The 55755-nt window shown below is 40.0% G+C and carries 65 protein-coding genes and 2 pseudogenes (1 of these 67 only partly in view); 32 read left to right on the forward strand and 35 right to left on the reverse strand.

Annotation, left to right across the window (positions count from 1 at the left end; all coding sequences use genetic code 11):
- Positions 1-222 precede the first annotated feature (222 nt).
- From NST24_RS09015 to NST24_RS09030, 4 genes are all read left to right on the forward strand, one after another.
- A complete protein-coding gene (locus NST24_RS09015; RefSeq protein WP_008343827.1) occupies positions 223-1131 on the forward strand; it encodes a trypsin-like serine protease in 909 nt (302 codons plus the stop codon).
- A 146-nt stretch (positions 1132-1277) separates the two neighbouring features.
- Entirely contained in the window at positions 1278-3272 is a 1995-nt protein-coding gene (locus NST24_RS09020) for a glycosyltransferase family 39 protein (protein ID WP_342462577.1), read from the forward strand.
- Between the two features lie 227 nt (positions 3273-3499).
- Positions 3500-3880 carry a NucA/NucB deoxyribonuclease domain-containing protein gene (locus NST24_RS09025; protein WP_224559893.1) on the forward strand — a complete coding sequence of 127 codons (381 nt, stop codon included), beginning with the start codon at positions 3500-3502 and terminating at the stop codon, positions 3878-3880.
- Between the two features lie 143 nt (positions 3881-4023).
- Positions 4024-4872 carry an STAS domain-containing protein gene (locus NST24_RS09030; RefSeq protein ID WP_017359585.1) on the forward strand — a complete coding sequence of 283 codons (849 nt, stop codon included), beginning with the start codon at positions 4024-4026 and terminating at the stop codon, positions 4870-4872.
- A 33-nt stretch (positions 4873-4905) separates the two neighbouring features.
- Here the strand turns inward: NST24_RS09030 and NST24_RS09035 are convergent, their stop codons facing one another.
- Positions 4906-5448: an IseA DL-endopeptidase inhibitor family protein gene (locus NST24_RS09035; protein WP_024719089.1), complete on the reverse strand. Its 543-nt coding sequence runs from the start codon at positions 5446-5448 to the stop codon at positions 4906-4908.
- A 296-nt stretch (positions 5449-5744) separates the two neighbouring features.
- Between NST24_RS09035 and NST24_RS09040 the strand changes: the two genes are divergently transcribed.
- A complete protein-coding gene (locus NST24_RS09040) occupies positions 5745-6188 on the forward strand; it encodes a hypothetical protein (protein WP_008343821.1) in 444 nt (147 codons plus the stop codon).
- 47 nt (positions 6189-6235) lie between these two features.
- Here the strand turns inward: NST24_RS09040 and lexA are convergent, their stop codons facing one another.
- Positions 6236-6856: a transcriptional repressor LexA gene (lexA, locus tag NST24_RS09045; protein WP_007499350.1), complete on the reverse strand. Its 621-nt coding sequence runs from the start codon at positions 6854-6856 to the stop codon at positions 6236-6238.
- Positions 6857-7015: 159 nt separating this feature from the next.
- On the opposite strand from lexA, the gene yneA reads away from it, so the two are divergent.
- The 6 genes from yneA to NST24_RS09075 all read left to right on the forward strand — a co-directional run bounded on the left by yneA (position 7016) and on the right by NST24_RS09075 (position 11432).
- On the forward strand, positions 7016-7327 hold the full coding sequence (gene yneA / locus NST24_RS09050) for a cell division suppressor protein YneA (protein WP_007499348.1): 312 nt from the start codon (positions 7016-7018) through the stop codon (positions 7325-7327).
- 17 nt (positions 7328-7344) lie between these two features.
- Positions 7345-7992, forward strand: a complete 648-nt coding sequence (locus tag NST24_RS09055; RefSeq protein WP_017359583.1) for a recombinase family protein — start codon at positions 7345-7347, stop codon at positions 7990-7992.
- A 69-nt stretch (positions 7993-8061) separates the two neighbouring features.
- Positions 8062-8292 carry a DUF896 domain-containing protein gene (locus tag NST24_RS09060; protein ID WP_039167715.1) on the forward strand — a complete coding sequence of 77 codons (231 nt, stop codon included), beginning with the start codon at positions 8062-8064 and terminating at the stop codon, positions 8290-8292.
- 188 nt (positions 8293-8480) lie between these two features.
- Positions 8481-10484, forward strand: coding sequence for a transketolase (gene tkt, locus NST24_RS09065; RefSeq protein ID WP_041507217.1), 2004 nt, complete (start codon positions 8481-8483; stop codon positions 10482-10484).
- Positions 10485-10682: 198 nt separating this feature from the next.
- Entirely contained in the window at positions 10683-11129 is a 447-nt protein-coding gene (sirA, locus tag NST24_RS09070) for a sporulation inhibitor of replication protein SirA (protein ID WP_041507216.1), read from the forward strand.
- Positions 11130-11213: 84 nt separating this feature from the next.
- Positions 11214-11432, forward strand: a complete 219-nt coding sequence (locus NST24_RS09075) for a YneF family protein (protein ID WP_003212379.1) — start codon at positions 11214-11216, stop codon at positions 11430-11432.
- Positions 11433-11700: 268 nt separating this feature from the next.
- On the opposite strand, the gene NST24_RS09080 is transcribed toward NST24_RS09075, so the two are convergent.
- Positions 11701-11868: an aspartyl-phosphate phosphatase Spo0E family protein gene (locus NST24_RS09080; protein ID WP_008343814.1), complete on the reverse strand. Its 168-nt coding sequence runs from the start codon at positions 11866-11868 to the stop codon at positions 11701-11703.
- 214 nt (positions 11869-12082) lie between these two features.
- On the opposite strand from NST24_RS09080, the gene NST24_RS09085 reads away from it, so the two are divergent.
- Positions 12083-12790: a cytochrome c biogenesis protein CcdA gene (locus NST24_RS09085; RefSeq protein WP_342462578.1), complete on the forward strand. Its 708-nt coding sequence runs from the start codon at positions 12083-12085 to the stop codon at positions 12788-12790.
- Between the two features lie 94 nt (positions 12791-12884).
- Positions 12885-13367 carry a cytochrome c biogenesis protein CcdC gene (locus NST24_RS09090; protein WP_041507215.1) on the forward strand — a complete coding sequence of 161 codons (483 nt, stop codon included), beginning with the start codon at positions 12885-12887 and terminating at the stop codon, positions 13365-13367.
- A gap of 21 nt (positions 13368-13388) precedes the next feature.
- Here NST24_RS09090 and NST24_RS09095 read toward each other — a convergent pair whose 3' ends face one another.
- From NST24_RS09095 to sspO, 4 genes are all read right to left on the reverse strand, one after another.
- Complete coding sequence (locus tag NST24_RS09095; RefSeq protein WP_007499335.1) at positions 13389-13817, reverse strand: DUF2621 domain-containing protein; 429 nt, start codon at positions 13815-13817, stop codon at positions 13389-13391.
- Between the two features lie 257 nt (positions 13818-14074).
- Positions 14075-14464, reverse strand: a complete 390-nt coding sequence (locus tag NST24_RS09100) for an Hsp20/alpha crystallin family protein (protein WP_342462579.1) — start codon at positions 14462-14464, stop codon at positions 14075-14077.
- 102 nt (positions 14465-14566) lie between these two features.
- A complete protein-coding gene (locus NST24_RS09105) occupies positions 14567-14713 on the reverse strand; it encodes a small acid-soluble spore protein P (RefSeq protein WP_003211331.1) in 147 nt (48 codons plus the stop codon).
- 17 nt (positions 14714-14730) lie between these two features.
- On the reverse strand, positions 14731-14877 hold the full coding sequence (sspO, locus tag NST24_RS09110) for a small acid-soluble spore protein O (RefSeq protein ID WP_017359581.1): 147 nt from the start codon (positions 14875-14877) through the stop codon (positions 14731-14733).
- Between the two features lie 220 nt (positions 14878-15097).
- Between sspO and acnA the strand changes: the two genes are divergently transcribed.
- The 7 genes from acnA (at position 15098) to NST24_RS09145 (ending at position 19890) form a co-directional block, all read left to right on the forward strand.
- Positions 15098-17827 (forward strand): aconitate hydratase AcnA, encoded by a 2730-nt coding sequence (acnA, locus tag NST24_RS09115; protein WP_008343808.1) that lies wholly within the window; start codon positions 15098-15100, stop codon positions 17825-17827.
- Positions 17828-17893: 66 nt separating this feature from the next.
- Positions 17894-18397, forward strand: a complete 504-nt coding sequence (locus NST24_RS09120; RefSeq protein WP_008343807.1) for a TlpA disulfide reductase family protein — start codon at positions 17894-17896, stop codon at positions 18395-18397.
- Positions 18398-18473: 76 nt separating this feature from the next.
- Positions 18474-18599: an FbpB family small basic protein gene (locus tag NST24_RS09125; protein ID WP_003211002.1), complete on the forward strand. Its 126-nt coding sequence runs from the start codon at positions 18474-18476 to the stop codon at positions 18597-18599.
- A 51-nt stretch (positions 18600-18650) separates the two neighbouring features.
- Entirely contained in the window at positions 18651-18794 is a 144-nt protein-coding gene (locus NST24_RS09130) for an acid-soluble spore protein N (RefSeq protein WP_008357830.1), read from the forward strand.
- Between the two features lie 15 nt (positions 18795-18809).
- Positions 18810-19052 (forward strand): small acid-soluble spore protein Tlp, encoded by a 243-nt coding sequence (gene tlp, locus NST24_RS09135; protein WP_017359579.1) that lies wholly within the window; start codon positions 18810-18812, stop codon positions 19050-19052.
- A gap of 103 nt (positions 19053-19155) precedes the next feature.
- The gene (locus NST24_RS09140; protein WP_008343800.1) at positions 19156-19578 is read left to right on the forward strand and encodes a thioesterase family protein; all 423 of its coding nucleotides are present in this window, start codon (positions 19156-19158) and stop codon (positions 19576-19578) included.
- A 3-nt stretch (positions 19579-19581) separates the two neighbouring features.
- Positions 19582-19890 carry a hypothetical protein gene (locus tag NST24_RS09145; RefSeq protein WP_024719080.1) on the forward strand — a complete coding sequence of 103 codons (309 nt, stop codon included), beginning with the start codon at positions 19582-19584 and terminating at the stop codon, positions 19888-19890.
- 41 nt (positions 19891-19931) lie between these two features.
- Here the strand turns inward: NST24_RS09145 and NST24_RS09150 are convergent, their stop codons facing one another.
- Together NST24_RS09150 and plsY are read right to left on the reverse strand one after the other, a co-directional pair.
- Complete coding sequence (locus NST24_RS09150; RefSeq protein ID WP_008343795.1) at positions 19932-20219, reverse strand: HesB/YadR/YfhF family protein; 288 nt, start codon at positions 20217-20219, stop codon at positions 19932-19934.
- A gap of 96 nt (positions 20220-20315) precedes the next feature.
- Entirely contained in the window at positions 20316-20897 is a 582-nt protein-coding gene (plsY, locus tag NST24_RS09155; protein ID WP_008343794.1) for a glycerol-3-phosphate 1-O-acyltransferase PlsY, read from the reverse strand.
- Positions 20898-21051: 154 nt separating this feature from the next.
- Between plsY and NST24_RS09160 the strand changes: the two genes are divergently transcribed.
- The 3 genes from NST24_RS09160 to parC all read left to right on the forward strand — a co-directional run bounded on the left by NST24_RS09160 (position 21052) and on the right by parC (position 26292).
- On the forward strand, positions 21052-21465 hold the full coding sequence (locus tag NST24_RS09160; RefSeq protein WP_007499324.1) for a CoA-binding protein: 414 nt from the start codon (positions 21052-21054) through the stop codon (positions 21463-21465).
- Between the two features lie 415 nt (positions 21466-21880).
- Positions 21881-23848 (forward strand): DNA topoisomerase IV subunit B, encoded by a 1968-nt coding sequence (gene parE, locus NST24_RS09165; RefSeq protein WP_007499323.1) that lies wholly within the window; start codon positions 21881-21883, stop codon positions 23846-23848.
- 2 nt (positions 23849-23850) lie between these two features.
- Positions 23851-26292, forward strand: coding sequence for a DNA topoisomerase IV subunit A (gene parC, locus NST24_RS09170; protein WP_024719079.1), 2442 nt, complete (start codon positions 23851-23853; stop codon positions 26290-26292).
- A gap of 53 nt (positions 26293-26345) precedes the next feature.
- On the opposite strand, the gene NST24_RS09175 is transcribed toward parC, so the two are convergent.
- From NST24_RS09175 to NST24_RS09185, 3 genes are all read right to left on the reverse strand, one after another.
- Positions 26346-26471: a hypothetical protein gene (locus NST24_RS09175; RefSeq protein ID WP_008343787.1), complete on the reverse strand. Its 126-nt coding sequence runs from the start codon at positions 26469-26471 to the stop codon at positions 26346-26348.
- 29 nt (positions 26472-26500) lie between these two features.
- A complete protein-coding gene (locus NST24_RS09180; RefSeq protein WP_008343786.1) occupies positions 26501-26848 on the reverse strand; it encodes a hypothetical protein in 348 nt (115 codons plus the stop codon).
- 194 nt (positions 26849-27042) lie between these two features.
- Positions 27043-28215 carry an MFS transporter gene (locus NST24_RS09185; protein WP_039167749.1) on the reverse strand — a complete coding sequence of 391 codons (1173 nt, stop codon included), beginning with the start codon at positions 28213-28215 and terminating at the stop codon, positions 27043-27045.
- Positions 28216-28292: 77 nt separating this feature from the next.
- Between NST24_RS09185 and NST24_RS09190 the strand changes: the two genes are divergently transcribed.
- On the forward strand, positions 28293-29456 hold the full coding sequence (locus tag NST24_RS09190; protein WP_342462580.1) for an isocitrate/isopropylmalate dehydrogenase family protein: 1164 nt from the start codon (positions 28293-28295) through the stop codon (positions 29454-29456).
- A gap of 2 nt (positions 29457-29458) precedes the next feature.
- Positions 29459-30013 carry a sugar O-acetyltransferase gene (locus tag NST24_RS09195; RefSeq protein ID WP_058337573.1) on the forward strand — a complete coding sequence of 185 codons (555 nt, stop codon included), beginning with the start codon at positions 29459-29461 and terminating at the stop codon, positions 30011-30013.
- A gap of 355 nt (positions 30014-30368) precedes the next feature.
- Here NST24_RS09195 and NST24_RS09200 read toward each other — a convergent pair whose 3' ends face one another.
- Positions 30369-30950, reverse strand: coding sequence for an NAD(P)H-dependent oxidoreductase (locus NST24_RS09200; RefSeq protein WP_342462581.1), 582 nt, complete (start codon positions 30948-30950; stop codon positions 30369-30371).
- Between the two features lie 123 nt (positions 30951-31073).
- Here NST24_RS09200 and NST24_RS09205 point away from each other — a divergent pair, with 123 nt between their 5' ends.
- The gene (locus tag NST24_RS09205) at positions 31074-31418 is read left to right on the forward strand and encodes a helix-turn-helix domain-containing protein (protein ID WP_017359567.1); all 345 of its coding nucleotides are present in this window, start codon (positions 31074-31076) and stop codon (positions 31416-31418) included.
- 62 nt (positions 31419-31480) lie between these two features.
- Here NST24_RS09205 and NST24_RS09210 read toward each other — a convergent pair whose 3' ends face one another.
- The 6 genes from NST24_RS09210 to NST24_RS09235 form a co-directional block, all read right to left on the reverse strand.
- Positions 31481-31735: a hypothetical protein gene (locus NST24_RS09210; protein WP_342462582.1), complete on the reverse strand. Its 255-nt coding sequence runs from the start codon at positions 31733-31735 to the stop codon at positions 31481-31483.
- A gap of 78 nt (positions 31736-31813) precedes the next feature.
- Entirely contained in the window at positions 31814-32917 is a 1104-nt protein-coding gene (locus NST24_RS09215) for a threonine synthase (protein WP_342462583.1), read from the reverse strand.
- A 72-nt stretch (positions 32918-32989) separates the two neighbouring features.
- Positions 32990-33364, reverse strand: a complete 375-nt coding sequence (locus NST24_RS09220) for a RidA family protein (RefSeq protein WP_017367342.1) — start codon at positions 33362-33364, stop codon at positions 32990-32992.
- Positions 33365-33375: 11 nt separating this feature from the next.
- Positions 33376-34026: a PAS domain-containing protein gene (locus NST24_RS09225; RefSeq protein WP_342462584.1), complete on the reverse strand. Its 651-nt coding sequence runs from the start codon at positions 34024-34026 to the stop codon at positions 33376-33378.
- A 162-nt stretch (positions 34027-34188) separates the two neighbouring features.
- Positions 34189-34869 carry a TetR/AcrR family transcriptional regulator gene (locus tag NST24_RS09230; RefSeq protein WP_342462585.1) on the reverse strand — a complete coding sequence of 227 codons (681 nt, stop codon included), beginning with the start codon at positions 34867-34869 and terminating at the stop codon, positions 34189-34191.
- A 42-nt stretch (positions 34870-34911) separates the two neighbouring features.
- A complete protein-coding gene (locus NST24_RS09235; RefSeq protein WP_342462586.1) occupies positions 34912-36081 on the reverse strand; it encodes an NAD(P)/FAD-dependent oxidoreductase in 1170 nt (389 codons plus the stop codon).
- 255 nt (positions 36082-36336) lie between these two features.
- On the opposite strand from NST24_RS09235, the gene NST24_RS09240 reads away from it, so the two are divergent.
- The gene (locus tag NST24_RS09240; protein ID WP_041507201.1) at positions 36337-36525 is read left to right on the forward strand and encodes a hypothetical protein; all 189 of its coding nucleotides are present in this window, start codon (positions 36337-36339) and stop codon (positions 36523-36525) included.
- A 72-nt stretch (positions 36526-36597) separates the two neighbouring features.
- On the opposite strand, the gene NST24_RS09245 is transcribed toward NST24_RS09240, so the two are convergent.
- The 3 genes from NST24_RS09245 to NST24_RS09255 form a co-directional block, all read right to left on the reverse strand.
- A complete protein-coding gene (locus tag NST24_RS09245; protein ID WP_342462587.1) occupies positions 36598-36945 on the reverse strand; it encodes a DoxX family protein in 348 nt (115 codons plus the stop codon).
- Positions 36946-37101: 156 nt separating this feature from the next.
- Complete coding sequence (locus NST24_RS09250; RefSeq protein WP_342462588.1) at positions 37102-37527, reverse strand: MarR family transcriptional regulator; 426 nt, start codon at positions 37525-37527, stop codon at positions 37102-37104.
- 72 nt (positions 37528-37599) lie between these two features.
- Complete coding sequence (locus NST24_RS09255) at positions 37600-38169, reverse strand: TetR/AcrR family transcriptional regulator (RefSeq protein WP_342462589.1); 570 nt, start codon at positions 38167-38169, stop codon at positions 37600-37602.
- A 175-nt stretch (positions 38170-38344) separates the two neighbouring features.
- Here NST24_RS09255 and NST24_RS09260 point away from each other — a divergent pair.
- The 4 genes and pseudogenes from NST24_RS09260 (at position 38345) to NST24_RS09275 (ending at position 40614) form a co-directional block, all read left to right on the forward strand.
- Positions 38345-39268, forward strand: a pseudogene (locus NST24_RS09260) (DsbA family protein).
- A gap of 11 nt (positions 39269-39279) precedes the next feature.
- Positions 39280-39590 (forward strand): annotated as a pseudogene (locus tag NST24_RS09265) (monooxygenase).
- A 257-nt stretch (positions 39591-39847) separates the two neighbouring features.
- Positions 39848-40144 carry a hypothetical protein gene (locus NST24_RS09270; protein WP_342462590.1) on the forward strand — a complete coding sequence of 99 codons (297 nt, stop codon included), beginning with the start codon at positions 39848-39850 and terminating at the stop codon, positions 40142-40144.
- 5 nt (positions 40145-40149) lie between these two features.
- Positions 40150-40614 (forward strand): pentapeptide repeat-containing protein, encoded by a 465-nt coding sequence (locus NST24_RS09275; protein ID WP_342462591.1) that lies wholly within the window; start codon positions 40150-40152, stop codon positions 40612-40614.
- A gap of 43 nt (positions 40615-40657) precedes the next feature.
- Here NST24_RS09275 and NST24_RS09280 read toward each other — a convergent pair whose 3' ends face one another.
- The 3 genes from NST24_RS09280 to NST24_RS09290 form a co-directional block, all read right to left on the reverse strand.
- A complete protein-coding gene (locus NST24_RS09280; protein ID WP_342462592.1) occupies positions 40658-41080 on the reverse strand; it encodes a cytidine deaminase in 423 nt (140 codons plus the stop codon).
- A 223-nt stretch (positions 41081-41303) separates the two neighbouring features.
- Positions 41304-42230, reverse strand: a complete 927-nt coding sequence (locus NST24_RS09285) for an alpha/beta hydrolase (RefSeq protein WP_342462593.1) — start codon at positions 42228-42230, stop codon at positions 41304-41306.
- 26 nt (positions 42231-42256) lie between these two features.
- Positions 42257-42658, reverse strand: a complete 402-nt coding sequence (locus NST24_RS09290; RefSeq protein ID WP_017367349.1) for a MerR family transcriptional regulator — start codon at positions 42656-42658, stop codon at positions 42257-42259.
- A 385-nt stretch (positions 42659-43043) separates the two neighbouring features.
- Between NST24_RS09290 and NST24_RS09295 the strand changes: the two genes are divergently transcribed.
- Positions 43044-43352 (forward strand): DUF4870 domain-containing protein, encoded by a 309-nt coding sequence (locus tag NST24_RS09295; protein ID WP_007499277.1) that lies wholly within the window; start codon positions 43044-43046, stop codon positions 43350-43352.
- A 52-nt stretch (positions 43353-43404) separates the two neighbouring features.
- Here the strand turns inward: NST24_RS09295 and NST24_RS09300 are convergent, their stop codons facing one another.
- From NST24_RS09300 to NST24_RS09345, 10 genes are all read right to left on the reverse strand, one after another.
- Positions 43405-44808, reverse strand: a complete 1404-nt coding sequence (locus tag NST24_RS09300; RefSeq protein WP_342462594.1) for a HAMP domain-containing sensor histidine kinase — start codon at positions 44806-44808, stop codon at positions 43405-43407.
- A gap of 2 nt (positions 44809-44810) precedes the next feature.
- Positions 44811-45518, reverse strand: coding sequence for a response regulator transcription factor (locus NST24_RS09305; protein WP_008343743.1), 708 nt, complete (start codon positions 45516-45518; stop codon positions 44811-44813).
- Positions 45519-45649: 131 nt separating this feature from the next.
- Complete coding sequence (locus NST24_RS09310; protein WP_083561454.1) at positions 45650-46915, reverse strand: glycoside hydrolase family 30 beta sandwich domain-containing protein; 1266 nt, start codon at positions 46913-46915, stop codon at positions 45650-45652.
- 41 nt (positions 46916-46956) lie between these two features.
- Positions 46957-48501, reverse strand: coding sequence for a glycoside hydrolase family 43 protein (locus NST24_RS09315; protein ID WP_342462595.1), 1545 nt, complete (start codon positions 48499-48501; stop codon positions 46957-46959).
- Between the two features lie 223 nt (positions 48502-48724).
- Positions 48725-50185: a CoA-acylating methylmalonate-semialdehyde dehydrogenase gene (locus NST24_RS09320; RefSeq protein ID WP_041092751.1), complete on the reverse strand. Its 1461-nt coding sequence runs from the start codon at positions 50183-50185 to the stop codon at positions 48725-48727.
- A 373-nt stretch (positions 50186-50558) separates the two neighbouring features.
- Positions 50559-51890 carry an alpha-glucosidase/alpha-galactosidase gene (locus NST24_RS09325; protein WP_282747275.1) on the reverse strand — a complete coding sequence of 444 codons (1332 nt, stop codon included), beginning with the start codon at positions 51888-51890 and terminating at the stop codon, positions 50559-50561.
- Between the two features lie 31 nt (positions 51891-51921).
- Positions 51922-52752 (reverse strand): carbohydrate ABC transporter permease, encoded by an 831-nt coding sequence (locus NST24_RS09330; protein ID WP_342462596.1) that lies wholly within the window; start codon positions 52750-52752, stop codon positions 51922-51924.
- Positions 52752-53684, reverse strand: a complete 933-nt coding sequence (locus tag NST24_RS09335; RefSeq protein WP_041092754.1) for a sugar ABC transporter permease — start codon at positions 53682-53684, stop codon at positions 52752-52754. Before NST24_RS09335 ends, NST24_RS09330 begins: the two co-directional genes overlap by 1 nt.
- Positions 53685-53714: 30 nt before the next feature.
- On the reverse strand, positions 53715-54971 hold the full coding sequence (locus NST24_RS09340) for an ABC transporter substrate-binding protein (RefSeq protein WP_342462597.1): 1257 nt from the start codon (positions 54969-54971) through the stop codon (positions 53715-53717).
- A gap of 217 nt (positions 54972-55188) precedes the next feature.
- A protein-coding gene (locus tag NST24_RS09345; RefSeq protein ID WP_342462598.1) for a LacI family DNA-binding transcriptional regulator crosses the window boundary here: on the reverse strand, positions 55189-55755 show its 3' portion. Its footprint extends 474 nt past the window's final position; 567 of the gene's 1041 nt are visible here — the last part of the coding sequence; the start codon falls outside the window, past its right edge; its stop codon occupies positions 55189-55191.

The following is a 55755-nucleotide window of genomic DNA, read 5'->3' on the forward strand; positions in this document are numbered from 1 at the left end:
GCTAAAATAAATCACATTTTAGCCCTTTGTCAACAATCTTGAAACCGCCAAAATGGCGGTTTTTTCTTTTTTCATAGAGAGATCGCTAGAATAAATATTTGGAAGATACGAAACACCTAATTTACAAATGAAATATTTTGTAAAAAATAAGAATATTCTCTCATTTACTCCAATATGAAACAATCGTATCATTTTTGATATAGGACATAAAGGAGGAATATGATGAAAAAGGTGAAAAAATTAATCCCTTCTCTACTCGTTTTTGGTGCTTTAAGTGTGCCTAGTTTTGCCCATGCAGCATCTGATTCAGTACTTACGTCTGATTATGACATGGTGACTTCTGACGGAAAGGTGATTTCTTCAGCTGACTTCCACAATGATATGAAAACCCCCTCATCCTTTGACAAAGTGGATGATCTCTCTTCTACTATTGGCGAAAAAGTAAAACCACTCACAAAATATTTAAAAGACTTTCAAACAAAAGTAGTCATTGGAGACGATGGTAGAACAAAAGTGACGAATACAAGAGTAGCACCCTACAACTCTATTGCTTATATTACATTTGGTGGATCTAGCTGCACCGGAACACTCATTGCTCCAAACAAAATATTGACAAACGGACACTGCGTCTACAATACAGCTACAAGAAGCTATAGTGCAAAAGGGTCTGTCTACCCAGGCATGAATGACAGCACGGCTGTGAACGGCTCAGCAAACATGACCGAATTCTATGTACCAAGCGGATATATCAACACGGGGGCGAGTCAATATGATTTTGCCGTCATTAAAACAGATACGAACATTGGAAATACGGTCGGCTACCGCTCTATTCGTCAAGTGACAAATCTAACAGGTACAACGATTAAAATTTCTGGATATCCAGGTGATAAAATGAGATCGACTGGCAAAGTGTCACAATGGGAAATGTCAGGTCCAGTCACGAGAGAAGATACGAATCTCGCATACTATACGATCGATACATTTAGCGGAAACTCTGGCTCTGCGATGCTAGATCAGAACCAACAAATCGTTGGGGTCCATAATGCGGGTTATTCAAATGGAACGATCAACGGCGGACCAAAAGCGACTGCTGCCTTTGTTGAATTTATCAACTATGCGAAGGCGCAGTAAAAAATAGAACAATTAGCTTGTTTCCTTTACAGGGGACAGGCTTTTTTTATCGTCAAATGCAGAAAAGTTTCTTTTTTTGTTCATCACTATTTCATATTTACAAGCTATGCTGAATGAAATAAATGAAAAAGAAAGAAGAGATATGAGTGAAAAATAAAAAAATAGATATGATATTGTTGTTGATTTTACTGATCGCAGCTTTTCTCTACACTTATCAAATTTGGCAGAATGACAGTGCCAATCAATATTATTTAGCTGCAGTCAAAAGTATGTCCAAAAGCTTCCATCACTTTTTTTATACCTCGTTTGATGCAGCTGGATTCGTATCAATTGATAAACCACCCGTCGTTTTATGGATTCAAACCATCAGTGCACTTATTTTTGGCTTTCATACATGGAGTGTGATATTGCCGCAGGCACTTGCTGGAGTGGGGTCTGTTCTTCTTCTTTATCTCATGATAAAACCGGCTTTCGGTCAAGGTGCTGCAAGGGTGTCAGCGGCCGTTATGGCTCTCACGCCAATTGCCGCAGCTGTAAGCAGAACGAACAATATCGACAGTATGCTTGTCTTCACATTACTTGCGGGTACATATTTCTTGATGCGTGCTGTAAAAAGCGGAAAGATGCGCTGGCTTCTTATGGCCTTCGCTTTGGTAGCGGTAGGATTTAATATGAAGATGCTGCAAGCGTTTATGGTCGTTCCAGCATTTATTTTCTACTATTTCATTGCTGCTCGCATACCGTTAAAAAAGAAAATTTTCTCTCTTTTATGCTCGATCGTCGTATTAGTCTGCTTATCTCTATCGTGGGCAGTTGCTGTAGATATGACAGCTGAAAGTGAGCGCCCTTATGTGGGAAGCAGCCAAACAAATTCAGTGTTAGAACTTGCCTTTGGGTATAACGGCACGGAACGGCTGCTTGGTCAGACGACAGGGAAATCCTTTGGTGACATGAACCAGCAAGCAGGTATGATGATGCCAGACAATTCTGGATTAGGAAATTCGTCAGAGGATCAGTCAAACAGAAATCAGCCGCCTCCATCCCAAAATCAAATGATGCCACCTCAACATGGTTCAGGTAGTGGTTCTCCGCCTGGAAGTGCTGTAGGTCAACAAAGTATGAATATGTATGGCACTGGGAATCCCGGTATATTTCGTTTATTTCAATCTGCATTGTCAGGTCAAATCAGCTGGATGCTGCCGTTTGCTTTGTTTGGGCTTTTAGGGATGATCATCAGCTGGTGGAAGGAGAGAAAAGCTCAATTAAATGAATGGAAACAAACGATGTTTTGGACAGCATGGCTGATTCCTGCTGCCGGATTCTTTAGTATTGCGGGTTTCTTTCACCATTACTATCTCATTATGCTTGCCCCGCCTATTGCAGCACTATGTGGCATAGGAGCTAAGAAGATGGGAGAGTTATTTAAGGCAAACAAAGGAGTATCTGCGTATTTGCTTCCAGCAGCAATCGCTGTTACAGCCATCTTCCAAGGGTATATTTTGAGTAACTATACGACTCAAATCAGTAGTATTTGGATGTATGCCATTGCCATTGCGGGAACAAGTATCGCTATCCTATTGCTGATGTACAGAGAAAAACAATTGATCATGAAACGACTGCTCATCACTGCTTTGACAACGCTGTTACTGTTTCCAGGTTTTTGGTCCGCCACCCCAATCATATATGGTGGAAATGCTGTTCTTCCAGAGGCAGGTGTACAGCTGGCTAGTTCACGAGGTGGGAACATGTTTACATCTAGTGTCGATCAAGGCTTACTCACTTATTTAAAGGCTCATCAAACAGGTGAAACGTATTTATTTGCAACGCTTACGACTGTTACCGCAGCGCCATATATCATTGATGAAGATGAGAATGTCATGGCTTTAGGCGGTTTTAATGGGACAGATCCTATTTTGACTGTCAACAAATTAAAAGCACTTATTCAACAAGGAAAGGTGAAATACTTTTTATTACCAGACAATCAGTCATCAGCTAACAGCAAATTGGTTAGCTGGATTAAATCACATGGTACAGTCATCTCATCTGAAGAATATAAACGATCCACATCAGCTGAAGAGGGGATGCCATCCGAGATGTCTTCACAAAACGAAACATTATATAGAGTAGATGAAATATCTTAAGTAGAACAAGGCGAATGATGAAGAGATCATTCGTTTTTTCTTATGGATCAGTATCCAGGAAGATTCAGCTCATGTTTTTCACATGTCATCACTCAGCCACTCATACATTAAAAATGACTCATTCCCTTCAAGTCAACATCATTTCATCAAAAGTATGAGGAGGTCACGAGCTTTTGAAGATGAGAAAAGGCTGGATCGCTGCTGTCGTTCTTTGTTTTGTCATTTGGATGGGTGCGTTATTAGGTGGTTTTGGAGAGGATCGTTCCGCAAAAGGAGCAGATCGTTATGATCATGTGATTCAATTTCCTAAGGAACGGTATCCTGAAACAGGCAGTCATATTCAAGAAGCTATTCGAAAAGGGCACTCAGACGTGTGTACCATTGACCGAAATGGGGCAGATGCCCGCAGGCAAGAATCATTAAAAGGAATTCCCACAAAACCTGGTTTTGACCGGGATGAATGGCCGATGGCGGTGTGTCTTGAAGGAGGAAAGGGGGCGAGCGTTCAATATGTCAGTCCATCAGATAATAGAGGCGCTGGTTCATGGGTCGGGCATCAAATCAGCGGGTATCCTGACGGGAAACGAATTTTATTTATTGTTAAATAAACATAGACAAGAGGCTCCTTGAGAGGGGCTCTTTTTGTTCAACAGGAGCGTATTCGAGCTAGCAGGTACAAAAGATTCAGTGGTACAATCAATCCATCAGGTACAAAGACTGACAAGTAGAAAATGTGAAGGGACATATGCTTATGGAAAAGAACCGTGCATTATACGATTTTTTCATGCAACATGCAGAGAAACTGACTGAAACATGGTATGAATCAATTGAGGATGATGATCCAGAATCCATTTATCGTTCAACAGATTCCAGCATCATAGCAGAGCTAAAACGGCAAAATCAAGATTATTATCAGCATTTTATCCGCGCACTTATTGAAGACAAGACGTATTTACATACGAAATTTAAAAAATGGTCTGAAGACTTAGCAAGTGATCCGAAGCACTTGAACACGCCATTAGATTACGTCGTGAGAGAATATATGTCCAATCAAAGGGTGGTTCTTCATTACTTAAAAGAGTTTATAAAACAGCATCAAGGTGATATTGACATTGACCGAATATTTTATTGGTATGATTTGATATCTGAGGCATTTAACATTTCAATTCATGTCTTTATTCAGCAATATGTGAAAAATACCACCAAAAAACTCGTTGCACAAAGAGACATGATTTATGAGCTGAGTTCCCCAGTCATTGTGTTAAAAAGTCATGTTGCCTTATTGCCTTTAGTTGGAGATATTGACACTGCGCGAGCAAAGATTATCTTAGAAAATACATTAAAACAGTGTTCGCAAAAAGGTGTTCAACATTTATGTATTGATTTATCAGGTGTCGTCATCATTGATACGATGGTAGCACATCAAATCTTTGATCTTGTCACGTCACTTCGGTTAATTGGGGTTGATACGACCATTTCAGGCATTAGACCAGAAATTGCTCAAACGGCTGTACAGCTTGGACTTCCTTTTAATGAATTTCAAACGGCTTCATCACTTGCTCACGCTTTAGATCGTATGACTGAATTTTCATCCATATAAAAACCAGGCCTAGTGAACGGCCTGGTTTTTTATTTAGATCACAGCGTCAATTTTTGTTACTTTCCACTCTTTTTGTACTTTCTCGAAAGTGACAGTACGTTTTACTTTGCGTCCATCAAGTGTTGGAACTGTGAATTCGTATGTGCGGATTGTACTTTTCTTAGAGACGAGTTTAGGTGTTGCCTTATCCCAATTAAGCATATTGTCTCCATCACCAACTGGCACAGCCATTTTTCCTTTATGAACGATGAACTGATAGTCTTTTAAACCGTGAGTAATGGCATCTTTTGTGAAAACTTGAGATAGATAGCTGTTTAGTTTTTTCTTTGTGTCAAATGTTTTAGACAGGTAGTTGTAAGTCATATCTTTATAAGTAAATGATTTTAATTTGTAATCTGAATGCTCTTTAATGTTGTAGCCTGACATCGCACTCCAAAAGTGTTCTCTTGCATCAAGGGCAATATGTAACGCTTCTTTATTTGTCAAAGCGGCTGATTTTTTGGAAGCGGCCAGTGTTGTTGTTTGTAATGAGATCATAAGCATAATAGCGGTTAATAAAACAAATAATTTTTTCAAGGCGATTGCCTCCTTTTCTCAATGAAAACTTCTTATGTTACAAATGTTACAATAGTTACAGAGATATTACAAGTATTAAATCTAAATGTTTTTTATTTCTTTTCTTTCTACATATATAACGTTTGAGGGAGACAAAAAGTTTTCATTTTTTTATTTTTTTCTTCCTCATTAGTATTTAACCGTTCTAAAGAAGAATAAAACGTCTTTTGGAAAGATTTCTATTTGTCTCCTCAACACTCTTTTTTTATGTATGACATATACTGTCGTGATGAATGTCTAAGAAAGTGGTGTTTAGTATGTATAATCCATATGAAGGTACGTGGAATGGGTACTTGTACGATCGGCAGGTACAAAGCATGCCGGCGTTTCCTATTTCTCAAGTTGGAGGATTTCCCGGATTGCCATTCGGAGGGACTGGGCAAGGGCAAGGTGCAGGAGGACAGTCGGTCCCGCCAGCCCCGCCGCAGCATATCATCTCGCAATATCAACAAGCAGTTTCTCAGCCTCAAAGTATGCAGCCGCTCATTGCAGGGCAGAGTGTAGGCGGAAGCCAGCAAACGGTTCAATTTGCAGCTGGATGTAATAGAAGGTGGACCATTGTGTTCCTTAGAAACGGTCAAGTATTTCTCATGTATGTTCTTTCCTCGCAGCCTTTTGGCCGTACAACGGGTTTCATATGGCCGAACTTTACATTTGGCTCGTTCCCAAGCTCTAGTATTCTTGCATATTCTTGTTCATAAAAGAAAAAGCCGGCTCTCATCAGCAATTGATGAAATACCGGCTTTTTTTAATGAATATTTCTAAATACGCCAATCACTTTACCTAGTATACTCACATTCTGTAAAATAATCGGTTCCATTGATGGATTCTCGGGCTGTAATCTAAAGTGTGTATCTTCCTTATAAAAACGTTTCACTGTTGCTTCATCTTCTTCTGTCATAGCCACCACAATATCTCCATTGTTGGCAGTGCTTTGCTGACGCACAATGACGTAGTCTTTGTCCAAAATACCTGCATCAATCATACTTTCTCCCATAATTTCAAGCATAAATACTTGTTCATCTGGCGCTGCAAAAGTTTCTGGAAGTGGGAAATATTCTTCTACATTCTCAACAGCCGTGATAGGCAAGCCTGCTGTGACTTTTCCGATGACTGGAACATTCATTACAGCGCTTTTTGGAATATTCATTTCCTCTTCATCTAGTACTTCGATCGCTCTAGGTTTCGTTGGGTCTCTTCTAATTAAACCTTTCGTTTCTAGTCTAGCTAAATGTCCATGGACAGTTGAACTTGATGCTAGACCGACAGCTTCGCCAATTTCACGAACGGATGGGGGATAACCCTTGCTTTTTACTTCTTCTTTTATGAATTTCAGGATATCGAGTTGTCTTTTTGATAGCTTCGTCATCTTTTGCACCTCAAAACGTCAATTTTAAAGAAATTATAGCATGTTTTTCCTAACAGTACAAACATAGGTTCGAAAAAAACGTTTGACAGAAACGTTTGTTCGTATTTATAATGAGTGTCAGAAAGAACGAACACACATTCTATTAGGAGAGATGACATTATGAGGTTAAAGGAATCTATTATTTTTATTGGGCTATTCTCATTCATCGTTGGCATATTTCTCTCACTTATTGCAGTCACTAGCCATAATGATCCAAATCAATATGTTAAAATAGAGGTTCAATCAGGTGATACTCTTTGGGGATTAGCTGATCAAGTAAACGACAGTAAATCAATCGATAAAAATGCTTTTATTGACTGGGTAACTGAACACAATGATCTCGCTTCAACTGACATCCAGCCGGGAGATATCCTTGTGATTCCAGTTAAAAAAGAGCATCCAGTCGTATATCAACTTGCAACAGTACAGTAGAAAGGTCGATTGAAGACATGAATGCAATCATTTATGCGAGAGTAAGTACTGCCAAAGAAGAGCAAGAAACCTCGCTTAAAAGACAAGAAGAAGAACTGCTTGCTTTAGCTGCAGCGCACAAGATGAATGTAGTCAAAGTGATTAAAGAAAAAGCGAGTGGATACGATCTTGATCGTGACGGTGTTTTTGACATGCTAGCTGCGCTGAAAGAGGAAGAAATCGATGCTGTTCTCATTCAAGATGAGACACGCCTTGGAAGAGGGCAGGCGAAAATCGCTCTTCTTCATTGTCTGTTTAAAGAAAAAGTCAAGGTGTACAGCGTATTTCATAGAGGAGAGCTTGAGCTTTCAGAAGCAGACGAAATGGTCATTGAAATTGTAGGCGTTGTAGAAGAGTATCAGCGTAAAATTCATAATTTGAAAATTAAGCGTGGGATGAAAAAAGCTGTTGAGCGAGGGTATCAACCCGAACTAAATTTAAAACACCAAGAACAGGCGCCTGGCCGCGAACGTATTGAAGTACCGATTTCTGAAATTGTTCGATTAAGAAAAAACAACATGACATTCGCTGAAATTGCAGTGACATTGCAGGCACTTGGTTTTGACATTTCAAAAGCAACCGTCCATAGAAGGTACCAAGAATATGAAAAAGGGCTTGCGACTTAAAGCGTGATTTGTTGTAAAAATGACTGATATTTAGTAGTATGTAGAGAAAATGTTTTAAAGGAGTTTGTCATGATTTCTAAAGAACAGCTTGCAAGAATCAATGAGCTTTCAAAAAAGTCGAAAGAGACCGGTTTGTCGGACGCTGAGAAAACAGAACAGAAGCAATTAAGAGAGGAATATTTAAAGGCTTTTCGTTCTTCTATGAAAAATACACTCAAAACCGTGAAAATCGTCGATCCAGAAGGAAACGATGTCACACCAGAAAAATTAAAAAGAGAAAGAGACCAGAATCTTCATTAAAGGTCATCATTTCTTTATTTTTGAAAAGATGGGAGAAATATTCTCATCTTTTTTCATATTTGCATAAGTTTTTAGGTGATCGATAAACTAAATGTGACAAAATCCTTCTTTTTCGGCGTGAAATAGTTGTGAAAAAAGGACAGTAGATTTATGATAATGGTGTACACAAGATACGGAAGGGGATTTATATGGAAACGATTGAATTGAAATCTATTGCAACAATACGTACTCTCTCCATAGACGCAATTGAAAAAGCGAATTCCGGTCACCCTGGAATGCCGATGGGCGCTGCACCAATGGCATACGCTTTATGGACGAATCACTTAAACGTAAGTCCGCAAAATCCAAATTGGTTTAACAGAGACCGTTTTGTGTTATCTGCGGGACATGGCTCTATGCTTTTATATAGCATGCTTCATTTAAGCGGATACAATCTGAGCATCGAAGATTTAAAACAATTCCGCCAATGGGGAAGCAAAACACCTGGACATCCTGAGTTTGGACATACAGAAGGCGTAGATGCGACAACAGGTCCTTTAGGACAAGGGATTGCGATGGCTGTTGGAATGGCACTTGCAGAAAGACATCTTGCAGAAACGTATAACAAAGATAACTTTAATGTTGTGGATCACTATACATACAGCATTTGCGGAGATGGAGACTTAATGGAGGGCATTTCCTCTGAAGCTGCTTCACTTGCTGGTCATTTAGGCTTAGGCCGTTTAATTGTTCTTTATGATTCAAATGACATTTCTTTAGATGGCGACCTCGATCGTTCTTTCTCTGAAAATGTGAAGAATCGTTTTGAAGCGATGAATTGGGAAGTTCTTTATGTAAAAGACGGCAATAACATTGAAGAAGTGACGGCTGCCATTGAAAAAGCCAAACAAAGTACAGACAAACCTACACTTATTGAAGTGAAGACGACGATCGGTTTCGGATCTCCAAACCGTGCGGGAACGTCTGGGGTGCACGGTGCACCGCTTGGCAGTGAGGAAGCGAAGCTAACGAAGGAAGCTTATTCTTGGACGTTTGAAGAAGATTTCCATGTACCTTCTGAAGTGTACGATCATTTCAAAACAGCTGTTAAAGACGCTGGACAGAAAAAAGAAGCAGCGTGGAATGAACTGTTTGAGCAATATGAAAAAGAATATCCAGAACTAGCAGCTCAGCTGAAGCTTGCGATTGAAGGAAAACTTCCTGAGAATTGGGATCAAGAGGTTCCTGTTTATGAAGCAGGTTCAAGCCTTGCCTCTCGTGCCTCTTCGGGAGAAGTATTAAATGGCATTGCAAAACAAGTACCATTCTTTATTGGCGGGTCTGCTGACCTTGCTGGATCAAATAAAACAACAATCAAAGATACAACTGACTTTGGCAGAGAGAATTACGCTGGCAGAAACATTTGGTTTGGTGTGAGAGAATTCGCAATGGGTGCAGCATTAAACGGTATGGCACTTCACGGCGGACTTCGAGTATTCGGCGGAACATTCTTTGTTTTCTCTGACTACTTAAGACCTGCCATCCGTCTTGCTGCATTAATGGGACTTCCTGTCACTTATGTATTTACGCATGACAGCATTGCGGTTGGGGAAGATGGACCAACGCATGAGCCAGTTGAACAGCTCGCTTCATTACGTGCGATGCCTAACCTTTCTGTGATTCGTCCAGCTGATGGAAACGAAACAGCTGCAGCATGGAAAATTGCTGTATCTTCAACGAATAAACCGACAGCGCTTGTTCTTACTCGTCAAAACCTTCCAACGATTGATCAAGCACCAGAGAAGGCGTATGAAGGCGTAGAAAAAGGTGGATATGTCGTCGTTGAAGCAGCTGATGCACAGCCAGAAGCTCTTCTACTTGCTTCAGGATCTGAAGTAGGTTTAGCCATTGAAGCGCAAAAAGCACTTGAAAAAGAAGGCATTCGCGTTTCTGTCGTGAGCTTACCTGCATGGGATCGCTTTGATGAGCAGTCAGACGAATACAAAGAGTCCGTCCTTCCTAAAGCAGTGAGAGCACGTGTTGCAATCGAAATGGGTGCTTCACTTGGCTGGGAACGTTACACTGGCCTTGATGGCGATGTGATTGCGATTGATAAATTTGGCGCTTCTGCACCAGGCGAAACCATTATTGAAAAATACGGTTTCACTGTCAGCAACGTGGTGAGCCGCGTAAAAGCAAAGCTGAATAAATAATCAGTCTCCAAGCATCATGCTTTTTTGCAGTCGGTTTGCAGAGCTTTTCACTATGCTCTGCAAACTTTTTTCTTTTTTCTTGTTTTTTTGACAAAACTAGTTTCTTCTTGCTTCATATATAGACAATTCTTTCTTTCACATTTTTGTATAATACAAGCAATAAGCGAGATTGACGAAATGTGAAAGGAAGGGATAGACATGGAACGCCATTATTATATTTATTGGATTGAGGATGAGTTTGCTCATCATTATTTTGGTAGAGAATCTATTTTGTTTCATTTGTTTGAATCGTTACACTGGACGAACCGCAGTGATGATGAATTAGTCATGCTTGTTAAGCAAGTGGATTATGTAACGAAACGAATCCCTGCTTTTCATATGCACCAGCGTTTAATGAACAATTTAACCAACATTCACTATACACAAATAGGCTCAATATACAGTGCATCGCTGCCAGATGGAAAAGGCACAGCCGCATTCATTATAAAAGACCGTTACATTCAAATGTCTGCCACAGGCAGTTATGAGGCAGAAGCGGTGTTTTTTGAAGTACTCAGAAAAATTAGTCCTTGTTTCCTGGCTATGGACTTTGGATCAAAGAAGCATGGGTGGCTCAATCCGGTAAAAGTGATGAATTTTGTTTAAAAAAATAAAATTGAACGTGAGATGTTGTATAATAGCCTTTTGTTTAGTACACTTTATACGAGACAACATGAAGGAGGAAGAATTATGGATTTATGGGTTGTCATCCTTGTAGGCGTTGTTGCACTGCTTGCAGGAGTTGCACTCGGATTCTTTATTGCTCGTAAGTATATGATGAGCTACTTGAAAAAGAATCCACCAATTAATGAACAAATGCTTCGAATGATGATGATGCAAATGGGCATGAAACCGTCCCAAAAGAAAATCAATCAAATGATGAAAGCCATGAACAACCAAGCGAAATAATACGTACGTTATTATGATCATAGATGGAACATGGTCCCTAAAGATTGGACAAGCGATGTCCTTTCTTTATTGAAGTCACCTTCATCAGACGCATAAAACCACTGTACTTGCATGAATAAAGCAGGGAAAGTGGTTTTTATTTTGTCGTGAACTGTTCGTTAAAGACAAAACAAAAAACCCCTGTGAGCAGAGGTTTTCGTTTCTTTTATTGTCACACATATCAACTTTTCTAAAATCGTGCGGCATTTGTTTCTATCTTGAGATATCATTAGTTGGCTGAGTTTGAGTGTAAGTGTCGTTGATATTGTAAGAGGAGATGATCTAGCTGCTGGCTATGTTCGATGGTCACTGTTGACGTCATCCCATTATGCAAGACAACTTTCATCAACTCTTCTCTTTTTTCTTCAATTTGAGTTAATAATGATGTTTTTACCAAAGTCATGTTCCTTTCATGCAAATCTTGATAAAAAGAATCGGTTCTATTATATCCATTTTAAGGTTTATTTTCAAATTTAAAGGGTTTGGTATCTTGATGTCAAATTAAATTATATAAGGTTTTAAGAGATTAGACCATCTTTATTGAGATGATGTAAAAAAAATGAAATGAATTTGTCATCTCTTATTGTATATTGTAAGAAGGGGGTGTTCTTTTGTCAGATTTGAATTACTTTTTAGCGTTTGGAGCAGGGTTTCTTTCTTTTATCTCACCGTGCTGTCTGCCACTTTATCCAGCCTTTTTATCCTATATTACGGGCGTTAGTATAGATGAAGTGAAATCTGAGAAGGTGATGCTGAGAAGGAGAAGTCTTCTTCATACATTATTCTTTTTAATTGGATTCTCTCTCATTTTTATTGCCATTGGATTTGGGACATCGTTTGTTGGGAAGTTTTTCATTGAATATCAAGATGTGATTCGTCAAATTGGTGCCATTCTCATTATTTTCTTTGGCTTTATGATTCTTGGTGTATTTCAGCCTTCTTTTTTAATGGGAGAAAAGAGGTTGCAGTTTAAAAATCGTCCAGCCGGTTTTTTTGGATCGATTCTCATCGGAATGGGTTTTGCTGCTGGTTGGACACCATGTACCGGCCCGATTTTATCAGCTGTCATCACACTTGCCAGCAACAAGCCAGAGTCCGCTGTGACCTACATGATTGCGTATGTATTAGGTTTTGCTATCCCATTTTTTGTTCTTTCCTTTTTCATCACAAAAATGGCTTGGATCAGAAAGCGTCAGCAGCTCATTATGAAAACTGGCGGGATTATTATGATCGTGGTAGGAATCTTGCTGTTCTTTGATCTTCTGACGTGGATCATTATTATGTTCTCATCATTATTTGGAGGATTTACTGGTTTTTGAAATCGTTTTCTACAGTCGCGGCGAATGGTTTTTTTTCGTCAATTGGAGTATATTATACATAGGCTGACCTTAAAGAATAAAGGAATGATTTGATATGATGATCATAATTTCTTCTATAGTGGCGGTATGTATGGCGGTAGCCGTCATGTTTATTCGCATTAAATCATCTGCAAAACCTGCAACCGCGAAAAAAATTATTTTACCTCCTATCTTTATGAGCACTGGTGCACTGATGTTTTTTGTGCCAATGTTTCAAGTAACTGGAGCTGAATTTTTAGAGGCGATTACTGTAGGGATGTTTTTCTCTATCTTTTTAATTAAAACATCGAAATTTGAAATTAGAGGCAATGAAATCTATTTGAAGCGTTCAAAAGCATTTGTGTTTATTCTTATTGGGCTTCTTGTCCTTCGTATCGGAATGAAGACGATTTTAAGCTCTTCCATTGATTATGGTGCGCTCAGCGGGATGTTTTGGATTCTAGCCTTTGGCATGATTGTCCCTTGGCGGATTGCGATGTATTTGTCGTTTAGAAAGATATCTAAACAATTAGATGTGCAGCAGGCCCAAATAAATTAAACCTCCTTTTTAAAAAGGAGGTTATTTTAATAAAGATTCATATGGTGAATGGTCGATCTTTTTTTCTTGAAGGCGCTTTAGTAGAAATTTATGATCCCGCTTCGGTGTAGCGATAATATAGCCGCGAATGATTAAGTCTAAATTAATGCTGGCCGCTTGTTCTTTAAGTGCCAGCTCGCCAATTTTACCGGCGATTTTTTCTTTGGCGACATCTCTAAACAGCTCTGGAACCGGTAATACTAGCTCATTTAATAGCTGTTTGTCTTCATCGCGCCATAGGTGCAGGCTCTTTTGAATATATTCATCCTGCCAATCAAGCTCTGATTTCCCGTCTTCTTTCGGCAATCGTTTTAAAAACTTGCGAAACATAAAAAAGCCACCGATTGCTAGTAATCCAATCATCACTGTACCCCAAAATAAAATGAACCACAAAAACCAGCCGCTTAACATGTTCTCACTCCCTATATCCCTTCTCTCTATTCTATTTTACACGAAGGGAAGGTAGAAGAAAATAACAAAAATGTATGTGTTTTTTTTATTAACGCCTTTTTTGATTAAGAGGCGCCCATTTACTAGAATGACCCAAACCATTTAGTAGAAAAGGAATACATTATTGTATAGCGACTCTACTATTTGGCCATGGTGGTTCGCACAAGGTATTGACTTGAAACGAACGGAAGAGAGCCCGCCTGTATACAGGCGGGCTCTTAATGTTTGAAGTGTGGCATTTGAAAGGAAAATGCTCCGTCTTGACGATGGGCATCCTTTTTGATTTTGATTGATATGATTCGGTTTTCGTAATCTGTATCAATGTCTTTGTCATTCAAATAAAAAGGGAGCATGACACTTTTTTCAATCGGCTGTTCTCTTTCATCAATCAAATAAGCGAGGATGAGCTCACATCCGGAAAAGGTCAGTTTTAAATCAGTGATCGATAGGGCGGAGAGGTCGATCTCAATAATATAATCACGGCTCGTTTCATAAAGATCGATTGCGAGCTGTTCGTCATACCATGCAAAAGGATCGTCCATTAATACACTCAGCCAATCATCTATTTCAAGAAAATCAGAGGAATTCACTTGCTTTTCATTCTCCATAAACACTCCTCCATCACATCTCATAATAAATCATATGATGAAAGCTGAAATGTGTGAAAGACCTAAAACATCCCGTTTGGTCACGGGCTTTAGAGAAAATGTTTACATATCATGATGTGAATTGTGCTTTTGTCTTGTATGATTGCGGTTTTTCACTTTTTTACTGCCTGATAGTGGCTCAGGCTGCCCGCCTTGATGTTCTTTAGGAGAGTTTTGACGTATGTCTTTCCCTGTGTTTTTGTTCGTCATCATTTCTTGCTCCTTTCTTATTGGTTTTTTTTACGCTTTTTATTGTTTTGCTTTTGTTCTTCTGTTAAAACGAGCTGATCATTTTCTATATAACCTGCACCATTTCCTTGACTTTTGGCTGCGTTCATGCCGTCAATGACATGATTTGCTTTTCTTTTTGTCATGTTCTATCACCTCAGCATTAGTATGAACCCGTGCTGCTCAGTTTATGAAGAGTAATCATTTCCTCATGATAAGCTAAACTTATTGAATTTAATAAAAGCATTGTTATTTACTTATGTATGAATTTGTTTTAAGATGAAATTGTGAGAAAATTGTGGTGAAATACGACGATTTTTCTGAGAATTGAAATTGATCTTGATCATCAAAAGGGGGATTTTGGACATGTCGAAACAGCAGCAAGTCGCTAAACAAGACGCTTTTCAATCTAGAAAAACGTTTTCGACAAATGGGAAAACGTATCACTATTATTCGTTAGAAGCACTAGAGAAACAAGGAATCGGAAATGTTTCTAAGCTGCCTTATTCCATTAAGGTACTTTTAGAATCAGTGCTTCGCCAAGTAGACGGTAGAGTGATCAAAAAGGAACACGTTGAGAACTTGGCAAAATGGGGAACTGCCGAGGTAAAAGAAATTGATGTTCCATTTAAACCTTCTCGTGTTATTTTACAAGACTTCACGGGTGTGCCAGCTGTCGTTGACCTTGCTTCTTTAAGAAAAGCAATGGCAGATGTGGGCGGAGACCCAGATAAAATCAACCCTGAAATTCCAGTTGACCTGGTCATTGACCACTCTGTACAAGTCGATAAAGCTGGAACTGAAGATGCATTAAACATTAACATGGATTTAGAATTCGAACGTAACGCAGAGCGTTATAACTTCCTTAGCTGGGCAAAGAAAGCGTTTAACAATTATCAAGCTGTTCCGCCTGCAACAGGGATCGTTCACCAAGTGAACTTAGAGTATCTTGCAAGTGTTGTTCATGCAATCGAAGAAGATGGCGAGATCATCACTTACCCAGATACATTAGTTGGTACTGACTCACATACAACAATGATTAACGGTATCGGTGTACTTGGATGGGGCGTTGGCGGTATCGAAGCAGAAGCTGGTATGCTTGGTCAGCCTTCATACTTCCCAGTACCAGAAGTTATTGGTGCTAAATTAGTTGGAGAGCTTCCAAACGGAACAACTGCAACTGACCTTGCCTTAAAAGTGACACAAGTTCTTCGTGAAAAAGGCGTAGTTAACAAGTTCGTCGAGTTCTTCGGACCTGGTGTTGCACAATTGCCGTTAGCAGATCGTGCAACAATTGCAAACATGGCGCCTGAATACGGTGCTACTTGCGGATTCTTCCCAGTAGATGAGGAAGCTCTTGCTTACCTTCGCCTTACTGGACGTGATGAAGAGCAAATTAATATCGTTGAAGAATATTCTCGCGCAAATGGCTTATTCTATACGCCAGATGCAGAAGAGCCAATCTTTACTGATGTTGTGGAAATTGATCTTTCTCAAATTGAGTCAAACTTATCTGGTCCAAAGCGTCCACAAGATTTGATTCCACTTTCTCAAATGAAAGAGACGTTCCATAAACACATCGAAAGCCCAGCTGGTAACCAAGGGTTTGGCTTAGAAAAATCAGAGCTAGACAAACAAATCGAATTTGATCTAGCAAATGGTGAAAAAGCTGTGATGAAGACAGGTGCGATTGCCATTGCAGCGATTACGAGCTGTACGAATACATCGAACCCATACGTCTTAATCGGAGCAGGTCTTGTTGCGAAGAAAGCAAGTGAGCTTGGCATGAAGGTGCCAAACTACGTGAAAACGTCACTAGCGCCAGGTTCTAAGGTTGTAACAGGATACCTCGTGAACTCAGGACTTCTTCCATACTTAAGAGACCTCGGATTTAACATCGTTGGGTATGGCTGTACAACATGTATCGGAAACTCCGGACCGCTTGAAAAAGAAATTGAAGATGCTGTCTCTGAAAATGATTTGCTGATCACTTCTGTTTTATCAGGTAACCGTAACTTCGAAGGTCGTATCCACCCGCTTGTAAAAGGAAACTACCTTGCATCTCCACCATTAGTTGTGGCTTATGCACTTGCTGGTACGGTGAATATTGATTTAACAAAAGATCCGATCGGTGTCGATAAAAATGGTGAGAACGTTTATTTCAATGACATTTGGCCATCAATGGATGAAATCAACAGCGTCGTGAAAAGCACTGTCACACCTGAGCTATTCCGTTCAGAGTATGAAACTGTTTTTGACAACAATGACCGCTGGAATGAAATTAAAACGACAGACGATGCATTGTATAAATGGGATGAAAATTCCACATACATTGATAACCCGCCATTCTTCGAAAACTTATCAGTTGAACCTGGTAAAGTTGAACCACTTAAAGGATTGCGCGTAGTGGCGAAGTTCGGTGATTCTGTCACAACAGACCATATTTCTCCTGCTGGAGCGATTGGTAAAGACACACCTGCAGGTAAATACTTGCAAGAAAGAGGCGTATCGCCTAGAGACTTTAACTCATACGGATCTCGCCGTGGTAACCACCATGTTATGATGAGAGGTACTTTTGCAAACATCCGTATTAAGAACCAAATCGCACCAGGAACAGAAGGCGGGTATACAACGTACTGGCCAACTGGTGAAGTGACATCGATTTATGATGCATGCATGCGTTATAAAGAAGATGGAACTGGTCTTGCGATCTTAGCAGGTAAAGATTACGGAATGGGTTCTTCACGTGACTGGGCTGCAAAAGGAACAAATCTTCTTGGAATTAAATTCGTTCTAGCGGAAAGCTTTGAGCGTATCCACAGAAGTAACCTTGTCTTCATGGGCGTACTTCCTTTACAGTTTAAAGACGGAGAAAGTGCAGAAACTTATGGACTAACAGGAACAGAAACATTCGAAGTAGATGTTGATGAAACAGTTCGTCCGCGTGATCTTGTCACTGTAAAAGCAATTGATACAGATGGCAACGAGAAAACATTTGAAGTAATTGTTCGCTTTGACAGTGAAGTCGAAATTGACTACTACCGTCATGGTGGTATCCTTCAAATGGTATTGCGTGAAAAATTGGCAAGCAACTAATAAAGCAAAGAAGAGAAGGCGATTAGACAGCTTTCTCTTCTTTTTTAACATAGTGGAGGATCAATCATGTGGAAAAAAGGAATGGCAAGCGCTGTTTTACTTGTGTTGATTGGTTTACTTGCATGGAATGTATTCGGACCAAAAGAACCTGCCATCGGTCTTGAAACAGGGGACAAAGCCCCTGATTTTGAGCTCAAAACCCTTGATGGCAAAACGGCATCGTTATCTGATTATCGAGGGAAAAAAGTACTCCTCAATTTTTGGGCGACATGGTGTAAGCCTTGCCGAACAGAAATGCCAGATCTAGACGCAATTAGAAGTGAAAATGACCAAGTTGAGGTACTAGCGGTGAATTTGACGAACACTGAAAAGAGTGTGGATCACGTCGCCTCATTTATTGATGAACTTAAGGTCAGTTTTCCTGTTTTATTAGATCAAAAAGGTATTCAAGCGAGATATCAGGTACTTTCCTATCCGACGACATACATACTAGATGAAAAAGGGCGTATCCTGTCTGTAAAGCATCAAATGCTCACAAAAAAAGAAATTGAAAAAGAGCTGGATCTATAATGATTCAGCTCTTTTTTGCTTATTTTCTAAATGTTTTGGCGAAAATGGTATGAACAGAGTGGAGGTGGTGATAGACATGAGAAGAAGAAAGCGCCGTACATTTGAAGAACTTGTGCTTGAAAATAAAAAAGAATTATTAAGCAATGAGGAATTTTTAAACCAGCTTGAAGAAAAGTTGGAAGAGCGATTTAGACAGAAATAAGTTATGATTTATCCTTTTTCGTTCATCCTAAAGAAGAGGGAGGGATGAATGATGGGTAGAGAGCATGATAAACAAGCGCAGTTTACACCAGACCATTTAGGGACAAAACCTGTAGCATACAAACGAAATAAAGGCAAAAAGATGCATAATAAATCCAATGAACAGCCTGATGTGATACAGACGAAGGGCGAATAATAGGAGGGAAGCATGATGAATGACAAGTCATATCAATCCAATCCAGATGATCGTTCTGACAATGTTGAGAAGCTGCAGGATATGATCGAAAACACACTTGAAAATATTGATGAATCTGAAGCAGCTATGGGTCTTTCAACAGAGGAAGAAAAGCAGATGATCAAGCAAAAAAATGAAAACCGTAGAACAAGTATTGACGCAATGCGTTCTGAAATAAAGGACGAGGAAGCAGCAAGAAAGAGCGGTTACACTGAATAAACCAGGGATTCCTGGTTTATTTTATTGCCTCTTTTTAGAAGAACCATTTGGAATGTGGTAAAATGTCAGAGACGTTAGGTTTTGATAGGAGAGCGATGAAAACGTGTATGTATCTAAAAAAGAAATAGAAGTCCGTTATGCAGAAACAGATCAAATGGGCATTGTGTATCATGCCAACTATTTAATTTGGATGGAAGTCGGCAGAACAGCGTTAATTAAAGAATTAGGCTTTTCCTATGCCCAGTTAGAGGCAGACGGTGTCCTTGCACCTGTTGTCGATCTTCAGGTTCAATATAAGAAACCACTACTGTACGGTGAAACGGCTACAGTTCACACATGGATAGAAGAATATAACGGCGTGAAAACAGTGTATGGCTATGAAATACAAAAACCTGATGGACAAACGGCTATTACAGGGACCACCTCACATATTTGTGTGGACAAAGAAACCTTTAGACCGATTCAATTTAGAAAAGCTTTCCCTGCATGGCACAGCGTATACGAACAGTCCAAGAAGCAGGTTTGATTCATGGCATTTGGTATTAAAAGAAAGGATCTAAATGCTTGGAAATCAGCTGTTCGGCAAGGGAATGTGGCCTTTTTGACACACTATTGGCTTGATGACCGTTTTCCGCATGCGAATACTGTTACAAAGGCAGCCTGTCAGGATATGGAGCAATTAATCGCTTGGGGACAAAAGCATGGATTAAAGAAAGAATGGATCCATGTTCGCGAAGGTTTTCCTCATTTTGATCTCATCGGTGATTCGCAAAAACGGATTTTGCAAAAAGAGCGGTCGTTAGGAAACATTCAGGAGTATGGACTTTATATTGAGTGATAAACAAAAAAGATACCCGAGGGATGAGGTATCTTTTTTGTTTATTCATAATGAAATTCTGGTTCTTTCACGGACTCGTTATAATCAATATGCAGATCATGGTTGTCAAAATACCAAATATCACTTTCTTCCACAAAGAAAGTAATGCCTTCTACTTCAGCGGTTGCGCCTGCATTTTGAGGTTCATCTTTTGCGACGCCGAGAGAAAAGCCTTTTTGTACATTACTGCACCCGCCATATCTGACAAAAAAGCGAACATGATCACCTTTTTCTAAATCCAGTTCATTCTTGTACCAATTGAGTGCATCATCTTTTATCGTTAATTTCAATGTGATCGCCCCTTTTTGAAGTCATGCTGTTTTTAAATGCAGGATGCAAAAACAGCTTTTCTTTACTTTTACCACATATTTAAATTGATGAAACGGCTAAAGCCATTTGATTTTCGGTTCAGTTTTGTTGAGAATTCGTTTGAGGTTGGCGATGTGTCTGAAGATCACAAAGCCAGCAAGAACAGCAACAACAATAATTAAAAATAGATCTTGGGTGAATATGCTGTAAATGAATGTGTAGATCCCAGTCAGCATAGATGATAATGAAACATATTTACTAATGTATAAAAATAAGAAAAAAGCAGCGATCATCGTGATAAATAAGAACGGGGCATAAAATAACAGCACGCCGCCTGATGTAGCGACCGCTTTTCCCCCTTTAAATTTTGCAAAGACAGGAAAGCTGTGACCGATAACAGCAGCAACTCCTGCTAATAAGGGATGAATGTCCAGTTGCATGAAAAACGGTAAAGCCGAAGCAAGAGTCCCCTTTAAAATATCAGCTGTGATAACGATGGACCCTGCTTTCACACCTAGTGTACGGAATGCATTCGTCGCACCTAGATTCCCGCTGCCATGTTCACGGATATCGATTCCCTTTGCAGCTTTCCCGACAATGAGACCTGATGGAATACTGCCGAGAAGATAAGCCAAAATAAACATCAAAGCAATTAACATCTGCATAACTCCTTTATATTCTCCCTCTTGTCTTACATTTTAACATGATCTTATGAAAAACATGGCGATCTTTTTTTGAAAAAAACGATGGCCGATGAATTCAGCTTTGTTTTTAACAAGAAATTCGCTAAAATAGAAGAAAAGGAGTGTCTGGATGAATCATCCTTCAAAACAAGAAATTGGGCGTATATTAAAAAGCAGTAAGCGAATTGCAGTTGTAGGTTTGTCAGATCAGCCGCACCGAACGTCCTATATGGTTTCAAAAGCCATGCAAGATGCCGGTTATGACATCATTCCTGTCAATCCAACGATTGATGAAGCACTTGGGGTAAAAGCGGTCGCCTCTTTAAAAGACATAAAAGAGCCTGTTGATATCGTCAATGTCTTTAGACGTTCTGAGTTTTTGCCTGAGGTGGCGAAAGAATTTCTTGAAATAGACGCACCTGTTTTTTGGGCGCAGCAAGGCGTATATCATGAAGAGGCAAAAAGGCTGATTGAGGAAAATGGCAAGGTCGCCATCATGGACTTATGTATCAAAGTGGCTCATGCGATGACAAAAACTCATTAAATCGTCAAAAATCCTTGGTTTTTCAAGGATTTTTGCTTTTTTGTTGCAGAAATATATTTGCGATTCTAGAAGAAAGCGATAAAATAAGGCGACAGGGACCTATCGGTGACCTTGCATATCGAGAAAAAGAGCGATAAGATAAATATAGAACATTTGTTCTGTTTTGCTAAAACCATCATATGATTGCATTTGGCTTATGAAACAGTCTTGTTTATAATGGACTTCTAGTTCTGATTGCAGAATGTAGAACATTCTCATAACCGTGCAAAAGAGCATGTATCACTGAATCACACATGCATGGTGATGATGCAGCTTATTAAAGTGGACAGTAATGAGCAGCATGATCATCATTAAAATCTAGAGAGATCATTGATGATTAGCCGGTTATGTTTGTTAGTGAAAGGGGATTAAGCATTTGGTTAAAAAGCAGCAAGTAGATTATAACGATGATTCTATTCAGGTGCTAGAGGGGCTTGAAGCCGTCCGTAAACGCCCAGGGATGTATATTGGATCGACGGATTCACGCGGTCTTCATCACCTTGTCTATGAGATTGTAGACAACTCTGTCGATGAAGTGCTCGCCGGCCATGGAGATCATATCATTGTCAAAATACATAAAGATAACAGCATTTCCGTCCAAGATAAAGGGCGCGGAATGCCTACTGGTATGCATAAGCTTGGAAAACCGACACCAGAAATCATTTTAACGGTCCTGCACGCAGGCGGAAAATTTGGTCAAGGTGGTTATAAAACAAGTGGTGGACTTCACGGTGTTGGGGCGTCCGTTGTGAACGCACTTTCAGAGTGGCTCACCGTGACGATAGAACGCGATGGATTTATTTATCACCAGCGCTTTGAACATGGCGGAAAGCCAGTCACATCACTTGAAAAAATCGGGAAAACGAAAAAGACCGGTACACTGATTCATTTTAAGCCAGATCCAACGATGTTCAGTGTCACCACCTATAATTTTGATACATTATCAGAGCGTTTAAGAGAATCAGCCTTTTTATTAAAAGGGCTAAAAATAGAGCTGATTGATGAGCGCCATGATGTGCAGGAAACCTTTTATTATGAGACAGGTATTGAAGCGTTCGTTGCTTATTTAAACGAGGAAAAGGATGTACTTAGTGAAGTCGTTTCGTTTGAAGGCGAACATCAGTCCATTGAAGTCGATTTTGCCTTTCAATTTAACGACGGATATTCAGAAAATATTTTGTCGTTCGTCAATAACGTAAGAACCAAAGATGGCGGTACGCATGAGTCTGGTGCAAAAACGGCCATGACGAGAGCCTTTAATGAATATGCACGCAAAGTGACCCTTTTAAAAGAAAAAGACAAAAATTTAGAAGGTACGGATATTCGTGAAGGTCTGTCAGCTGTTATTTCTGTCAGAATTCCTGAAGAACTTCTTCAATTTGAAGGACAAACAAAAGGAAAGCTTGGAACGAGTGAGGCAAGGTCAGCTGTTGATGCCGTGATTTCTGAAAAATTGGCTTATTTTCTTGAAGAAAACCGCGAAACGGCGACACTGCTTGTGAAAAAAGCGATTAAAGCGCAGCAGGCAAGAGAAGCGGCTAGAAAAGCAAGAGAAGAAGCAAGGAGCGGCAAGAAACGGAAAAAATCTGAAGCAACACTCAGCGGAAAATTAACACCTGCTCAATCTAGAAACCCGGCAAGAAATGAACTGTATCTAGTAGAGGGCGACTCTGCTGGTGGATCAGCCAAGCAAGGACGTGATCGAAAATTCCAAGCGGTGCTGCCGCTTCGAGGAAAGGTCATTAATACAGAGAAAGCAAAGCTTGCGGATATTTTCAAAAACGAAGAAATCAACACCATTATCCATGCCATTGGCGGCGGGGTTGGTGTCGATTTTAATGTAGAAGACATCAATTATGACAAAATTGTCATTATGACAGATGCTGATACAGATGGGGCGCATATTCAGGTTCTGCTGCTTACATTCTTCTACCGCTATATGAAGCCGCTGATTGAGCATGGCAAAGTGTTCATTGCCCTTCCGCCTTTATATAAAGTTAGCAAAGGCTCAGGGAAGAAAGAAGTCATTGAATATGCTTGGTCTGATGAAGAAATGGATGACGTACTAAAGAAAGTTGGAAAAGGATATACGATTCAGCGCTATAAAGGTTTAGGTGAAATGAATGCCGACCAGCTATGGGAAACGACAATGAATCCAGAGTCGAGAACGCTTGTCAGGGTGAAGATCGATGATGCTGCACGGGTGGAGCGCCGCGTCACGACACTGATGGGTGACAAAGTAGAACCACGCCGTAAATGGATTGAAAAGAATGTCGCCTTTGGACTTGATGAGGAAAGCAACATTCTTGAAAATGAAAACTTGTCGCTAGCTGAGGAGGTTTAAACATGGCACAACAAGAACGATTTCATGATTTACCGTTAGAAGAAGTGATTGGGGACCGTTTTGGTCGCTATAGTAAATATATTATCCAAGATCGTGCACTTCCAGATGCACGTGATGGATTAAAGCCTGTACAACGAAGAATTTTATATGCGATGTATGCGGAAGGAAATACACAAGATAAAAACTTCCGTAAAGCTGCCAAAACAGTCGGTAACGTAATTGGTAACTATCATCCGCATGGTGATTCTTCTGTTTATGAAGCAATGGTGAGAATGAGCCAGGATTGGAAAGTGCGAAATGTGCTGATTGAGATGCATGGAAATAACGGGAGTATCGACGGAGATCCTCCTGCTGCCATGCGTTATACGGAAGCAAGGCTTTCTGCAATTGCATCAGAGCTTTTAAAAGACCTCGACAAGGAGACAGTCGAATTTGTCGCGAACTTTGATGATACAAGCAAAGAGCCTGTTGTCTTACCAGCGATGTTTCCCAACCTTCTTGTGAACGGGTCAACAGGGATTTCAGCCGGTTATGCGACTGATATTCCGCCGCACCACCTAGGAGAAGTGATTGATGGCGTGATTAAGCGAATTGAACAGCCGCATTGTACGGTTGAAGATTTAATGACAGTCATCAAAGGGCCAGATTTCCCAACAGGCGGGATCATTCAAGGTGTGGATGGTATTAAGAAGGCATATGAAACAGGAAAAGGAAAGATTATGATTCGCGGAAAAGCGGAGATTGAAACCATCCGCGGTGGACGCCAGCAAATCGTGATCACAGAAATTCCTTATGAAGTGAATAAGGCCAATCTTGTCAAAAAGATGGACGAGTTCCGCATTGAAAGAAAAGTAGAAGGAATTTCTGAAGTTCGGGATGAGACGGATCGTACCGGCCTTCGGATTGTTGTAGAGCTGAAAAAAGAAGCGGATGCGAATGGTGTCTTGAATTTCTTATATAAAAATTCTGATCTGCAAATCCCATATAACTTTAATATGGTCGCGATACATAACAGAAGACCGACTTTAATGACGCTTACAACTGTACTAGACGCTTATATTGCTCATCAAAAAGAAGTGGTGACGAACCGCTCAGCATACGAGCTTCGAAAAGCAAAAGAACGTCATCATATTGTAGATGGATTAATTAAAGCTCTTTCCATTTTAGATGAAGTCATTGCGACGATTCGTTCGTCTAATGATAAGCGTGATGCGAAAAATAATTTGATGGAGAAATATGATTTTACAGAAGCACAATCAGAAGCGATTGTTTCTCTCCAGTTATATCGTTTAACAAATACAGATATCACTCAACTAAGAGACGAAGCAAGAGAGCTTGACGTGCGAATTGCAGAGCTTGAAGACATTTTAGCGAATGAGAAGAAGCTGTTTAAAGTCATTACGAATAACTTGAAGAAGTTGAAAAAGACGTATGCTGATGAAAGACGATCCGTCATTGAGGAAAAAATTGAAGAAATTAAGATTAACCTTGAAGTGATGATCGCATCAGAGGACGTGTACGTCACAGTCACAAAAGATGGATACATCAAACGGACAAGCCAGCGTTCATATGCTGCATCAAACGGTAAGGACTTCGGTATGAAGGATACAGACCGACTGATTCACCAGTTTGAAATGAATACAACAGATGTTCTTCTGCTATTTACGAATAAAGGGAGCTACATTTACTGTCCAGTTCATCAGTTGCCAGATATACGCTGGAAAGACATGGGGCAGCACATTACGAATATTATTTCGATTGATCGCGATGAAACCATTCAAAAAGCGATCCCAATTAAAGAATTCGATGAATCATCGTATCTCTTGTTCTTCACAAAAGGCGGTATGGTGAAGAAAACAGAGCTTCTCCAATATAAAGCGCAGCGCTATTCAAAACCGCTTGTCGCCTTGAATTTAAAAGGTGATGATGAACTTGTAGATGTTCATGTCACAACAGGTCAGCAAGAATTGTTTATTGCAACGAAAAATGGCTATGGATTATGGTTTGATGAAGAAGAAGTGAGTGTGGTCGGTCCGAGAGCGGCTGGTGTGAAAGGCATCAATTTGAAGGACGGAGACGAGGTGGTCTCTGGACAAATCATTGATCCGAAGAACAATGTGCTTGTTCTCACGACACAAAGAGGTGCTGTGAAGCGGATGAACCTCTCTGAATTTGATAAGACATCAAGAGCAAAACGTGGAGTGATCATGCTAAGAGAATTAAAGAAAAACCCTCACAGAATTGTTGCTGTGATTGCTGCTTCACTGCACGATACACTTGAGATTGATACGGAAAAGGGTGCCACGATCCCGCTCGATATTTCCACACTAAGGGCAAATGATCGTTATAGCAATGGATCGTTTATTTTAGATGAGGAAGAGCAGGGAGAAGTAACTCAAGTTCTTTTATCACCTGCTGCATCTGACCAAGATGATAATAAATAAGCAAAACGAAAACCCCCTGCGTAAGGCAGGGGGTTTTTTATGATGAGGTCAATTTAACTCTCGTGATTGCCAAACATGCTTGTGATGGCATGCACTACTTCAATTCCTTGGTAAACGAAAAGAGAAAGTGAAGTGACAGAGAATAGACCTAGAATGAATACTCTTAAGAAAAATAACATCGTGTAAAACCTCCCAATTTTTGTTTGATTTAAATGGTTGGGTTAACACGAGCTACTCGGAAATTCGAAGACTGGTAGAACACTGCAAGTAAATGCTTCTTTTTCCGGTCAAATCGATCAGTATAAGTGATGCGTGCAAATCCAGCTGCCATACTGCCAATGACTAGCAGTGCTGTAAATGCCGCAAATACTGCGTTCACATGTTTTTGTTTCTTTTCATCGCCTGCTGTCTGAACGATTTTCATTTCATGTGATTCTTGATCAGCAACCACCTTTGCATGATGGTATACCTGAACGGAATGAGGCATTGAGAACAAATGAAAACTTGCAAGTGCTATGAATAAGACTGCTAATTTTAACAGCATATTTTTTTTCATTTTTCTCACCCCTTCCTGTTTATTTTCATGATCTTACCACGTTTTCAGTTATTTGAAAAGTCTTATTTTTTTACTTTCCCTCTTTAAAAAAGCGATAAACATCAAGACATCTATAGGACTGTTTCACTTCATGAAAGGTTTCAATTTTATTTATTAAATTTAAAAAAGTACCGAGATCAAAGATCTGGCACTTTTCAAAAAGAATGTATTGATGTCGGTTTTGCAACAGCTTTTGTAAAGATTCCTGCAATACAAATGGCAAACAGAACAAAAATAAACGCATGAAGCAGACCGACTTGATTGGCGAGCAGTCCTAAAACAGGGGGCCCTGATAGAGAGGCTGTATACCCAGATAAAGTGACGATACTGACACGTTTGACAGCATAGCGGCTATCATCACCAGCTGCTGAAATGGTCAGCGGGAAGCCTAAGGACGCGCCAAGTCCCCATAAAAAGATAGATATCATACACACGACGAGTGAAATCTTTAAAATCACCAAGAATAGTCCGGCGGCAGCAGATAAGATCGCGACTCTTAGCAACAGCACCCTGCCAAAGCGATCAATGAAACGTCCGCTCAGTAATCTGCCACTAATCATCCCGCACAAAAATAATGCATAGATGACCGTACTCATTGAATGAGAAACCTGATAGCCATCAACCATTGCTAGTGGAATCCAATCATTTGCAGAACCTTCTACAAATGCGAGACATAAGGCAATCATCGCTAATGAGATCGTCCGTTTGTTCAGCCATGATGTTTGAGAAGCCTCAACTGATTCTGTCTGCGTCTCATCCGGATCTTTTCCTGTCCCGTGCGGAATAAACCGTGTACAAATCAGGATGCTGAGAAAGAAAAGGAGTGCAATGGTGAGAAGGTGAATGAGGACAGACACACCTAAATAAATAAAGAGAATTCCGGCACCTGCACCAATTAACGTTCCAATACTGAAAGAAGCATGCAAAATCGGCAGGATCGTTCTCTTGATCTGATACTCAATCTCCGTTCCTTCTAAGTTCATGGCTACATTGCACATGCCTGAGCCTGAACCAAAAAGAAAAAGACCAGCAGTGACAACCAGCGTAGAAGAGAGGGCCGCGCCGATTGCAAGGGTTGAGAATCCAATAAACATCAAAAAAGCGCTGACCACAATCGCCACTCGGCCGCCTTTTTTGCGAACGAATACATTGGAAAGAATCAGCCCGACAATGGAACCTACAGATAAGCCGAGTAAAATGAGTCCCATTGTGCCTGTATCTGCTTGCAATAAATCTCTCACTTCTGGTGTTCTTGAAAACCAAGTGGAGATGGAGATCCCAGACATCGTAAAAATAACAATAATCGCTTTATACCACTTTAATTTCATCTAATCCCTCATATCTATGTAGTCATACAGAACAAATCTACTCGATTATAAAGGAGACTTCTTGATTCGTAAATAACATGAGGGAGGAGCATCATGAAGAAAATATTCCAACTTCATCATTCTTTGATAGAATAAAGACAAAAGGGGCGATACATATGTCATATCGAATAGGTGTTTTAAAGGGAGACGGGATTGGACCGGAAATTGTTAATTCTAGTATGCGTATTTTAAAGACAGCGTTATCACAGTTCAATGAACCATTTGTGGAATTTGTAGTGTGTCCTATCGGTGCTGAAGCCATTCATTCTCATCAAGATCCAGTGCCAGCTTCTACTATAGCCGCCTTGAAAAAATGCCATGGCTGGATATTAGGACCTCATGATTCAGCTTCATATCCTGATCAATTGAAAGAAAGAAGAAATCCAAGTGGAGAACTGCGTCATACATTTGATTTATTTGCAAATATTCGTCCATCGCAATCGCTGCCAGGTGTGAAAAGCGTTGCCAGTGGCGTCGACCTTGTCATTTTTCGAGAAAATACAGAAGGCTTTTATCCAGACCGGAATATGTATCAGGGGACAGGAGAGTGGATGATTACACCAGACGTCGCCATATCTACAGGTGTGTTTACAAAAAAAGCAATTACCCGTATTGCCCACGCAGCTTTTCAACGTGCAGTGGAGAGGAGGGGGAAAGTCACCATTGTTCATAAAGCGAACGTGATCAAATTAGGATCTGGCTTGTTTTTACGAACATGTCAAGAGGTAGCGAAAGCATATCCACAAGTGGAGGTTGAGGATATTCATATTGATGCGATGGCTGCTCATTTAGTGAGACGTGCAGGTGATTTTGATGTGATTGTGACAGAAAATATGTTTGGCGACATTTTATCTGATCTTGCAGGGGAACTAGTCGGCAGTTTAGGAATGGCACCCTCATTAAATTGCAACGAAAATCAAGCGATGGCACAGGCGGCACATGGTTCAGCACCTGATATAGCTGGTCAAAATATCGCCAATCCAATGGGCATGATTCTTTCTACAGTAATGCTTTGTAACTGGCTACATGTGAAATATCAAGATGAAAGATTAAAACAGACAGCCAGTCTGATCGAACATACTCTTGATGAGGCCTTAAAAAAGAACTTGAAAACGAAGGATTTAGGAGGAAATGAGACGACGACAAAATTCACCGAGGCATTCATTCAAACGATGAATGAATTTTCAATAAAAGGGAGATGAACATGAAAACAGAAAAAGAAAAGATGATCAAGGAAGAATACTATCACCCAAATGATCACACATTGATGGCAGATCGAGCAAAAGCACGACAATTGACATTTGCCTATCAGCAAACAAATGAGCCATCACAGAGAAAGGCCATTTTAAAGGAGCTTTTAGGCGCTTGCGGAGATGATGTGGTATTTGAAGGCAGAATACAATGTGATTATGGATACAATATCGAGGTTGGTGAGCATTTTTTTGCGAATTTTGATGCAGTGTTATTAGATGTTTGCAAGATTACAATTGGAGATCATTGTTTGTTAGGTCCGAATGTACATATATACACAGCTGGACATCCGTTAAATCCAGAAGAACGTCAAACAGGTATTGAATTCGGCAAACCAGTCACAATTGGACATCATGTGTGGATTGGTGGCGGCGCCATTATCAATCCAGGTGTGACAATCGGAGATCATGCTGTCATTGCATCAGGATCCGTTGTGACAAAAGATGTTCCGTCAAATATGATTGTTGGCGGGAATCCTGCAAAAATTTTAAAACATTTAGAGGAATGAAAATCTGACGAATCAACCGTTGGATTTTCATTTTTTGTTTTATCTCAATAAGATAAGTATACTTAATAATGAGACAAAGAAAATTCAATTATTGTTTAACTTCCTAGAATATATATTATGTAAACTAGAGTTTGAAAATATTGATTTGGATCATTCTTGTTGTGTGAAAGAATTTTTAGACTCTTCTTCTTTATGTATTCATACATTGATAAAACCATCGTCTATTTTTATCTAACCTCATCTCTTTTTCATTTCAAAACCTCTACGACCTCTTCTCGATAAAATTAAATCGGTCGTAGAGTTTGGGCTTTTTTGAGCTTCCTTGCTTTGTTACTAAATTTGTTCCTACAGTAAATTAAATATGATGAGATATTTTTTTAAAAAATTGCTTTCTCTTTTCATCGGTTGTTAAATTCACTCTAGAAAAATGAATCCATTTCGTGGATTCATTTTTCAATCCCAAATCAGCTAGAGTTCTGTTAATAAAAACGCTTTGAATGGCATTTCCAGCTTCCGATTCAATATAATCCTTGTCTGTTGTAGATGTTGAGATCACGGTAGTTTTTTTTATATTTGTCAATAAACCTTTCAAAGCACCAGTGTGTTGATCTTCCGTAAATGCGAAACCCCTTAACATCACTTTATCAATAAATCCTTTTAAAATAGCAGGTAAGTCCCACCACCAGACTGGGAATATAAATACCAATTCTGTTGACTGTTTTAATTTTTCTTGATAATCCTTCACTAATGGATAAGGCGTTTCTCCTTTATGAAAATGCTTTAATTCTTCAGCTGTAAAAACAGGATTAAATCCATCTTTATATAAATCGATTACTTGAAATGGTTCTTTCTTTGTTTCTAAATTTTTTGTTATGGAAGTCAAAATGGCATGATTATAACTTCCATCCCAAGGATGTGCATAGACAATCGTTTTCATTATTCATTCACCCTTTTTCTGAGTTTTGCATCATTTTTTGATGTACATTCATTTTATTGTGTGCTATAACATACTACAAGTACGGTAATCAAAGTGCGATACTAACCCAAAGGAGAGTATAAAATGAATGAGGAGTCCTTCCAGACGAAAGCTGAGCTAAAAGATACTGGTTTTGGGTATACTTTGTCATTAATTGGTGGGAAATATAAAATGCCAGTTCTGTATGCTTTATATTCAAACGATGGTCCTGTTCGCTATAATCAGCTGAAACGTAAGCTCGGAACGATTTCTTTTAAAACATTAACCAATACACTAAAAGAGCTTGAAGCGGATCACTTAATTCATCGTAAAGAATATCCCCAAGTGCCTCCAAAAGTAGAATATAGTTTATCTGAAAAGGGTTTATCACTGATGCCTGTATTAGATGAGATATGTTATTGGGGAGAGGAACAAATGAAAAATAATTAGGTAGAGTGGGAAGAAAGCTACTACGGTTTAAACATGCTTTCTAAAGTAGCTTTCTTCTCATCTTATATCAATCCGATTGGCTCATTTTGTTGATGCGCTAACTCCATTCCTTCTGCCAGATAGAGAGCGTTCTTCTTATCTATATCATCATCAGGCCAATTGTGAATCAGTTGACGTAATCTAACTGCAACGGTCCTACAAACATCTAGCATTAAGTAACTATCAGAGTCCGAAAGATTCAGCAAAGGAATGATGTCATCTGTAAAGTTCTCAAATGGTATGTCCCAGCCAAAACCCTCCATATCATCTAAATTCATTTCGCAAATATTACTCCTGATTGAAACTATAATAGGACAACGAGGCACGCAACGCTCTATTCTACCAGAGTCCTAAGGCTATTTTGATTTAATCCCTGCCCCACAAAGAGGTATGATAATGGTTTCTTCTGATTCCTTTTGATATTTCATGTAGCCAGCAAAATTGATGGCAGATGTCACTTCGACATAAAATCCTTTCTCACTCAGTTTAGAGCGTGCATGTATAATTTCTTCTTCTTCAATATCAATAAACGTACCATTCGTCTTGTATACAGCTGCTAAAATTTGTTTAGAACGCGCTGGGGCAGCAATAGCGATCCCTTCTGCTACAGTCCCTTTATTTGTCACAGGCGTTGCTGATTCCTCCGCATGTTGAAAAGCTTTCACAAGTGGAGCGCAGTTTTTCGCTTGTACAGCAACAATTTTCGGTATGTTATGAATGAGACCATTTTCAAATAACTCTTTAAAGCCATAATACGCACCGAGCAGCAGAGTGCCGTTTCCAACCGGAATGATTAAAGCATCCGGTGCTCCTTTTAGTTGCTCATAGATTTCATAGGCGTATGTTTTTGTACCTTCGAAAAAATAAGGGTTATAGACATGGCTTGCATAAAAAACGTTTTCCTCGTCTACTGCCTTTTGGGCCGCAGCTGCAATGTCCTCTCGTGTACCATGAATTTCTTTAATCGTTGCTCCGTGGGCTTTTATTTGAGCGACTTTTTTAGGTGATGTTTGATCACTTAGATAGATGTCACAGGCAATACCACAACGCGCAGCATACGCAGCAATTGCCGTTCCTGCATTCCCGCTGCTATCAGCAATGACTTTTGTTATCCCTAATTCCTTAGCTTTTGTCATTAACACAGCTGCTCCACGGTCTTTAAATGATAGTGTCGGCATCATATAATCAACTTTTACATAAGTGTTTGGCTCATTAGAATCTAGAACAATTAAAGGAGATTGGCCCTCGCCCATTGTCACAGTTTCCCACGTCTTAGAACCTTTTGGAAATGGCATGGTTTCAACATAACGCCATAATGAATTTGGATAGTGATCCCAAGCTGTGACGTCTATTTTCGGGGTATCTTTCACTAGATTTAATACTCCACCACAATCACATTTCCATAGAGTTGGTGTCATCTCATATTTTTCCCCGCAATGGTTACAAATTAATTGATTCATTCTTCATCTGCCCCTTTGAATATTTTTTTATACGAAATATAATTTTTTATATAGGGTGGTCAAAAAAATATTCTAAATATATGCAATGGCATCCATTTCAATTTTGAAACCAAAATGTAATTCATTCGTTGGTACAATCGTACGAGCTGGTTTATGTTCACCGAAAAATTCGGTATAAACCGCATCTACTTTGTCCCATAATTCAATATCTGAAATGTATAATGTCATGCGCAAAATCTTTTCTTTTTGACTTCCAGCAGCCTCTACAATCATCTCTACATTCTTAAGCGCTTGTAATGTCTCTTTTTCAATGGGGCCGAACTCTTTTTCTGTCGTTTCAGGATTGATGGCAAATTGTCCCGACACATAGACCGTGTTTTGATGAATGGTTGCGAATGCATAGTGTCCGTTTGATTTTAGATTTCCTACCTCGAGTATGCTTTCCATGTTGACACTCCTTACCTCGATTTATTTTTGATTTCATCCAAATAGCTATAGACGGTTACTTTGGAAATACCTAACATAGATGCGACCTTCTCAACAGATCCTTTCATTAAAAAAATGCCCTTTTCATCCATAAATTTGATTAGTTCAATTTTTTCATGACGTTTCATGACTGGGTGAACACTGTTTTGAATGATTTGTTGAATCAATTGATCTACTATTTCTTCCACATTTTCAAGATCATCATTTGATGTTGTTTCTTTCTCTTGAGCTTCCACCTGTGTAGTAAGAAAAGTATCCATAAATTGCTGCATTTGATTCAGTGCTTCAACATCAAAATTGATACAGAAAGCACCGATCACTTTTTGCTTTGAATCACGTATTAATGAAGTCGAAGAACGAATCGTACGCTCATCTTCTGTTACAAATGTATAACCAGCCAGATAATCTTCTTTAAAATCTTCTGATTGTAATACAGTCTTGACTAGATGATCAAATGATTGGCCTATTTCTCTTCCTGTCACATGGTTATTTACTGTAAACATGACAGATGCTTGAGGATTCGTTAAATCATGAATCACCACTTCACAATTTGGTCCAAACATTTTTGCAGTAGATTTTGCTAAAGGAATATAACTCTCTAATAACTTTTTAATATGTTCCATGCCTAAGCACCTCATTTTTTTATTCCACTAGATTATATAATTTTTTATATATAAAAACAATATATAGATTTATTTATATATTGTAATGCTCACAAGATCACAAATATGAAAATCACCACATAAAAAAAGCAGCCATTGACTGCTTTTTGCTAATGCTCCTTTCTAATTGTCTTCCTGCTGGATTCCATACAAAATAACGTCAATTCCCCATCGGAACCGTTCCATTGATACGGTATCACCTGCAAACATTTCTTCTTTTACACGATGAATGAAAGGAAACTGCATTTTGTCTGCTTGAAGAAATGCTTTTTTTGTGTCTGAAATCTGTGAAGAGCCTTGTTTCTTCCAAGAGACCTTTTCGTAAGCTACAGAAGATACGTATAACAGCAATAGGTCTACTCCCCATGCTGCGGATGTAGATTTGATCCCGCCTTCATGCAATGCAGCGAGAATACGTTCGGTCAACTGAAGAAAGTTCGTTCCTTGTGGAATGGTGGAAAGAGAAATTTCAGCGAGACCCGGTTTTTCGATTAGCAGTAGGAAATAAGTATGCAATATGTCGAATAACTGTTCTTTCCATGTGCCATCCTCTGAATCTGGATAAACCATTTGTCCGAGACCATAATCCAAAACGTAAGCACTGAGTTCTTGAACATTGTTCACGTAGACATACAAGGATGCAGGTCCCGTATCCAATGCTTTAGCCACCTTACGCATACTCATGCCCTCTATTCCTTGCTCCTTAAGAAGCTCATAGGCCGTTTTCACAATAAGCTCACGGCTTAAGGGTTCTTTAGCCGGCCGAGACCGGCGACTGATCACACGACGATTTGAATTGTTCATACTCTCTTTATAACATGTCAAAGTAAAATAGTAAATTGAGCATCAATCATCATCCTTTTGAAAAGAATTCATCATATTTGCAAGCTTGACCGCAGCGTCTTTTGAAAAACACAGTTTTAAACTATTCTCCGATTCATGCGCTTTTTCTGATGAATATTCGTACATCATGTCTTCGTATTCTTCAATCGCCTTTTCAATATGATGAGGATGTCGGACAATAGCAAGTGCTAGCTCCCTTGCATCAAACATCGCCATGTTCACACCCTCGCCTGCGAATGGCGACATGACGTGAGCTGCATCACCGATAAGCGTTACTCCTTTATGACGATTCCATTTAAAACTGGTAGGAAGCGTATAGATCCGCCTTGGAATGATGGCATCTTCTGCATAACGAATATAGTTTTTCAGCTGATCATCCCAATCACTAAATAACGCTAATAATTGTTCTTTTGCTTCTTTCGCTTGATGAAACGGTATACCACAAGTCTCGATCCAGTTGCGTTCTACCATAAGGCTTGCATACACTTTGATTCGGCCATCTCCGTTTAACTGCCCAATCAGTCCTTTGTGGTCTGCCAAAGCAAACATCTTACCTCGTTTATTAAATTCAGCTAAATCAGGATGGTTCTCCTCTACGCTTAAGACATTCAGTTCTAGCATCGTGAGCCCAGAGTATTCAATCTCAATATCTGTTAACAGAGGACGCACACGAGAAAAAGCACCATCAGCCCCAATCAAAAGGTCAACTGTTTCGACAACTCCGTTTTCAAAATGAAGCTCTGTCATACCACTTTCTAATGAAACGCATCTTTCTAGTTTATACCCATATTTGATGGTTTCAGCATCAATTTGTTCTAATAGTAGTTCACATAACACACCACGATCAATTTCCGGGCGAGTACCTTTTTGATCTGATTCCGTTTCTTCATCTAAATAAATTCTTCCTGATTTATCAAGTAATCGGAAATCTTCCCCTTCATAGCGGGCATTCTTTTCAAATTTCTCATAAACTCCTGCTTCTTTTAAGGCTTTTTGACCTGTTTCTTCGTGAATATCCAGTGAGCCCCCTCGTTCAAGGCTCTTGTCATGCATCTCCCGTTCATAGATGGTTGTTTGTATACCGTAATTTTGCAAAATTAAGGCAAGTGTTAGTCCCCCAGGTCCTCCTCCAATGATAGCGATTTGCTTTTGATTCTTAGATAATGACGTCATCTTCTGCATCTCCTCATCCCTTTGTGGAAAGCGTTTTAAATTTCATTTCATTTATACTATAACGAACATCGTTCGTAAAGAACAGTGTTCGTTTAAAATCATTTGTTGTACGATTGTGTTTTCATGAAAAAAAACAATCTCCTACCATCATATGATACACTCCATTTAGGACGGTTAAAGGTTGTCGAATCATAACAATGATACTTAGATCAGTAGGTCTCCATTGTTCTCACTCTAAGTGTAAGAGGTGTTTCTATGAATAAATTATTGGCCATGTTGATATTAGGATTAAGCTTTAGTGGTGCTGCGCTCATTCTTTCAGTCCCTTTGTTATTCAAACCGAAACCTGAACAATTTGAGTTGGTGTTTGCTGCTGGATCAGCGGGCGCTTTCGTAGTATTTGCTGTCTCATGCCTAGTTCTTCGAAAACGATTCAATCGCTAAAAAACCTAAACAAAATCCACCGTCATGAACAGTGGAGATGTGTTTAGGTTTTTGTGGTTTTTTAATATGAATTTAAAGAATTTGGTATAAGCTGACACCTATACTGAGAGCGAATAAAACAAGTGCAGGGATTGCTTTTTTAAAGGGATCTTTGGCCAATACGATCAGAGTAAATGCAGCTGCCAGCATCGTACCTCCTAACAATAAGCCTGATAATAATGCTAATGTTGGGATCCATATGCCGGCTAGCATTCCAGCAGCGCCTATTAACTCAAGAGCCCCCGTTAAAACATTAAAAAAAGCAGGTAAACCAAATCGTTTGAACTCTTCTGCCATTTTTCCAGATATGATTTTCGTTCCTGTGAGGAAAAAGAAAACGGCCAATACAATTTGTAGAATAAGAATGAAAATAGTAATCACATCTTTCTAAGTTATTTGACCAGAAAGGGTCGCTTAATGGACACCGGTTTCTGGGGCCATCTTGATAAAATCTCACTTCCACATTGAATGGATGAAATTTATATGTCATAGCATATATCATACAAAAATTGAGGTTGTTTCTACCTTATAGATTTATCAAGATGGATAGTCTGAATAGAATAATTTGTTTAAAAGTAATTTTAATTGTTCAATCTCTTCATCACTTAATTGATTTGTCACAGTTCGATGTGCATTCATGACGACAGGAAGAATCGCCTTTTTGATCTCGTCCCCTTTTTCTGTTAAAAACAGGTGATGCGAGCGCCGGTCTTGCTCATTATAGATTTTTTTGACAAGCCCTTTTCGTTCCATTGACTGGATCATTCTTACGACAGTGGTTTGATTTTTATCAATGCCTTCTGCCAATTCTTTTTGAGTCGCGCCTTTTTCACGGCTAAGAATACTAATAATACTCCACTGCTCTGGTGTAACACCGTATGGCTTTAACCTATTCGTAAAATAATTCGTCATTTTCACATCAGTGCGATGAACGAGATAACCTATTAAATCATGTAACTTCATGTAAACACCCTCTAATCATTTTATATGCTATAGCATTTATATTAGTGGAGCGGTTAAACATTGTCAAATTGTCTACATGCTATGCTTAAAATCAATTCCTGACATGATATACGGCAATGCTGATTTGATAAATTCTTCTGAAGATATGTGCGAACTATTTTTTCTCCACTCAACAGAAGCTCCGTGAATTCCCCAGTTTAAAAAAACAGCCATGACCTTCAACACTTGCTTTTCGACATTTGTATATTGATTCACTAACAACTGATAAAAAATAATTTCAAGCTGTTCTCGAACAATTGGAGCAAGTTCAGTTTCATATTCTACTTGGCAGCGGTTATGAAGAGATTGTTGGAAACTGGCTAGCGCTTTAAAAATATTCATCATTGTATCTTCATCTAGTTTACTGTTGTTAAAATTGATACTTTCTAAATTAATTGACAATACTTCTGAGAGTGTTTTATCTAATAAATCGTATTTATCCTCAAAATGATAATAAAACGTGGCTCGGTTAATCATGGCTTCTGCTGTCACATCTTTCACCGTAATATCCTTAAATTCTTTTTTCGATGAAAGCTTCATAAAAGACTCCATGATTAATTTGCGCGTTCTTAATACACGCGGATCTGTCTTTGGCTGCGTCATCTTCTTCCTCCCTTCTTTTTAAACACATACTTGAATCTGTCGGATAAACAACAAATTGAAGAAATTATTGGTGTTGATCTCACTCATTCTGTCTTAAATTGTAAAGCAAATGATGACTTGATTCAAACAACTGATCAGGACACATTTTTTCCTGAAAAATTAAGGAGGAAACAACTTGAAAAACAATGACATGTTTTGTGATTTAGAAACTGGTGTATGCGGTGTAGGTGAAGAAGATATCCAGGTCATTGACTTTCACCAACCTAAAAAAAAACATTACGCTCTACTATGTAACAGATCCAATTTGTTCTCATTGCTGGGCAATTGACCCTGTCCTGCGCCGATTTAAAGAGCAATACGGAAATTATTTTCATTTCCAGACTGTGTTAGGTGGACTGCTAGAGAAATGGCATGACGGTCCAATTGATCCTGCAAACGGAATTTATAAGCCTGCTGATGTTACGGGTCACTGGAGAGAAGTCGGAGAACATTCTCGCATGCCAATTGATGGGTCCTTAATGATTGACAATCCTGTTCAATCTTCCTACCCGTCCTCTCGTGTGTTCAAAGTGATTCAAAAACATCACGGTGATGAACAAGCCTATACGTTTTTACGCCGTGCAAGAGAACGCTATTTGCATTCAATCAAAATATATCGGATATTGCAGTTTTGATTGATATCGTCAACAACCTTGGATTGAACGGAGATGAGATTTTACACGAAGCGGAGCTCCATAGCGGACAAGACTTATTAAATCAAGATTTTGCTCTTGTTCGAGACCTCGGTGCAAGAGGTTTTCCGACCATCATCCTCGTCAACGAAGAAAATAAAGGAGTTAAAATCACGGGTGGTCGACCATTAGACGTCTATATTGATGGTTTAAAGCAAGCTTTAAACACAGAAGAGCTTCAACCGAAGAAGCTTCCCATGGTTTCTGCCTTACTCGAAAAAGAAAAATGTCTATTCTCTAAAGAGATTGAAGTGATGTACGATGTTGATCAATCGGATGTGCGATCTTTTATGGAGAAAGAACTTTCACAAGAATCGTTCCAAATGAAAGAAGTTCTAGGAGAACAGTATTTCACAACTTCAATATAAGGAGAATAACGATGGCTTACGTATTACAAGTGGATTTTAAGATGAATGGCCCTTTTGGAGATGAATTGGCAAAAGAGTTTTCTGATTTAGCGAGAAGTATCAATGAAGAAGATGGGTTTATATGGAAGATATGGACGGAGAATCCTGAGAAAAATGAGGCTGGCGGAATTTATTTATTTGAAAAAAAGAAGAAGCTCAAACATATCTCGATATGCATTCTAAAAGAATCACTAGCTTTGGCATAACAGACATCAATGCGAAAATCTTTGACATAAATTCTAAGCTGACGCATATCACAAAAGGTCCATTAAAAACGTATTAAGATTAACACACGAAAAAAGAGCGGTTGTTGACTGCTCTTTTTTCGTGTGAATGAAGGAAGATATTCAACTTTAAACCGATTCATTAAAAGGTTATGATCAGCAGTTTCCCCTAGCTCAAATGAATATCGGTTCTTTGCTGGCTGAGTATCGTTTTGTGATATAATCTTGAATCAAAGACAAGAGCTGATAGAAAATGAACTGGCTGAATGGACATCGTGATTGTGAAAAATTCTGAAGATATGATAGGGTGATAGCGATGAGAAGACTTGAGTCTGGTATATCAGTAGACAACGAAACATTTTCTGATGTTGCCAGGTATGAAAATGAAACAATCAGCAGAACGACGATCATCAACTCAAATGTTCGTTCTCCTATTTTTTGGAGCTGTCACTTGGATCATCTTGTATTTGATACGTGTGATCTGACGAATGCGAGATTTTTGCCGGTAGTACGATTGATCATTGTACTTTTAGTCATTCAGACTTGCGCTCTGTGGTCATTGGCAAAAACGAAGCCGTCTTCACCAATTCCGATTTTTCTTCCTGCGATATGAGGGGAATGACATTGGAGAATGCTACGTTTATCGATTGTACTTTCTCTAATTGTAGATTCAATGACCGTGTTTTACAGGCAGCGAACATCGTCAATTGTACCTTTGCTGGTAAGCTAATAGATATAACGTTTGAGGGAAATGGCAAACAAAAGCTGATCGCCAATTTTGAAAACTGCACCCTTGATGGTGTTCGTTTTATAGGCTGTGACCTGGGGGCATGTATTCCGCCAGCATCCAAAAACCATTTATATGTTGAACATGTATCTGCACGAGTGAAAAAGGCCTTAGAGAAGATAGATGATGATCCTACTCTGTCTGACCATGATCGGAAAATAATAGTGCGGAGTCTGCGGAAGCTTGAACAAATGGAACAGTATATTTTTAACACGAAATATATGGAGAACATACATGGGGCCGCTTTTGTTGAACGCTTTTTCAGTCATCTTGGATGTAGCAAGGATCACATGTAACGTTTGCTACATCCTTTTTCCTATTTTATCTTTATGTAGTACATCAGCTTCGAGTATATTTGAGCGGAATGAGTTCTTCGATTTTCACCTTGACCAGCTCCCCATCCATATCAAGGATGACAAAACATGTTGGTCCAAAGTCTGAAATGAGCTCTCGGCAGATGCCACAAGGGCTGACTACCCTAATTCTTCTATCTTCTTCATCTGAATAAGGGTGTCTCACTGCAACAATTGTATCAAAATCTTTGTATCCATTCGATAAAGCGCTACCAATCGCAGTGGCTTCTGCACAAACAGTTACCCGTCCGATATAGGCTTCTATATGGACAGCTGATATGATTTCTCCTGTTTTCATGCGGATCGCTGCCCCTACATGATGCTTGTCATCTTCATAAAGACTGATAATCTTCTTTTTTGCTTCGTCTATTAATTCGATATCTTCTTGTGATAGATCAAACGTTTTCATCGCGTTTCCCCTTTCCTCACTGCTCGTATGTATTATACCAAACATGAGGCGATGAACTGAACTTCACTCTCCTTTACAAACCAGCCAAAAGACCGTTTAATCTGTAGTGAATTGCCATTTTGAATGTATTTCATATTCAATTGAAAAAGGCTGCTTTCAAGTAAGCAGCCTTTTCGCCTATTTACATCAGAACATGTACCCTTTCTAGGTGTGAACTGAATCCCTAACGATTGATCACTTGAATGATTTTCTTCAGAGCATCTGCCGCTTCTGGAATTGGCATGACAACAAACACATGTAGCATTTCAGGATAAACAAAGGTTTTGATGTCCATTCCTTGTTCTGATAGTTTTTCATCGAGCTTTATGGCATCTGGATATAACATATCATGTGTTCCGATAAAATGAGTGATCTTCCCGAGCCCTTTAAAGTCACCGTAAATCGGACTAATCAATGGGTCTGTGAGACTTTGATCAGCTGCCCACATTTTTGTGATGGCTTCCATTCCTTCATGACCTAGAATCGGGTCCTTTTTTGCATATTCAAAAATGAGAGGGTTGCTCATACTCATATCAACACACGCAGATAGTAACACGATATCCTTTGGCTGCGGCAGATCCTCTTTCTTTAAAAGGTGCGCAAGACCAAGTGAGATGTTTCCTCCAGCTGAATCTCCCATGATCGTCAATTGATTGGCACTTCCGGCAGTTTTCAGAAGGTCTTTATATAGGTTAAGCATTTTCGGATACGTATCCTGGTTGCTATAATGAGGTACTTTTGGGTAAATAGGAGCGACTACTTTCGCACCTAGTGATTGCGCCATTTTATCCATAAACCACCAATGGACATTCAAAGGCTGATTTGTCCACGCACCACCATGTAGATAGAGAATGGTTTTTTGATTTTGTGATGCTTGTTCATTCAATGTGAAAACTTGCATGCCTTCGAATGTCTGCTCTTGTACCTCACTGATTAACTTCACATCATCCCCAATGGCATAAGGCTGCGTATTTTCAACTCCTTTTTGCTCAAGAAATTTTTTTGTCTGTTCGATACTAGAAAAACTCTCTTTATTACTTTGCGAAGCGAATAATGTTTCAAATTGAATACTTTCTTTAGAACGTTCACCATGATACATTTCTACACTCATTTTTTTCTCTCCTTCACTCAATAGGTTTATTGATCATCCTGCTTCGGAACACGAAATGATTCCAGGTAGACTTGTACTTTCTTTTCAGGGGTTTTTAATAAGTTAGATAAAAGGTCTTGAATGAGACGAAGGCTTTTAATTTTCTTTTCAATTTCTTCATGTTTAAGATGGACAATTTGTCTTAGGGTATCAAGGTCTATGTCTTGACTGAGCATATCCATAATTTCAGCTATTTCCTTTAATGAATAACCGAGCGTTTTCGCATCTTTGATCAATTGAATTTTCACAACATAGTCGTCTGTATAGAATCTGTAACCGTTTGAACGTCGTCTTGGAGCAGGTAATATGTTGTGCTCTTCATAGTAACGAATTGCGGCAGGACTCACTCCTGTTTTTTTGGCAAGTTCTCCTCTAGTCATCAACTCCATCGTTACTCCTTTTTTATTATTTTGTTTTACTATATGTACATTATAAAGGTTGAACTACACTTCAAGGTCAAGGTGAAACATTTTTCGGCTAACTTTTATTATCAAATGATTGTAGCGAAGAGATCTCTAGCTTGAACATCCGGGTAGAACATCTTCAAATGGTTCGACTTTACTGATTGTAGATTCAGAGGGGGCGAAGTCAACTTTTTTACTGAAAAAATAAATTGAAATATCGATCATCATTTTATGGTTTAACATATTTAAGGTTGCTGTAAGGTTCGGATTAATACGAGTTAAGGTTGAGGTTGTACAATGAGTTTGTAAGGAATTGAGGGATGAGTCAAATGGGTCCCCTCTTCTAAATCAATCATAGAGGTGAAAAGTTTTGAGAGAAAATAAAATTTTGTCTTCATTATGTTACTTCAGCATCTTTTTTGCACCATTTCTATTTCCGATTATCGTTTATTTCTTAGGAAAAGACGAAGTGAAATACCATGCGAAAAAATCACTATGGACACATATTATTCCTTATTTGATTTTCGGTCTTGGTATTGCCGGTTCAGGTTTACTTGGCATGAACGATATCAGTCATGCTGGTCCGTTCTTAATTGCAACGTATGCTGTGACATTCCTTGTGGCGATCTACTTCTTCATTTGGAACATTGTGAAAGGCATTAAAGTGTTTTCAGAATAAGAGTTAGAAAAACGGTTCTGTGATTGAGCAGAACCGTTTTTTGTATGTCCGCTCAAGCGGGTAATTGGATATCAATCGTTGTTCCTTCTCCTATCATACTTTGTATTGTAATATCTCCCCCGTGTTTTTGGATGATATCTTTTGCAATCGCCATTCCAAGACCTGAGCCTGCATGTGTCCCTCCTGTATTCGTCCCTCTATAGTAGCGGTCAAACACTTTTTCTAGCTCTGCCTCTTCAATTCCTTTGCCGTTGTCTTGAATGGTGATGTGGGTATGTTCTTTTTGTTCAAGCTGTACAATGATTTTCACATCAGCATCATTGTGAACAAGGGCATTTAAAATGAGATTGGTGACCGCTCTTCGTATGAGGATCGTATCAATATTCAGCATAAGCTTGTCTACATTCGTTTGTAGCTCAATGGTCTGATCTGCATATCTCGAATCGTTGAGGATATCAATTAACGTTTCACGCAGCAATGGCACAATGTTCACAAGCTCTTTATGCAGCATCACGTCGTTATTTTTCAGCCTTGTTGTTAAATTGAGATCCTCCATCACATCTTTGATGTACAGTGATTTATTCTCAATGATGTCAGCGTAATGTCTGATATCTTGTTCTGAAAGAGGATAATTTGGATCTTTCATGATTTCTGCATAGCCTTGAATAGAGGATAATGGTGTTTTAATATCATGAGAAATATGACTGATCCACTCTTCCCGCATTTGCTCTAATTTGTCTTTTTCTTTTTGGCTTGAAGCGAGCTGCTCGGATAAGTGATTGACATTATAGAACACATCTTTATATATCCCCTTAGTTGGCAGATTCGTCGTATAATCTCCGTTTGCGAGCCGCTGGATGCCATAAATGGCACGGCCGAGCGGTTTGATGAGTTGCCGGCTGAATAAGTATCCAATGAATAAGGCAATGATGGCATCAATCGATAATAAAATCATCGTCCCGATATTGAATTGCGCTATTAAGTCTTTCGTATCAAAAGAAAATAAATATTTTCCGATGGAAGGGTCCTTAAATCCGATGAAGTAGCTGTATTCCTTACCCTTTCCATTTTTCCCGCCAGCATAGATCGTCGACATCAACTGCTTATCTTTATATTTATGTAAGTTTACAATTTCTATAGGTGTGTATTTGCTCTTTAAGCCTTTAGGTGCTAGTGCATGATAGACGTCTTGTCCATTTTCGTCTAATATTTGAATCCACGCATTTTGTTGTTTTAAGGCTTGCTGTCCTTCTTTATTCACAGTGATATTTTGATCAGACAAGGTGATGTATTGTTCAAATGTTCTTGTGAAGGTTTCCGGCGTATTTCCTTCGTTTTGCTGACTGCTTGCTTGTAGTACAAGCCATATCATGAATCCAAATAAGTTAATAAAGACCGTGATAATGGTCACGATAATGACAGAGACCATGTATCTGCCTGTTAATCGCCATTTCATCTTTACGCATCCTTTACAACAAATTTATAGCCAAGCCCTTTGACCGTCACGAGAAATTCTGGTGTAGATGGGGAATGTTCTATTTTTTCCCGCAGTCTTCGTATATGAACCATTACCGTATTATCAGAACCGAAGAAATCCTCTCCCCAAACCGTTTGATAAAGCGTTTCTTTACTGATTACGCGATTCGGATGCTGCAAGAAATAAGTCATCAACATAAGTTCTTTCGGAGTGAGCTCAATCGCCGCTCCGTTTTTCGTCAGTTCGGCTTGCTGCTCGTTTAACTCAAATGGGCCTTTTTTGATCACGGGCTCCGCTTGAGAAGGCTGTAAGTATGACGACCGTCTAAGCTGGGCTTTTACCCGGTAGGCGACTTCTTTTGGACTGAACGGTTTTGTAATGTAATCATCGCCGCCAATGGCAAGTCCTACAATTTTGTCTGATTCCTCTCCCTTTGCTGATAAAAAGATAATCGGAACATGCGAGACATCTCTGATTTGTTTGCAAATATCGTAGCCTTCTCCGTCTGGCAGCATAATATCCAGTATGACGAGATCTGGTTGTTCTTGATGAAATTGCGTGAGCCCATCACGGGCAGTTGAAGCTGTTAACACCTGGTCAATGCCTTCTCTTGTTAATACGGTATGGATTAATTCTAAAATTTCTTTTTCGTCATCTATAATCAATACTTTGCTTTGAACCTTTGGCATGATGATCACTCTCCTGAAGTCATTGTTATTATTATACCCAAAGTGTTGACGTCGTGAAAAATCAACTTTCTATTTACACAGAAAAAAGCCAATTTTCTTTTTAAATGAGAAAATTGGCTTTTCGTGTTTCTCTAGCGTTTGACCACAAATGTTGTCACACTTTGAGCCGGGAGATGAGCCCAAAATTGATTTCCTGATATGTTTAAGTCAGTTCCAGGCTGAAGGTTGCTGCTGCCGCTCGTCACCCATCTAGACGCCTGAGAAACAGAGCCATTTTGCACGACGAAGTGTTGATTGACCCCTGCATTGTTTTTATTAATCGCGACAATGACGACCTGATTGTTTCCTTTGTAGGCTGAGACGAAAACATTCGGTTCAGGGCTTTTCGTTGCATCAATCCTGACGTACCCTGGTCGCACAAACTTGGAGAAATGCGCCATGTTGTATCCGCGTTTGCTAATCATTCCATCTTCTTTCATAGGACCGTATGATCTCCGGATGTACCACCACACATACGCCTGAAAGTCCCCTTCCACCATTGAATGGTGAATATGCTCTGATACCCCTAATGCCTCAGGCCAGCGGTCCGCTGAATTGTTATCACTATTCGGATAGTAGACCTCTGTCATCCATAGCTCTTTCCCTGCCCCTTTTTGTTTGAAAAGAGGGTACGGAAGCTGGCTAATTTGGGTTCCGTATAGATGAGCGCCGAGAATGTCCATATTTCCAAGCGCCTGCGGATCGTTTAAGATAGGATCTGAGATATTCTTAAGGTATTGAAAGGATTCTGGCGCAATCACACGTGCATTAATGGAGCCGGCATTTTCTCTCATGAATCGCAGGATTTCCTGAGGTGTCCACCATGTCCATTCGTGTGCATAATCGGGCTCGTTTTGAACAGAAATCGCATAAAGATTGACTCCGTTGTTTTTCATGTAAGTGACAAAATCATTCAGATGCTGAGCATATGCTGCGTATTGATTGTATTTAAGCCGCTTGGCAGGTGATCCATTCCGGTTGAATGTTTCAACCATACTGCTTGGAGGATTCCAAGGGGAAGCAATGACTAGAGCACCATGCTCGATCGCTCGTTTGGCCGTCGCGACTTCTCTGCTCCAATTGTTTCTGTTTTCGTCTACATAAATTCTAAGAATGGAAAACCCTAACTGATTTTGTCCATTGCCAAAGGCGGTTTCCCTTTGTGGTGCTGTCAAATCACCAATCCAAGCTGGATGGTTCATTCCGCCAAAACCACGAATCACTTGTCTTTCTGCGTTGAGGTTAATGTTTGCGTCAGCTGCTGATACTTCAGCTACTCCGGGGCCTATGAACATGACAGATAGCATGGTGAAACACACCAATAAAGCAAGCATTGGTTTTTTTACACATGACATCAAATTTCCCACTCCTCTATCAAACATTTAAGCACCTTTATTCGCTACCTTTGAGTAAACTGCCAAGAATCAAATTGGAATAGATTTCCCCCGCCTGTTCCGGTAAAGACAAAAAATACGTTGTGCACTCCGGATGCGCCGTTAATCGATGTTTCTATTTCCCGCCAGTTTTGTGTTCCACCGGTGGAAGGGACATTCAGTGTACCGACCAGTCTGCCGTTTGCGCCGCCAAGGCGTACTTCTATTTTCCCGCCTACTGTCGATGCGACATTGGCTTTAAATGTTCTAGCGCCATTTGAACCAAAGTCTACATTCCCTAAAGCGACCCAATCGCCATTTTGAATATTGGTGACATGCTGGTTATTCACTGGTCCTCCGGGTGCTGACGAGGCTTCTGTCAAAATGCGTCCATTCCAAGCGAATGTTTCAGCTTCAACACGTTGATATGGATTCAGATTAGATAGCTGTTTCACTCCTTCATAATTGGCTGCTACTTCTCGAAGGGAGCCATCTGCATTATGAACCAGCTTGTTAATATGTGGAGAGCGATAGCCTTTGCCGCTTCCGTATAATGCAGAGCTAACGGTTTGCGTATGATACACCACATACCACTCATTTTTAAAATTGAACACCGCATGATGGTTGTTACCGCCGCCGCCAAAAAAAGCACCCGGATTTTTCAGAAAGTGTCCTTTATACGTGAAGGGTCCCATCGGACTTGAGCTCGTCATATAGCCGATTTCACCAGGTGGTTTATCAGCAGGATGTGAGCCGCCAAAATTGATGCAATAGGAATAGTAATAGGTTCCGTTATACTTATGCATCCCTGAGTCTTCAAACATAAAAGGAGCATCAATGGTGGATGCGCTACTGGCCACACTTGTCATATCAGCACCTAGCTTCAAGACTCTTGCTGTTTTAGGATTTGCCCATTGTCCCTGCGTTGGATTGGAACCGCCTGGAACGCCTCCGCCGGCATATAGATAGCCAGTGCCGTCATCATCTACAAATACGGCCGGATCAAAAAGCCATACAACTCCGGACATGCCAGGTGTACTTGGCGTAACGAGTGGTTTTCCAATCGGATCAGTCCATGGGCCGATCGGGCTGTCTGCTGTAAGGACACCTATCCCTCCGCCGCTGTTAGCGAAATAAAGGAAAAATTTATCCTTTCCGTCGATCTTCTTTACCGCTGCTGATGGGGCCCATGATGCGCCTGCCCATTTGGCAATGCCTCTGCCGCCGTTTGCCCCATTTGCCCCCGCTACTGGAATCGCTCCGTGATCGGTCCAGTTGACCATATCCGCCGAAGAGATGACGAATACTCTATTCAGATTTGCAAATGAATTGTCCTTAATCGTTCCGTTGCTTTGATATTCATAGTCATCACTCGACATATAAAGGTACACTCTTCCGTTATAGGTAAGCGCAAACGGATCTGCTCCTAAGTGATGGTCAATGAGCGGGTTTGCATTTCCTACTTGCTTGGCAATAGGAGTGCTTGCCGCATTCGCTTCATATACCGGCAAACAACTCAGTACCAAAGTGAAAATCAATAAACAAACGCTGCACTTCATCCTCGTCCTCATCGTGTCATTTCCTCCTGTTTTCATCTTCCTGATATTGGGGTTAAGGCCCAATTTCAAATTATGTTGATGTTTCGTGATGAAGAATGAATACAAAGAATGATTTCTCCCTGTGAATCCCTGTAAAGAGTGCGATGAAAACCCTTACTTTTTAACTAGAAGACAACAAAAAAATGCAGTCTCCATTTTGGAGCTGCATTCTTCCTCATTGTTCAATAAATGTAGGCTACATATACCGAGCGGTCACCATTTTCTTTCTCGTGTAAAACTCTACTCCGTCTGTTCCATTGGCGTGCAAGTCTCCGTAGAAGGAATCTTTCCAGCCGGAAAATGGGAAGAAAGCCATTGGAGCAGGAACACCAATGTTAATGCCTAACATGCCGGCTTCGATGTTTTCACGAAATTCTCTTATGCTTGAAGCGCTGTCTGTGTATAGGCAGGCACCGTTTGCGAATTTTGATTGATTGGACAGGTCGATTGCTTCTGCGAGTGATGAGACACGGACAATGGATAAGACTGGGGCAAAAATCTCGTCCTGCCAGATTTTCATTTGATTTGTGACATGATCAAAGATCGTTGGTCCGACAAAATACCCTTCTCCATTTGTTTCGTTATCTTGTCTGCCATCACGAATCAGGCTTGCGCCTTCTTCAATTCCTGATTGGATATATTGAAGAGTTCGTTCTTTATGCTCCTTCCGAATGACTGGTCCGAGAAAGACATCTTCATTTATTCCGTTTCCTATGACAAGCTGGTTGGATTCATCGACCAATTGTTGAATCAAGTCGTCCGCCACGTCTTCTTCCACTGCGACAACGGCTGCTGCCATGCAGCGTTCACCTGCTGATCCAAAAGCAGCGCCAATGATTTGTTTTGTGGCTGATTCTAAATCAGCATCTTTCAAGACGATAGAGTGATTTTTTGCACCGGCAAGTGCTTGTACACGTTTACCATGTGCTGTCCCTTTTTTATAGACGTATTCTGCGACTGGCTGAGAGCCGACAAACGAAATGGCTTTTACCTTTTCATGTTCAAGCAGACCGTTTACTACATCGTGAGCGCCATTGACAATGTTGAGCACACCTTTTGGAAGTCCCGCTTCTTCAAATAGTTCTGCTAACCGTGCAGCAAGGATTGGCGTTCGTTCTGAAGGCTTTAAAACAAATGTATTTCCGCAAGCGATGGCAAGCGGGAACATCCAGCATGGGACCATCATCGGAAAGTTAAACGGGGTAATGCCGCCGATGACGCCAATTGGGTAGCGGTACATGCCAGACTCTAGACCAGTCGCAATATCAGGCAGTTGTTTCCCCATCATTAAGGTTGGTGCACCAGCGGCAAATTCCACACATTCAATTCCTCGCTGCACCTCTCCTTTTGCTTCTGTTACACTTTTTCCGTTTTCCAGCGTGACAAGTTCAGCTAACTCATCCCATTTCTCTACGAGTAACTGTTGGTATTTAAATAAGATACGTGCGCGCCGGGGAACAGCTGTTTTAGACCAAGTGGTGAACGCTTCTTGTGCTGCCTGGACTGCATGTTCTACATCCGTTTTTGTTGAAAGTGGTACTTCTGCGATGACTTCGCCAGTAGCTGGATTATAAACAGCTTCCGTTTGGTTCGTTTCGGCGTCCACCCATTGTCCGCCAATATAATTTTTCAACGTTTGTACATCTGTTTTGGTCATGTTCCCTCTCTCCTCTTTGTTTGGATTGTGATGCAATCGTGTGTTGATTTATCGTCATTGTCTCATCTAAGGGGCCTTCATCTGTATACACTCTTTGTCAAATGAAACCACAGTTTTGCTTTACGTTCTGATAAAACATGTGAAGTCTATACCTTCTAGCTCTTTTGGTTCCGAAGATCTGTCCCCCTTTTAGGTCGTTTTGTCTGTGTGTCATGTGGCATGATCATGTTAACTAATTGATGATGTATTTTTGGTTAACTGTTGGTTAACTTTAGAGAAATCATAATATTAAAAACGCTTTCAGTCAATGATCAGTTTGTTGGACTAAAAAAACCTGATGCCAAGTGCATCAGGCTAAGACTGTTTATGTTAGTTATTTAGAAGAAATTGCATATTGACTCGGCTCTGTATAAGCCGGGAGCATCTCCCCGTGTGCTTCAATTAATTCATTACATAGTTTGATGGTGTCATCAATTGATAATTCAGCACTTGTATGCGGGTCTAATAATGCTGCTTGATAAATGTGTTCTTTTTTGCCGCTGATTGCAGCTTCAATCGTCATGAGCTGTGAGCTGATATTGGTCCGGTTGAGTCCAGCCAATTGTTCAGGTATCTCTCCGATATAACATGGCATGATACCGCTCCGGTCTGCAACACATGGCACTTCCACACAGGCTTTTTCAGGAAGGTTGTGAATGAGTCCTCCTGTGTTCAGTACATTTCCACCAAATTTAAAGGGAACGTTCGTTTCAATCGCTTCAATGATACGTGAACCATATTCTTTAGAGCGCGTATGCGTGATTTGTGTGTTTCCCACAAGGTCATGTTTCATCGTATTCCAATTGTTGATTTGTTCCTCGCAGCGTCTTGGATATTCATCGAGCGGAATGTTAAACTGTCCAATCAGTTCTGGATAACGAGATTTGATAAAATACGGATGATATTCTGCATTGTGCTCTGAGGATTCGGTGACATAGTAGCCGAATTTATCCATTAGTTCAAAACGAACCATATCTGGATGCCGTGTTTTTTGTTTTTCTTTTGCTCTTGCTTTGATTTCTGGATACAAGTCTTGACCGTCCCGTTTCACTTCTAATAACCATGCCATGTGATTAATGCCGGCAATTTTTTCTTCAATGCCTTCATGGTCCATTTCAAGTGATTGAAATAAATCTTTCGTACACACCTGAACGCTATGGCAAAGACCAACCGTTTGAACCTGAGTATAACGCAGCATAGCGCCAGTCAGTGTGGCCATTGGATTCGTATAATTTAATAATAAGGCGTGTGGACATACTTCTTCCATATCCTTTGCGAAGTCCAGCATCACGGGAATGGTTCGAAGTGAACGGAAAATGCCGCCGATGCCAACCGTATCCGCAATCGTTTGTCTTAATCCATATTTTTTTGGAATCTCAAAATCAATAACAGTGCTTGGCTGATAGCCTCCTACCTGGATGGCATTGATGACATATTTCGCATTCTTTAAGGCTTCTTTCCGGTTGTGATACGATTGAATGGTCACATGTGCACCGTAGTTCTCTTTTAAGTGACGTAGCATCGTTTCTGATTCTTTCAGCCGGTTATGGTCGATATCATATAACGCAAATTCAAAGCCGGCAAGTGCGGGAACGAACAGACAATCTCCTAATATATTTTTAGCAAACACGGTACTTCCTGCACCGATAAATGTAATTTTAGACATAGACGACACTCCTTTTTACATCAAGGTTGGATTACCCTTTAACAGAGCCTTGAGACAGCCCTGCGATAAAGTATTTTTGCAACAGTAAAAACATCGTGACCATTGGCAGCATCGCAATAAGAGCAGCGGCGCCAACGAGCTGGAGCTGGTGTTGATTTTGACCAAAGAAATTGGATAAGGCGACTGTCAGTGTATGCATCTCTTTATCTTGCAAGAAGAAGATGGCAAATTGATAGTCGTTCCAAATATACACACAGGCAATGATTAAAACAGAAGCGGTAATCGGCTTCAGCAGCGGAAAAACGACGGTGAAAAAGACTCTTAGTGTTCCCGCGCCATCAATACGAGCGGCTTCTTCAAGCTCCTTTGGAATCGTCGACCGGATAAAACCGGCATATAGAAAAATCGTCAGTGGCAAAAAAGCAGCAACATTGTTTAAAATAGCGATTTGATAAGTATTCATCATGCCAATTTGTACAACCATTTTGTATAAAGGGACAAGGGCTGTGAGCGGCGGTATCACCATAATGGCAATGAATAAGAGATACACCGCTTGATTCAGCTTTGTTCCTCTTCTTGCGAGTGGATAGGCGGCAAGTGATCCAAAGATGATGAGTAGGGCAGCCGAGCTGAACGTAATGATCACTGTATTCAAAAAGGACTGGCCAAGCTGAGCATCTGTCCATGCCATGCGAAAGTTTTCAAAATGAAGCGTTGATGGGAACAACCATTTTGAGCTAAAATCTCCTATCCCCTTTAGAGAGGTCGTGACTAAAATATAAAATGGAATCAGGTGCAGCAATGTTATCAAAAGGGCGAGTAAGGAGTACCATCTTTTCTTTCGTTTATAGGGGTTATCCATCACACCTCGGTCTCCTTTCGTTTGAAATAAATGAGCGCTGCGACACTAACGACAAGGATGATGACAGCCATAAAGACACCTTGCGTCGCTGCATAGCCTGCATCCTGCCGTTTGAAATAAAGATCATACATAAAGGTCGACATCGATTGCGAGGAATCTCCGGGTCCTCCGCCAGTGAGCGCGACAATGACATCAAATAATTTAAGTCCACCGATGACATTGAGCACAACATTGATGGTGATAGATGGCATTAAAAGCGGTAATGTGATGCGCCAAAATTGCTGAAGACCTGAAGCTCCGTCGAGTTGTGCTGCTTCATAATAATCTTTAGGAATGCTTTGGAGTCCTGCTAAATAAATGATCATGGCAATCCCGACGAATTGATACGTATTCACAAACACGATGATCCAAGTGTTTAGCTGCGGATTACCAAGTGCGTTCATTGGATCAAATCCAAAAAGGGTAACAACGTCGTTTAAAGCACCACCTTGGTACGCAAAGACAAAATACCAAATATAGCCCATGGCAATCGGGCTGATCATGACGGGTAAATAGATCACCGTTCTTGTGATGGCTCTCATTTTTAAACTTTGATTTAATAAGAGTGCATATCCAAGACCAATCATATTTTGTAAGATGGTGCTCCCGATGCCGTAAAGAAGGGTATTTTTCACAACAAGCCATGTGGTTGGATCTTGCAGTAGCCGTTTGTATTGATCAAGTCCGATCCACTTATACTGTTGTGAGAAACCGTTCCAATTTGTAAAAGAGAGCTGAATCCCGTTAAAAAAGGGATAAATGATAAAGGCACTGACAACGAGAACAGCAGGCAGATACATCCACCAAAGTGAAGAATTTTGGCTATTTTTCATCTTCTGTTTTGGAAAAGAGGTAAATGTCGCCGCCTGTTTTTCTTTTGTGATGTCACTCATTGGCTTCACTCCTGTTTCAGCATGAGCCTGCTATTGTTTTTTCAGACGCTTATATTCCTCTTCCATTTTCTTCGATAGTTGTTCCGGTGTGATGGAGCCTGCTAATAATTCTTGACCGGTCGTTGCCATGACAGCCCACATGCCGCTCGGTAAGTATTTCCGATCAAAATATGGTTCAATCTTAATATCTTCATATTGCTCGTAAAATGTAGAGTAATAGTTTTTGGCTTTGACTTCTTTTAAAGCCGTTTCAGAGGAAGTGCCCTCTGCGATTTTTTTGGCGTTTTCAGGCTTTGCTAGAAAGTCAATGAATTGTTTTGCTTCTTTTAGATGCTTGGAGTCTTTCCATGCCGCGACAGTAAAGCGTTCCCCGCCAATCCAGCTTTGCTCATCTCCTTCATGAATCGCTGGTACGGGCATGGTGCCTACTTTGATCGATTGATTGAGTTCAGTCGCCTCAGGTCCTAAAGATCCTCCCACAAAGGTGAAAGCGATTTTGTTTTGTGCCATCAGCTCAGGTGCTTGGGATAGTTTCGCAGTGAGTACATCTTTGTTTAAAAGGTCTTGATCTTTCAGCTCCTTCATAAACTGTGCAAGCGGTGTATATTGAGACCAATCAAATGATCCATTTTCAAGGTCTTTTCCGTATTGATGTTTTTGATCGGTAATGAGTAAAGGCGTTGCCAGCTCATCAAAGACTTGGGCAATATTTGAATTATCGCCTCCTGGTATCCAGAGCGGCACAACGTCTCCTTTACTTTTTTCTTTGACAGTCTGTAAAGCAGTTCTCAGTTCATCCAGTGTTTTAGGAACTTTTATGCCATATTCTTTTAATAGATTGGCATTAAAACTAAGTCCGTCTTTTGCTTGATTCAGCGGATAGGCATAGACTTTGCCATCTTTGTCTTTTAAAATTTGATCGAGTGAAGGATCGAGTTGTTTTACCCAGTCCATTTCCTTTAGATCAGCCACATATTCGCTATATCGCAGCTTGGCCCAGCCGTGTGTATCAAATAGGTCTGGCATATCGTTTGCTCCCATTTTGACGCGTATCATATCTTCATAGCTGTTGCCAGGGAAGTTGGCATCAATTCGGATGTTTTGATGTTCTTTTTCAAAATCACGGATCACTTCTTCAAATGCCTTTCTCTCCCCGCTGTTACTCATTGTGGAGAATAGGGTCAAGGTCACTTTCCCGTTTGCTTCAGACGCACCGTTATTGCCGCAAGCAGACAAGATCATCGACAAAACTAGAGCTACACACAGCATCAGAATTTTTTTACTCATCGTTTCCTCCTTTTGATCACTGAAAATTCAGACGATTATCGGTAGAATTCATGCAGTTGCGGAAACAAAAGAAGTCCATTATACTGGAATTCTATTCTTTTCAAAGAGATAAGAGAGCAATTGGGTAAACTGCATTGTTTTCAGCATGATCTGGCCATCATGCTCAGCAGCTTCCTTCCTGCTTTTTTGTCTCTTTTTTGTTTACTGAAATGCTTATTCACCCCCTTTCATGGATTGGGCATGTGCTGCCTCTTTGCATGAGCTTTGTTGGCACGACGACTTTTAGGGGAAGCTTTCTTCCTTCGATCCGCTCAAGCAAAAGCTTTAGACCCACTTCTCCCATTTCTTCTGTATATACTTTGACCGTTGTGAGCGGCGGGCTTGAAAAGGAAGCGGCTTCGATATCATTAAACCCCACGATTGAGACATCTTGAGGTACACGACGACCGGCTTCATGTAGCGCACGCATAGCGCCTATTGCCATAGAGTCACTTCCGATAAAAAAGGCTTCTGGAAGATTTCCTTTCTGAATGGCTTTTTGCATAAGCGAGTAGCCTTCTTGCATCGAATATTCGCCTATGTGGATGTCATTCATATGAAGAGTTCCCGCTTCTTGCATTCTTTTGATAAAAGTTGTTTGTCTTTCGTCCTCAATCACAGCATTTCCTTCGAAATAATGCTCCCTCTCTTTCCCGCCAATATAGCCTAGATGTGTATAGCCGAGAGATTGCAGATGACGAATGGCACGATCTGCCGCCCTGACAAAATCCACATGTACACAATC

The sequence above is a fragment of the Bacillus sp. FSL R5-0286 genome (genome assembly GCF_038593245.1).
GTDB classification, from domain to species: Bacteria; Bacillota; Bacilli; order Bacillales; family Bacillaceae; genus Bacillus; species Bacillus altitudinis.

Bases quoted from the DNA above. Each gene is read 5' to 3' on its own strand.
- NST24_RS09025 (WP_224559893.1), top strand. From the start codon at position 3,500: ATGGGTGCGTTATTAGGTGGTTTTGGAGAGGATCGTTCCGCAAAAGGA.
- acnA (WP_008343808.1), top strand. From the start codon at position 15,098: ATGTCGAAACAGCAGCAAGTCGCTAAACAAGACGCTTTTCAATCTAGA.
- NST24_RS09270 (WP_342462590.1), top strand. From the start codon at position 39,848: ATGAGAAGACTTGAGTCTGGTATATCAGTAGACAACGAAACATTTTCT.
- NST24_RS09240 (WP_041507201.1), top strand. From the start codon at position 36,337: ATGAATAAATTATTGGCCATGTTGATATTAGGATTAAGCTTTAGTGGT.
- plsY (WP_008343794.1), bottom strand. From the start codon at position 20,897: ATGTTAATTGCTTTGATGTTTATTTTGGCTTATCTTCTCGGCAGTATT.
- NST24_RS09210 (WP_342462582.1), bottom strand. From the start codon at position 31,735: ATGAATTTAGATGATATGGAGGGTTTTGGCTGGGACATACCATTTGAG.
- tlp (WP_017359579.1), top strand. From the start codon at position 18,810: ATGAATGACAAGTCATATCAATCCAATCCAGATGATCGTTCTGACAAT.
- NST24_RS09030 (WP_017359585.1), top strand. From the start codon at position 4,024: ATGGAAAAGAACCGTGCATTATACGATTTTTTCATGCAACATGCAGAG.
- NST24_RS09225 (WP_342462584.1), bottom strand. From the start codon at position 34,026: ATGGAACATATTAAAAAGTTATTAGAGAGTTATATTCCTTTAGCAAAA.
- NST24_RS09100 (WP_342462579.1), bottom strand. From the start codon at position 14,464: ATGGAGAATGAAAAGCAAGTGAATTCCTCTGATTTTCTTGAAATAGAT.
- tkt (WP_041507217.1), top strand. From the start codon at position 8,481: ATGGAAACGATTGAATTGAAATCTATTGCAACAATACGTACTCTCTCC.
- NST24_RS09290 (WP_017367349.1), bottom strand. From the start codon at position 42,658: ATGGAGTTGATGACTAGAGGAGAACTTGCCAAAAAAACAGGAGTGAGT.
- NST24_RS09195 (WP_058337573.1), top strand. From the start codon at position 29,459: ATGAAAACAGAAAAAGAAAAGATGATCAAGGAAGAATACTATCACCCA.
- parC (WP_024719079.1), top strand. From the start codon at position 23,851: ATGGCACAACAAGAACGATTTCATGATTTACCGTTAGAAGAAGTGATT.
- NST24_RS09220 (WP_017367342.1), bottom strand. From the start codon at position 33,364: ATGGAAAGCATACTCGAGGTAGGAAATCTAAAATCAAACGGACACTAT.
- NST24_RS09060 (WP_039167715.1), top strand. From the start codon at position 8,062: ATGATTTCTAAAGAACAGCTTGCAAGAATCAATGAGCTTTCAAAAAAG.
- NST24_RS09055 (WP_017359583.1), top strand. From the start codon at position 7,345: ATGAATGCAATCATTTATGCGAGAGTAAGTACTGCCAAAGAAGAGCAA.
- sirA (WP_041507216.1), top strand. From the start codon at position 10,683: ATGGAACGCCATTATTATATTTATTGGATTGAGGATGAGTTTGCTCAT.
- NST24_RS09125 (WP_003211002.1), top strand. From the start codon at position 18,474: ATGAGAAGAAGAAAGCGCCGTACATTTGAAGAACTTGTGCTTGAAAAT.
- NST24_RS09330 (WP_342462596.1), bottom strand. From the start codon at position 52,752: ATGGATAACCCCTATAAACGAAAGAAAAGATGGTACTCCTTACTCGCC.
- NST24_RS09145 (WP_024719080.1), top strand. From the start codon at position 19,582: ATGGCATTTGGTATTAAAAGAAAGGATCTAAATGCTTGGAAATCAGCT.
- NST24_RS09285 (WP_342462593.1), bottom strand. From the start codon at position 42,230: ATGAGTGTAGAAATGTATCATGGTGAACGTTCTAAAGAAAGTATTCAA.
- NST24_RS09120 (WP_008343807.1), top strand. From the start codon at position 17,894: ATGTGGAAAAAAGGAATGGCAAGCGCTGTTTTACTTGTGTTGATTGGT.
- NST24_RS09130 (WP_008357830.1), top strand. From the start codon at position 18,651: ATGGGTAGAGAGCATGATAAACAAGCGCAGTTTACACCAGACCATTTA.
- NST24_RS09040 (WP_008343821.1), top strand. From the start codon at position 5,745: ATGTATAATCCATATGAAGGTACGTGGAATGGGTACTTGTACGATCGG.
- NST24_RS09180 (WP_008343786.1), bottom strand. From the start codon at position 26,848: ATGAAAAAAAATATGCTGTTAAAATTAGCAGTCTTATTCATAGCACTT.
- sspO (WP_017359581.1), bottom strand. From the start codon at position 14,877: ATGACAAAAAGAAAAGCAAATCATGTCATTGACGGCATGAACGCAGCC.
- NST24_RS09325 (WP_282747275.1), bottom strand. From the start codon at position 51,890: ATGTCTAAAATTACATTTATCGGTGCAGGAAGTACCGTGTTTGCTAAA.
- NST24_RS09160 (WP_007499324.1), top strand. From the start codon at position 21,052: ATGAATCATCCTTCAAAACAAGAAATTGGGCGTATATTAAAAAGCAGT.
- NST24_RS09335 (WP_041092754.1), bottom strand. From the start codon at position 53,684: ATGAGTGACATCACAAAAGAAAAACAGGCGGCGACATTTACCTCTTTT.
- NST24_RS09175 (WP_008343787.1), bottom strand. From the start codon at position 26,471: ATGTTATTTTTCTTAAGAGTATTCATTCTAGGTCTATTCTCTGTCACT.
- NST24_RS09305 (WP_008343743.1), bottom strand. From the start codon at position 45,518: ATGCCAAAGGTTCAAAGCAAAGTATTGATTATAGATGACGAAAAAGAA.
- yneA (WP_007499348.1), top strand. From the start codon at position 7,016: ATGAGGTTAAAGGAATCTATTATTTTTATTGGGCTATTCTCATTCATC.
- NST24_RS09250 (WP_342462588.1), bottom strand. From the start codon at position 37,527: ATGAAGTTACATGATTTAATAGGTTATCTCGTTCATCGCACTGATGTG.
- NST24_RS09095 (WP_007499335.1), bottom strand. From the start codon at position 13,817: ATGTTAAGCGGCTGGTTTTTGTGGTTCATTTTATTTTGGGGTACAGTG.
- NST24_RS09340 (WP_342462597.1), bottom strand. From the start codon at position 54,971: ATGAGTAAAAAAATTCTGATGCTGTGTGTAGCTCTAGTTTTGTCGATG.
- NST24_RS09300 (WP_342462594.1), bottom strand. From the start codon at position 44,808: ATGAAATGGCGATTAACAGGCAGATACATGGTCTCTGTCATTATCGTG.
- lexA (WP_007499350.1), bottom strand. From the start codon at position 6,856: ATGACGAAGCTATCAAAAAGACAACTCGATATCCTGAAATTCATAAAA.
- NST24_RS09190 (WP_342462580.1), top strand. From the start codon at position 28,293: ATGAGGGAGGAGCATCATGAAGAAAATATTCCAACTTCATCATTCTTT.
- NST24_RS09205 (WP_017359567.1), top strand. From the start codon at position 31,074: ATGAATGAGGAGTCCTTCCAGACGAAAGCTGAGCTAAAAGATACTGGT.
- NST24_RS09255 (WP_342462589.1), bottom strand. From the start codon at position 38,169: ATGACGCAGCCAAAGACAGATCCGCGTGTATTAAGAACGCGCAAATTA.
- NST24_RS09320 (WP_041092751.1), bottom strand. From the start codon at position 50,185: ATGACCAAAACAGATGTACAAACGTTGAAAAATTATATTGGCGGACAA.
- NST24_RS09280 (WP_342462592.1), bottom strand. From the start codon at position 41,080: ATGAAAACGTTTGATCTATCACAAGAAGATATCGAATTAATAGACGAA.
- NST24_RS09215 (WP_342462583.1), bottom strand. From the start codon at position 32,917: ATGAATCAATTAATTTGTAACCATTGCGGGGAAAAATATGAGATGACA.
- NST24_RS09275 (WP_342462591.1), top strand. From the start codon at position 40,150: ATGACATTGGAGAATGCTACGTTTATCGATTGTACTTTCTCTAATTGT.
- NST24_RS09185 (WP_039167749.1), bottom strand. From the start codon at position 28,215: ATGAAATTAAAGTGGTATAAAGCGATTATTGTTATTTTTACGATGTCT.
- NST24_RS09235 (WP_342462586.1), bottom strand. From the start codon at position 36,081: ATGACGTCATTATCTAAGAATCAAAAGCAAATCGCTATCATTGGAGGA.
- NST24_RS09200 (WP_342462581.1), bottom strand. From the start codon at position 30,950: ATGAAAACGATTGTCTATGCACATCCTTGGGATGGAAGTTATAATCAT.
- NST24_RS09105 (WP_003211331.1), bottom strand. From the start codon at position 14,713: ATGACGAACAAAAACACAGGGAAAGACATACGTCAAAACTCTCCTAAA.
- NST24_RS09090 (WP_041507215.1), top strand. From the start codon at position 12,885: ATGATGATCATAATTTCTTCTATAGTGGCGGTATGTATGGCGGTAGCC.
- NST24_RS09230 (WP_342462585.1), bottom strand. From the start codon at position 34,869: ATGAACAATTCAAATCGTCGTGTGATCAGTCGCCGGTCTCGGCCGGCT.
- NST24_RS09015 (WP_008343827.1), top strand. From the start codon at position 223: ATGAAAAAGGTGAAAAAATTAATCCCTTCTCTACTCGTTTTTGGTGCT.
- NST24_RS09315 (WP_342462595.1), bottom strand. From the start codon at position 48,501: ATGAGGACGAGGATGAAGTGCAGCGTTTGTTTATTGATTTTCACTTTG.
- NST24_RS09075 (WP_003212379.1), top strand. From the start codon at position 11,214: ATGGATTTATGGGTTGTCATCCTTGTAGGCGTTGTTGCACTGCTTGCA.